The sequence below is a fragment of the Geothrix terrae genome, assembly GCF_022808775.1.
Taxonomy (GTDB): domain Bacteria; phylum Acidobacteriota; class Holophagae; order Holophagales; family Holophagaceae; genus Geothrix; species Geothrix terrae.
On record NZ_JAKZLA010000005.1, the window covers coordinates 223,946 to 272,966 of the forward strand.

42 protein-coding genes (1 of these 42 only partly in view) are annotated in these 49,021 nt (G+C 68.7%); 13 read left to right on the top strand and 29 right to left on the bottom strand.

Annotated elements, in window-relative coordinates; genetic code table 11:
* The 3 genes from miaB to MLE42_RS11475 form a co-directional block, all read right to left on the bottom strand.
* Positions 1–1,281, bottom strand: the 5' portion of a protein-coding gene (gene miaB / locus MLE42_RS11465) for a tRNA (N6-isopentenyl adenosine(37)-C2)-methylthiotransferase MiaB (protein WP_243288018.1). Its footprint begins 24 nt before the window's first position; 1,281 of the gene's 1,305 nt are visible here — the first part of the coding sequence; it begins with the start codon at positions 1,279–1,281; the stop codon falls past the left edge of the window.
* A gap of 201 nt (positions 1,282–1,482) precedes the next feature.
* On the bottom strand, positions 1,483–3,534 hold the full coding sequence (locus MLE42_RS11470; RefSeq protein ID WP_243288019.1) for a TonB-dependent receptor: 2,052 nt from the start codon (positions 3,532–3,534) through the stop codon (positions 1,483–1,485).
* Positions 3,534–4,160 (bottom strand): hypothetical protein, encoded by a 627-nt coding sequence (locus MLE42_RS11475; RefSeq protein WP_243288020.1) that lies wholly within the window; start codon positions 4,158–4,160, stop codon positions 3,534–3,536. Before MLE42_RS11475 ends, MLE42_RS11470 begins: the two co-directional genes overlap by 1 nt.
* Before the next feature lie 93 nt (positions 4,161–4,253).
* Here MLE42_RS11475 and MLE42_RS11480 point away from each other — a divergent pair, with 93 nt between their 5' ends.
* Complete coding sequence (locus MLE42_RS11480) at positions 4,254–5,117, top strand: cyclic di-GMP-binding domain-containing protein, MshE-related (RefSeq protein ID WP_243288021.1); 864 nt, start codon at positions 4,254–4,256, stop codon at positions 5,115–5,117.
* Between the two features lie 157 nt (positions 5,118–5,274).
* Here the strand turns inward: MLE42_RS11480 and lepA are convergent, their stop codons facing one another.
* The gene (gene lepA, locus MLE42_RS11485; RefSeq protein ID WP_243288022.1) at positions 5,275–7,092 is read right to left on the bottom strand and encodes a translation elongation factor 4; all 1,818 of its coding nucleotides are present in this window, start codon (positions 7,090–7,092) and stop codon (positions 5,275–5,277) included.
* Between the two features lie 136 nt (positions 7,093–7,228).
* Here lepA and MLE42_RS11490 point away from each other — a divergent pair, with 136 nt between their 5' ends.
* The 3 genes from MLE42_RS11490 to MLE42_RS11500 are packed head-to-tail and all read left to right on the top strand — an operon-like array spanning position 7,229 to position 10,982.
* Complete coding sequence (locus tag MLE42_RS11490) at positions 7,229–8,044, top strand: response regulator (protein ID WP_243288023.1); 816 nt, start codon at positions 7,229–7,231, stop codon at positions 8,042–8,044.
* The gene (locus tag MLE42_RS11495; protein ID WP_243288024.1) at positions 8,041–9,579 is read left to right on the top strand and encodes a metallopeptidase domain-containing protein; all 1,539 of its coding nucleotides are present in this window, start codon (positions 8,041–8,043) and stop codon (positions 9,577–9,579) included. Before MLE42_RS11490 ends, MLE42_RS11495 begins: the two co-directional genes overlap by 4 nt.
* Before the next feature lie 8 nt (positions 9,580–9,587).
* Positions 9,588–10,982, top strand: coding sequence for a M20/M25/M40 family metallo-hydrolase (locus MLE42_RS11500; RefSeq protein WP_243288025.1), 1,395 nt, complete (start codon positions 9,588–9,590; stop codon positions 10,980–10,982).
* A gap of 35 nt (positions 10,983–11,017) precedes the next feature.
* Here MLE42_RS11500 and MLE42_RS16190 read toward each other — a convergent pair whose 3' ends face one another.
* Both MLE42_RS16190 and MLE42_RS11520 read right to left on the bottom strand, forming a co-directional pair.
* A complete protein-coding gene (locus tag MLE42_RS16190; protein ID WP_275975875.1) occupies positions 11,018–11,797 on the bottom strand; it encodes an FKBP-type peptidyl-prolyl cis-trans isomerase in 780 nt (259 codons plus the stop codon).
* Positions 11,798–11,857: 60 nt separating this feature from the next.
* The gene (locus MLE42_RS11520; RefSeq protein ID WP_243288026.1) at positions 11,858–12,718 is read right to left on the bottom strand and encodes a tRNA1(Val) (adenine(37)-N6)-methyltransferase; all 861 of its coding nucleotides are present in this window, start codon (positions 12,716–12,718) and stop codon (positions 11,858–11,860) included.
* Positions 12,719–12,776: 58 nt separating this feature from the next.
* Here MLE42_RS11520 and MLE42_RS11525 point away from each other — a divergent pair, with 58 nt between their 5' ends.
* Together MLE42_RS11525 and MLE42_RS11530 are read left to right on the top strand one after the other, a co-directional pair.
* Positions 12,777–15,002: a RelA/SpoT family protein gene (locus tag MLE42_RS11525; protein ID WP_243288027.1), complete on the top strand. Its 2,226-nt coding sequence runs from the start codon at positions 12,777–12,779 to the stop codon at positions 15,000–15,002.
* Positions 14,999–15,640, top strand: coding sequence for an NUDIX domain-containing protein (locus MLE42_RS11530; protein WP_243288028.1), 642 nt, complete (start codon positions 14,999–15,001; stop codon positions 15,638–15,640). Before MLE42_RS11525 ends, MLE42_RS11530 begins: the two co-directional genes overlap by 4 nt.
* Positions 15,641–16,011: 371 nt before the next feature.
* Here the strand turns inward: MLE42_RS11530 and MLE42_RS11535 are convergent, their stop codons facing one another.
* From MLE42_RS11535 to MLE42_RS11545, 3 genes are all read right to left on the bottom strand, one after another.
* Positions 16,012–17,655 (bottom strand): M4 family metallopeptidase, encoded by a 1,644-nt coding sequence (locus MLE42_RS11535; RefSeq protein ID WP_243288029.1) that lies wholly within the window; start codon positions 17,653–17,655, stop codon positions 16,012–16,014.
* Positions 17,656–17,852: 197 nt separating this feature from the next.
* A complete protein-coding gene (locus MLE42_RS11540) occupies positions 17,853–18,092 on the bottom strand; it encodes a hypothetical protein (protein WP_243288030.1) in 240 nt (79 codons plus the stop codon).
* A 41-nt stretch (positions 18,093–18,133) separates the two neighbouring features.
* Positions 18,134–19,582, bottom strand: coding sequence for an aminotransferase-like domain-containing protein (locus tag MLE42_RS11545; RefSeq protein WP_243288031.1), 1,449 nt, complete (start codon positions 19,580–19,582; stop codon positions 18,134–18,136).
* Between the two features lie 159 nt (positions 19,583–19,741).
* On the opposite strand from MLE42_RS11545, the gene MLE42_RS11550 reads away from it, so the two are divergent.
* On the top strand, positions 19,742–20,929 hold the full coding sequence (locus MLE42_RS11550; protein ID WP_243288032.1) for a M20 metallopeptidase family protein: 1,188 nt from the start codon (positions 19,742–19,744) through the stop codon (positions 20,927–20,929).
* 70 nt (positions 20,930–20,999) lie between these two features.
* Here the strand turns inward: MLE42_RS11550 and MLE42_RS11555 are convergent, their stop codons facing one another.
* From MLE42_RS11555 to MLE42_RS11575, 5 genes are all read right to left on the bottom strand, one after another.
* Complete coding sequence (locus tag MLE42_RS11555) at positions 21,000–21,230, bottom strand: hypothetical protein (RefSeq protein WP_243288033.1); 231 nt, start codon at positions 21,228–21,230, stop codon at positions 21,000–21,002.
* Positions 21,231–21,506: 276 nt separating this feature from the next.
* Positions 21,507–24,827, bottom strand: coding sequence for an efflux RND transporter permease subunit (locus MLE42_RS11560; protein WP_243288034.1), 3,321 nt, complete (start codon positions 24,825–24,827; stop codon positions 21,507–21,509).
* Positions 24,828–24,837: 10 nt separating this feature from the next.
* Entirely contained in the window at positions 24,838–26,322 is a 1,485-nt protein-coding gene (locus MLE42_RS11565; RefSeq protein WP_243288035.1) for an efflux RND transporter periplasmic adaptor subunit, read from the bottom strand.
* An 11-nt stretch (positions 26,323–26,333) separates the two neighbouring features.
* Positions 26,334–27,734, bottom strand: coding sequence for a TolC family protein (locus tag MLE42_RS11570; RefSeq protein ID WP_275975876.1), 1,401 nt, complete (start codon positions 27,732–27,734; stop codon positions 26,334–26,336).
* Positions 27,735–27,803: 69 nt separating this feature from the next.
* The gene (locus tag MLE42_RS11575; RefSeq protein WP_243288036.1) at positions 27,804–28,199 is read right to left on the bottom strand and encodes a hypothetical protein; all 396 of its coding nucleotides are present in this window, start codon (positions 28,197–28,199) and stop codon (positions 27,804–27,806) included.
* Positions 28,200–28,337: 138 nt separating this feature from the next.
* Between MLE42_RS11575 and MLE42_RS11580 the strand changes: the two genes are divergently transcribed.
* The gene (locus MLE42_RS11580; RefSeq protein WP_243288037.1) at positions 28,338–29,402 is read left to right on the top strand and encodes an NAD(P)/FAD-dependent oxidoreductase; all 1,065 of its coding nucleotides are present in this window, start codon (positions 28,338–28,340) and stop codon (positions 29,400–29,402) included.
* A 12-nt stretch (positions 29,403–29,414) separates the two neighbouring features.
* On the opposite strand, the gene MLE42_RS11585 is transcribed toward MLE42_RS11580, so the two are convergent.
* The gene (locus MLE42_RS11585) at positions 29,415–29,792 is read right to left on the bottom strand and encodes a hotdog fold thioesterase (protein ID WP_275975893.1); all 378 of its coding nucleotides are present in this window, start codon (positions 29,790–29,792) and stop codon (positions 29,415–29,417) included.
* A gap of 139 nt (positions 29,793–29,931) precedes the next feature.
* Here MLE42_RS11585 and MLE42_RS11590 point away from each other — a divergent pair, with 139 nt between their 5' ends.
* From MLE42_RS11590 to MLE42_RS11610, 5 genes are all read left to right on the top strand, one after another.
* The gene (locus MLE42_RS11590) at positions 29,932–30,735 is read left to right on the top strand and encodes a nitrilase-related carbon-nitrogen hydrolase (protein WP_243288039.1); all 804 of its coding nucleotides are present in this window, start codon (positions 29,932–29,934) and stop codon (positions 30,733–30,735) included.
* Between the two features lie 75 nt (positions 30,736–30,810).
* Positions 30,811–31,980 carry an efflux RND transporter periplasmic adaptor subunit gene (locus tag MLE42_RS11595; RefSeq protein WP_243288040.1) on the top strand — a complete coding sequence of 390 codons (1,170 nt, stop codon included), beginning with the start codon at positions 30,811–30,813 and terminating at the stop codon, positions 31,978–31,980.
* On the top strand, positions 31,977–32,657 hold the full coding sequence (locus MLE42_RS11600; RefSeq protein ID WP_243288041.1) for an ABC transporter ATP-binding protein: 681 nt from the start codon (positions 31,977–31,979) through the stop codon (positions 32,655–32,657). Before MLE42_RS11595 ends, MLE42_RS11600 begins: the two co-directional genes overlap by 4 nt.
* The gene (locus MLE42_RS11605; RefSeq protein ID WP_243288042.1) at positions 32,658–33,857 is read left to right on the top strand and encodes an ABC transporter permease; all 1,200 of its coding nucleotides are present in this window, start codon (positions 32,658–32,660) and stop codon (positions 33,855–33,857) included.
* 2 nt (positions 33,858–33,859) lie between these two features.
* Positions 33,860–35,071: an ABC transporter permease gene (locus tag MLE42_RS11610; protein ID WP_243288043.1), complete on the top strand. Its 1,212-nt coding sequence runs from the start codon at positions 33,860–33,862 to the stop codon at positions 35,069–35,071.
* A 59-nt stretch (positions 35,072–35,130) separates the two neighbouring features.
* Here the strand turns inward: MLE42_RS11610 and MLE42_RS11615 are convergent, their stop codons facing one another.
* From MLE42_RS11615 to MLE42_RS11680, 14 genes are all read right to left on the bottom strand, one after another.
* Positions 35,131–35,481 (bottom strand): hypothetical protein, encoded by a 351-nt coding sequence (locus MLE42_RS11615; RefSeq protein WP_243288044.1) that lies wholly within the window; start codon positions 35,479–35,481, stop codon positions 35,131–35,133.
* 170 nt (positions 35,482–35,651) lie between these two features.
* The gene (locus MLE42_RS11620; protein ID WP_243288045.1) at positions 35,652–36,104 is read right to left on the bottom strand and encodes a hypothetical protein; all 453 of its coding nucleotides are present in this window, start codon (positions 36,102–36,104) and stop codon (positions 35,652–35,654) included.
* A 128-nt stretch (positions 36,105–36,232) separates the two neighbouring features.
* Positions 36,233–36,667 (bottom strand): hypothetical protein, encoded by a 435-nt coding sequence (locus tag MLE42_RS11625; RefSeq protein ID WP_243288046.1) that lies wholly within the window; start codon positions 36,665–36,667, stop codon positions 36,233–36,235.
* A 154-nt stretch (positions 36,668–36,821) separates the two neighbouring features.
* Positions 36,822–37,421, bottom strand: a complete 600-nt coding sequence (locus MLE42_RS11630; protein ID WP_243288047.1) for a P-loop nucleotide/nucleoside kinase family protein — start codon at positions 37,419–37,421, stop codon at positions 36,822–36,824.
* 8 nt (positions 37,422–37,429) lie between these two features.
* Entirely contained in the window at positions 37,430–37,852 is a 423-nt protein-coding gene (locus tag MLE42_RS11635; protein WP_243288048.1) for a DUF1801 domain-containing protein, read from the bottom strand.
* Positions 37,853–38,038: 186 nt separating this feature from the next.
* Complete coding sequence (locus tag MLE42_RS11640) at positions 38,039–38,449, bottom strand: nuclear transport factor 2 family protein (RefSeq protein ID WP_243288049.1); 411 nt, start codon at positions 38,447–38,449, stop codon at positions 38,039–38,041.
* A gap of 260 nt (positions 38,450–38,709) precedes the next feature.
* Positions 38,710–39,567 (bottom strand): class I SAM-dependent methyltransferase, encoded by an 858-nt coding sequence (locus tag MLE42_RS11645; protein WP_243288050.1) that lies wholly within the window; start codon positions 39,565–39,567, stop codon positions 38,710–38,712.
* Between the two features lie 364 nt (positions 39,568–39,931).
* Positions 39,932–40,369, bottom strand: coding sequence for a hypothetical protein (locus MLE42_RS11650; protein WP_243288051.1), 438 nt, complete (start codon positions 40,367–40,369; stop codon positions 39,932–39,934).
* Entirely contained in the window at positions 40,318–40,680 is a 363-nt protein-coding gene (locus MLE42_RS11655; protein ID WP_243288052.1) for a hypothetical protein, read from the bottom strand. The genes MLE42_RS11650 and MLE42_RS11655 overlap by 52 nt, the downstream gene beginning before the upstream one ends.
* Positions 40,681–40,940: 260 nt before the next feature.
* Positions 40,941–42,023 carry an aldo/keto reductase gene (locus MLE42_RS11660; protein ID WP_243288053.1) on the bottom strand — a complete coding sequence of 361 codons (1,083 nt, stop codon included), beginning with the start codon at positions 42,021–42,023 and terminating at the stop codon, positions 40,941–40,943.
* Between the two features lie 31 nt (positions 42,024–42,054).
* Complete coding sequence (locus MLE42_RS11665; RefSeq protein ID WP_243288054.1) at positions 42,055–42,471, bottom strand: nucleoside 2-deoxyribosyltransferase; 417 nt, start codon at positions 42,469–42,471, stop codon at positions 42,055–42,057.
* A 4-nt stretch (positions 42,472–42,475) separates the two neighbouring features.
* Positions 42,476–44,566, bottom strand: coding sequence for a S46 family peptidase (locus tag MLE42_RS11670; RefSeq protein ID WP_243288055.1), 2,091 nt, complete (start codon positions 44,564–44,566; stop codon positions 42,476–42,478).
* Between the two features lie 51 nt (positions 44,567–44,617).
* Positions 44,618–46,714, bottom strand: coding sequence for a S46 family peptidase (locus tag MLE42_RS11675; RefSeq protein ID WP_243288056.1), 2,097 nt, complete (start codon positions 46,712–46,714; stop codon positions 44,618–44,620).
* A 19-nt stretch (positions 46,715–46,733) separates the two neighbouring features.
* On the bottom strand, positions 46,734–48,821 hold the full coding sequence (locus MLE42_RS11680; protein WP_243288057.1) for a S46 family peptidase: 2,088 nt from the start codon (positions 48,819–48,821) through the stop codon (positions 46,734–46,736).
* Positions 48,822–49,021: the final 200 nt, after the last annotated feature.

Sequence of the window (49,021 nt, forward strand, 5' to 3'; positions counted from 1 at the left end):
GTGCGGGCTGGCCAAGGTGATCCTCGCCTGCACCAGCTCGCCGAAGGGCAGCTCCCGGCCGGGGCCGACGGCCAGGTGCACAGTCTTCCACTCGCCGCTGCGGGCCAGCCACCAGCCCTGCTCCGTGGGGCCGTGGGTCTCGACGCGAACAGGGATCTCACGGCCCACGAAGCGCTGGTTGCTGGCCCGGGTCAGCTCCGTCTGGCGCTTCTGGAGGCGGGCCAGGCGATCGGACTTCACGGCCATGGGCAGGTCGTCCTTGAGGCGCAGGGAGGGTGTGCCGGGGCGCGGCGAGTAGATGAAGCTGAAGGAGGCGTCGAAGGCCACCTGGTCCAGCACCCGCAGGGTGTCCTCGAAGTCCTCGTCCGTCTCGCCGGGGAAGCCCACGATGAAGTCCGTGCTGAGGGCGATGCGCCCGCGGGCCTCGCCCAGGTAGCCCAGGCGCTCCAGGTACTCGGCCACGGTGTATTCCCGCAGCATGCGGCGCAGCACGCGGTCGCTGCCGCTCTGCAGGGGAAGATGGAGGAAGGGCGCCACTTTGGGGTTGGCCGCCAGGACGTGGGCCAGTTCCTTCGTGAAGTTCATGGGATGGCTGGTGGTGAAGCGGATCCACTCCAGGCCCTCCACCTCGGAGACGCGCTCCAGCAGCTCAGCGAAGGTGCAGCCGCCGGCGTAGCTGTTCACGTTCTGGCCCAGCAGCTCCACCTCGCGGTAGCCGCGCTCGACCAGCCCCCGCACCTCGGCCACCACATCCGCGAAGGGGCGGTGGCGCTCGGCCCCGCGCGTGGTGGGCACGATGCAGTAGGTGCATGCGTGGTTGCAGCCCTCGGTGATGGTCACCAGCGCCTTGGCCGTGTCGCGGCGCCGGGCCACCGAGGGCGGGAACAGGTGGTTGTCCGGGTACTCGCCTGTGTCCATGACGCGGGCCTTGCCGGATCGGGCCTCGGCCACCAGGCGCGGCAGCTGCTTGAGGGCCATGGTGCCCAGCACGAAGTCGATGTGGGGGGCGCGCTTGAAGAGGGCGGCCTGCTCCTGCTGGGCCAGGCAGCCCGTGACGCCCACCAACAGCGGGCGCCGCTGCTTCTCCTCCCGCAACCGGCCCAGCTCCGAGTAGACCTTGTGGACGGCCTTCTCGCGGATGGAGCAGGTGTTCAGCAACACCAGCTCCGCGTCCTCCGCGGCGTCCACCGCCTCGAAGCCCTCCGCCGACAGCAGCCCCGACAGCTTCTCGCCGTCGTGGTCGTTCATCTGGCAGCCCCAGGTCTCGATGTGGAACTTCATGCAAGGCCTCGGTCCTGGGGCTGCTGGATGAAGGGGACTACCCCCCGATCGCACGGCGCCTCGCGCCGTGCTCCCGCTCCCCGGCTGCGCCGGCTCGTGGAGGGGGCCCCGTTCTGGCAGCCCCGGGTCTCGATGTGGAATTTCATCGGTACGCCCAAACCTTCGATTCTACTAGGAAGCCTGTCGGAACGCCTTCCTGCGTCAGAACCGGCATCGGGCGCTCAGGTCCACCCGGCGCCCGGGCAGGAGGTAGTACTGGCTGTCGCCCAGCTCGCTCTCGGCCACGGGCGGGCGCCGGTCCGTGAGGTTGCGGCCGTCCAGGCGGAGTTCCCAGGCCTTCGCGCGCCAGCCGAGGCTCGCCGCGAAGGTGGCGTAGCCGCCGTAGGGCGCGGTGTTGCGCTGGTTGAGGAAGACGCCGCCGGTGTAGGCCATCTCCACGGAGGCCGTGAAGCCGCGGGCCGGGGCGTAGGAGATGCCCAAGCCGCCGAGGTGGTAGGGGGACATCTCCAGGCGTTTCCCAGCCAGCTGCGTGAGGGTGCCGTCGCCGAAGTCCTTGGCGTAGTCCCGGAACCGGGCGTCGTGGTAGCTGTAGGCCAGGCGGGCCGCCAGGTCGCTGGTGAAGCGCCAGGAGGCCGACGCCTCCACGCCCTGGAAGCGCTCGGTCCCCGCATTGGCGAGCACCGGCGATGCCGTCCCGGTGGCCGGGTCGATGACGCTCTGGGACACCACCAGGTTCTCGAAGTCCATGAGGAAGCAGCTGACCTCCAGGGCCAGGCGGCGTCCCAGGAGGTCAGCCTTGGCGCCCAGGTCATAGCTGGTGGCGGTCTCGGGCTTGAGGATCTGCGCGGCGCTGTCCAGGCCGAAGTCGATGGCCGCGGGCTTGAAGGTGCTGCGAAGGCCTGCGAAGAGGTTCACGCGATCTTCGCCGGCCTGCCAGGCGGTCCAGGTGGCCCCCGCGCTGCCGCCCAGGCGGGTGGTGGTGCGGGCATCCACGCCGGTGTCGAGGGCTCCGCTGGCAAAGTCCAGCGTGGCGGCCCGACGGGTCTCCTCGGCCCGGGTGAGGCGCAGGCCCGCCTCGAGCGTCAGGCGCGGCGCGGCTTGCCACTGGGCGAAGGCGTAGAGGCCCGTGAAGTCCCGCCGGTCGTCGATGCGGATGTCCGCCTGGCTGGGCGTGGCGGAGGCGTCCGGGGCGCCGGAGCCGTCGAGGTTCACAGCGTAGTCGAAGTCCCCACCCCGACCCCGGCCCTGCCCATGCAGGTGATCCAGGCCCGCCACCACCTTGAGGCTGGTTCCAGCGGTCCACGTGAGGTGCGTATCCAGGTAGAGGTCCGTGAGGTCGATGCGCTCGCGGAAGCCATGCGCGTTGGGGGCGGTGGTGGTCACGTCCGTGAGGAAGCCTCGGAAGGCATCCTGGCGCGCCCGGGAGGCCGACCACGTGGTGGACCAGAGCACGGCGGCATCCAGGGCCCGATCGTAGCCCATGGTGAGGGTGACGCGCCGGTCGTTCAGGAAGGCCCCGCCGGGGTTGTGGTTGGCGTCCAGCGGCACTTGATCCGTCAACGCCCGGCCCACCCGGGGGAAGGGGCTCGCGGGCTGCTGGTCCACGGCCGCACCCTCCAGGTCGAACCGGACCACCCCATCCAGGGCCTGGACGCGGTTCCGCCACAGGAGGTGGTTGCGCTTGAAGCCGGTGCGCGGATCTTCGAAGCCCCGCGTGTCGTGGTCCACCGTGAGGGTGCTGTCCGTGGCAGACCCGACGGGCAGGTGCAGATTGACGGCGCCTCCGAAGGTCCCATGGGCTCCGGCGGACAGCCGGCCGGAACCCTTCGCATCCAGCGGCAGGCCACGGATGACATGGATGACGCCCACGAAGGAGGTGGCGCCGTACATCACCGGAGCGGCCCCCCGCTGGACTTCGATGCGCTCGACGCCCTCGAGGCTCAGGGTGGCGAGGGCCGGGTTGAAGGCGCCGCCCCAGGGCACGCCATCCACCACGAGCAGGAAGGCGTCGAACTCCTTCAGCCCCCAGAACTCCGGCACGCTCCCGGCCGGGCCGCCGTCGCCGCCGGGAGCGATGAACACCCCGGCCAGCAGCGCCAGAGCCTCGCGCAGATCCGTGGCGCCGCGATCGGCAAGCTCCCGGGCGGTGAGCACGGTGATGGAAGCCGGCACCTTGGCCGGATCCTCGGGAAAGCGCGTGGCGGTGACCTCCACCACGGCCGCGGGTGGAACGGGAGGGAGGGATTGCAACATCAGGATTCCTTGTGCTCGGGGGTCGAAGGATCGGCCTGTGGCATGCGGACCCGAAGGGATCCGTCCAAGGCTTCGACGGCCAGGTTCATGTGATCAGCCATGCCTCGCAGCCAGAGCCCGGCGAGGCTGCGAGGCGCCTCCGGGGGCCACTCAGCCTCCAGGGGCCGCGGGAGCGGGGAGTCCGTGACCCAGCGCAGGATCCAGGCCCCTGGAACGGCTTCCGCCTCCAGGCGCAAGGGGCCGGGCGCGGCCCAGGGGAGGATCTGCCGGGTGAACGCCACGACCCAGTCCTGCAGCAGGGGGGCCGGCCAGGATGCCTGCCCGGCGCCCGCATCCACGAGGTTCACGGGACACCGGAAAAGGGCGCCTGCGGCTTCGAGCCGCTTCCCCAACCCCGCCTCCCAATCCTTCCAGGGGATGGGCTCCGTATAGGGGAGCCGCCCCAGGGCCACGGCACGGGCCATGGAGATGAGAACCTTCCCATCCTCCAGAAGCGTCTCCAGCCGCGCGTGGTTCTGGGGATCGAAGGGGAGGGCCGGATCGCCCAGATCCGCCACACCCTGGAGGCCCGTCAGCAGATTGTTGAAATCATGCAGGGTCGCCCGCCAGAGTTCCTCAGGATCCATGCACCCTCCCGGCCACAAAAGCCTTGAATGACGTTACCTTGGGGACCACCCTCTGTGCATCACCGTGAAGACCGACGTCCCCAGGACTCCCTCATGCAGCAACCGATCAAGCGGCTTGGCGAACTGCTCGTGGAATCCGGGCTCATCACCCCGGCCCAGCTTCAGAGCGCCATCACCCACCAGAAGATCGCCCGGGGACGCCTGGGCAGCAACCTCGTGGCCCTCGGCTACATCAGCGAGGAGGTCCTCATGGACTTCCTCAGCCAGCAGGCCGGCGTGCCCCGGATGGACGTGCGGAATCTCGCGGTGCCGCCCGAGGTGCTGAAGCTGGTCCCCCACCGGCTGGCGGACCAGTTCACCGTGCTCCCCGTGGCCACCCGGGAGCCGAAATCGCTGGTGCTGGCCATGTCCGATCCGTCGGACCTGAATGCCATGGACAGCGCCCGGTTCGCGTCGGGGCTGCACATCCAGCCCGTGGTGGCTTCGCACAGCGCGCTGCGCAAGGCCATCGGTGAGCTCTACCGGAACCTCGAGACACCCTCTCCCGGGGCCCCCGTCACGGTGGAAGTGGGCGCCTCCCACGACGAGGACGAGGCGCTCCCGGTCACCTTCAGCCTCAGCCCGCTGCCCGTGCCCACACCCGGCCCCGTTGCGGAACAGGCCTTCCCGCGGGATCCCTTCTTCGACGCCACCGGCGCTCCGTCCTACGACACCACGGATCTCGATCCGTTCCGGTTCTTCGAGAAGGCGGACCCGCCTCCGGCTCCGCCCGACCTCATCCCCGGCCGCACCCTCCGCGAGTCGGTGCCCACCCTGGAATCCTACGAGACCCGCGCCATCCTCCTGGGCATGATCCGCCTCTTCCAGCGGCGCGGCATCCTTGGCGAGGACGAGCTCCAGCGCCTGCTCGCCAATCTCGTGGAATCCGGCGAGATCAAGAACACGAAGACGGACTGAGGTCAGCCCTCGACTTTCATGATCGCCAGGAAACCTCGCCTCGCCGGGTGCCGGCTCGAGGCAGGGCATTCAGCCCTACCTGCTCGCCACCCGGCTGAGGCTCGGCCTGCGGGATCTCCACGTTGCCAATGGCAGGCCATCGGGGCCGCCCAGGACGTCAGCCCTCGACTTTCAGGATCGCCAGGAAGGCCTCCTGCGGGATCTCCACATTGCCGATGGCCTTCATCCGCTTCTTGCCTTCCTTCTGCTTGTTGAGGAGCTTCTTCTTGCGGCTGATGTCGCCGCCGTAGCACTTGGCGAGCACGTCCTTGCGGCGGGCCTTCACGTTGGTGCGGGCGATGATCTTGCTGCCGATGGCGGCCTGCACGGCCACGTCGAAGAGCTGCTGGGGGATCACTTCCTTCATGCGCTGGCAGAGGGCGAGCCCCAGCGTCTGGCTCTTGCTGCGGTGGACGAGGATGGACAGCGCGTCCACCGCCTCGCCGTTCACCAGGATGTCCATCTTCACCAGATCGGATTCCGTGTAGTGCTTCATGTGGTAGTCGAAGCTGGCGTAGCCCTTGGAGATGGACTTCAGCTTGTCGTAGAAGTCCAGCACCACCTCGTTCAGGGGCAGCTCGTAGACGAGCATCACACGGTCCTGGCTCACGTATTCCAGCTTCTGCTGGATGCCGCGGCGCTCCTCGCAGAGCTTCAGCAGGCCGCCGACGAAATCCGTGCGCGTCAGGATGGTGGCCTCGATGATGGGCTCCTCGATCTTCGCGATCTTCTGCAGCGGCGGCAGCTTCGAGGGGTTGTCCACGGGGGTCTCGCTTCCGTCCGTCAGGTGCACGTGGTAGCGCACGCTGGGGGCGGTGGTGATGAGGTCCAGGTCGAATTCGCGCTCCAGGCGCTCCTGCACGATCTCCATGTGCAGCAGGCCCAGGAAGCCGCAGCGGAAGCCGAAGCCCAGGGCGGTGGAGGTCTCGGGCTCGTAGGTGAAGCTGCTGTCGTTGAGGCGCAGCTTGTCCATGGCGTTGCGGAGGTCCTCGAAGTCATCGCTGGACGTGGGGAAGATGCCCGCGAAGACCACGGGCTGGATCTCCTTGAAGCCCTTCAGCATCTCCTTGGCCGGCTTGGTGGTGTTGGTCACGGCGTGGGTGATGGTGTCGCCCACCTTCACGTCCACCAGCGACTTGATGCTGGCCACCAGGTAGCCCACCTCGCCCACGGACAGGGTCTCCTGCTTGTCCATCTTGGGATCGAAGATGCCGATCTCGTCCACCCGGTGCTCACTGCCCGTGGACATGAAGCGGATCTGGTCGCCCGCCTTCAGCGTGCCGTTCACCACGCGGATGAGGTTCACGATGCCGCGGTAGGCGTCGTAGTAGCAATCGAACACCAGGGCCTGCAGCGGCGCGTCCGGATCGCCCTGGGGCGCGGGAATGCACTTCACGATCTGCTCGAGCACCTGGTCGCAGTTCTCGCCGGTCTTGGCGCTGACGTTCACCGCGTGGGCCGTGTCCACCAGGCCGATGACCGTGTCGATCTGCTCCAGCACGCGCTCGGGGTCGGCGCTGGGCAGGTCGGTCTTGTTGAGCACGGGGAACACCTCCAGCCCGTTCTCCAGGGCCAGGTAGGTGTTGGCCAGCGTCTGGGCCTCCACGCCCTGGGTGGCGTCCACCACCAGGATGGCGCCCTCGCAGGCGGCCAGGCTGCGGCTCACCTCGTAGGTGAAGTCCACGTGGCCGGGCGTGTCGATGAGGTTCAGCGTGTACGTCTGGCCGTCGAGCGCCAGGTACTTCAGCGTCACCGCGTGGGCCTTGATGGTGATGCCCCGCTCCCGCTCCAGATCCATGTCGTCGAGGATCTGGGCCTGCATGTCGCGGTGCGCCACCGTCTTGGTGAGTTCAAGAAGACGGTCCGCCAGCGTCGACTTGCCGTGGTCGATGTGCGCGACAATGGAGAAATTGCGGATGAGACTGGGATGAGCCACTGAGGAACCTCGAACTGGTCATTGTACTGTTGGAAACCCTCACTGTCTGCGGGGTTTTACCTACTGGGGCCTCAAGCCGTGGTTGATCCGAGCCGATGGGACCTTTAACCTCAAGGCCGAGAGCCAAGGAGTCCGCTTGTCCCACTTCGCGTCTCCCATGACCATCCTGATGGTAGAGGACAATGCCCTGCAGCGGCGGCTGCTGGAGGCGCAGATCCAGCCGCTGGGGCACCACCTGATCGTGGCGGCGAACGGCGAAGAGGCCCTGGCGCGCCTCCGGTCGGACCGGCCCGAGCCCGACATGGTGATCATGGACGTGGTGATGCCGTCCATGGACGGCTTCAAGGCCTGCGAAGCCATCAAGTCCGACCCCGCCACGGCGGACATCCCCGTGCTGGTGCTGACGGCCCTGAGCCGGGACGCCAAGGACCGCAGCTATACCGCCGGGGCGGATGACTTCATCCGCAAGCCCGCCAGCAACCTGCTCCTCCAGATGCGCATCCAGACCCACCTCCGCGTCCGGGCCCTGTCGCTCCGCACAGGTCCGCTGCCCCCCGCCCGCCCCAAGGTGCTGGTGGCGTCGGCCAGTTCCATGGTGCTCACCCAGGTCCAGAACCACTTCGGCAAGGACCAGGCGATCTTCATCGAAGCCCAGGGCGAAACCCAGGCCCGGGCCCAGATCTTCGCCGAATCCCCCGATGTGCTGGTGCTCGACACGGATCTGGCCGATGGCAGCGCCCTGGACCTGGTGGCGACCCTGGGCCAGTCACAGGATCTGAAGGACCTGCCCATCCTCCTCCTGCACGATCCCGGCGAGCTCGAGGCCTGGTCCCGCCTCCGCGGGCCCGTGTGCGACGCGCTGGAGAAACCCCTGGCGGCCCCTGAAACCCGCCGCCGGGTGGCCCTGCTGGCCCGGCTGGCCCACCTCCAGAAACGCGTCGGTCAGGCATGAAGGCACGCCATGGCCGAACGAGGGGGGCCGCCTTCGGACTCCTGGTGGCCCTCGCCGCCTCCGCCTCCGCGGCCTCCGTGGAAGGCCGCGTCACGGATGGCCACCGGGGCCTGGCCGGCGTCCGCGTCTACCCGGACCGGCAGCCGAGAGTGTCCCCCGCGGGGGATCCCCCCCTGGCGCTGACGGACGCGGAGGGCCGCTTCCACCTGGACCTGGAACCCGAGGATGCGGTCCTGGCCGTGGAGAAGGACGGCTGGCGCCGCGACCTGGTGCCGGCCGCCGAGTGGCGCGGTGACATCGCCCTCAGCCCGGAGCCCAGATTCCGAAAGGAGGCCATCTTCATCGTCCGCCTCGACTTCACGGACGAAGCCTCCAAGCTGCCGGACGGCGCCCTGCGGGAGCTGATCTTCTCGCGCCGCCCCGGGGTGGCCAGCGCGGCCAACTACTTGTACGAGGTCAGCAAGGGGGCCGTGTCCCTCGTCGAGGGCCGCTTCCTCAAGCTGCGGAGCGCCGATTTCCCCGCCCCGAGGACCGATGACCGCAAGATGGCCATGGCCGGCTGGGTGCTGGAGCGCCTGCAGGGCGAGGATCTCGGCGACTGCGACCGCCTCGACAACCGCACCGGCGCGGTCCGCCCGGACGGCAAGCCCGACCACCTCTGGGTCATCACGCCCGGCAAGCCCCAGTCGCTGACCGCCGACGAGGCCGATCTCAAGGCCGTGAGCCTTCTCCTGCCCCTGCCCTGGGACAAGACCCGGCGCTGGCCCCTGATCTTCATGACCGAGGAAGTCCCGCTGGGGAACATCGTCCACGAGGCCTTCCACTCCATGGGCGAGCACCGCGTGGACGACCTCTACCTGGACTGCGGCGATCCCCTCACGGCCGGCATCTGGGATCTCATGGACGCGGGCCAGTATCGCGGCTGGGACCGCTCCCACCCCGAAGAGGGCCCCTGGGTGGAGGACACGGGCTACAGCCCCTCCCATCCCACCGCCTGGGTGCGTTCCGAACTCTGGTACCGCGGCTGGTTCCGCGGCCTGATCAACCGGCTCTCCGTGAAAGGTCCGTCCTGGGAGGGCTGGATCGCGCCGGTCTCCCGCGCCCCCGGCGCCGATCCCCAGTGGGTGACCTTGCCCGATCCCCGGAAGAAGGGCCGCTTCTTCAGCCTGGAAGTGCGCCGCCCCTGGGGCTTCGAGCGCGGCCGCGTAGGCGGGCGCTTCGGGCCGGGCCACGAAGGCCTGGTGGTGGCCACCATCGATCCCTCCCTGCTCAGCCCCGACGAACCACAGGGCCCCGTGCGCGTGGTGGACGCCCACCCCGGCAGCCCCGAGCCGCCCAAGCCCCGCTTCCCCTGCGGCCGCTGGGAGCTGGATGACGCGGCCTTCAACCTGGGCCCCGGCGAAACCCCCCGGGGCCGCAGCGGACCCCTGTCCTGGGAGGTTCTCGACACCGATGCCAGCGGCCGCATGCGAGTCCGGGTGAGCCTGGCCCGGCCCTTGGCAAAAAAATCCCGCGCCCGGGCGTCTGCCAAGTAAGATGAGGCATGAAATCAGCTCGCTGCCTCCTCTTCCTAGCCGCTGCCTGCCTGGGTGCCCAGACGTCGCCCCAGACGCTGCCCCAGGCACCCTCCCAGACCGCCCAGGCCACGGCCGAACGCCTCCGCGTCGAGGCCTTCCGGACCCACGGCGCCTACACGGACCTCGTCTGGCTCTGTGACCGCATCGGGAACCGGCTGAGCGGCTCGCCCCAGCTGGACCAGGCCATCGACTGGGCCCAGGGGCGGCTGAAGGCGGCGGGGTTCGTCAATGTCCATGCGGAAAAAGTCATGGTGCCCCACTGGGTGCGCGGAAGGGAATCCGCCGAGCTGCTGCTCCCCACCCCCCAGCGGGTGAACCTGCTGGGCCTCGGCGGCAGCGTGGGCACCCCCGAGGGCGGCCTCACGGCGGATGTCGTCGTGGTGGGCTCTTTCGATGAGCTCGACAAACTCGGCGAAGCCGTGAAGGGGAAGATCGTCCTCTACGACGTGCCCTTCCAAGGCTACGGCCGCACGGTGGCCTACCGCCACGACGGCGCCTCCCGGGCCGCCAAGTACGGCGCGGTGGCCGCCCTGGTGCGGTCTGTGGGCCCCGTGAGCCTGGACACCCCGCACACCGGCGTCATGGGCTACGATCCCGCCTACCCGAAGATCCCCACCGCCGCCGTCACCATCGAGGCATCCACCCAGATGCGGCGCATGCAGGACCGGGGCGAGCGCATCCGCCTGAAGCTCGAGATGGGCGCGAAGATGCTTCCCGACGCCCCCTCCGCCAACGTGGTGGCCGAGATCCGCGGCACCGAGAAGCCCGACGAGGTGGTCATCCTCAGCGGCCACCTGGACAGCTGGGATGTGGGCCAGGGCGCCCAGGACGACGGCGCGGGCACCGTCACCGCCATGGAGGCCGCGCGGCTCCTCCAGTCCCTGGGCCTGAAGCCCCGCCGCACCATCCGCGTGGTGCTCTGGACCAACGAGGAGAACGGCCTGCGCGGCGGCCTGGGCTACCGCGACGCCCACCGCGCGGAGCTGCGCAACATCGTGGCCGCCTTCGAGACCGACTCCGGCAGCGAGCGCATCAAGGGCTTCGGCCTGGATCTGCGCACGGCCTCGCCGGAGGCCAAGGCTGCCGCTTTGACCTCCCTGAAGAAGATCGGGAAGGACGCGCTCGAGAGCTTCGGCACCATCGACCTGCGGCTGGGCGGCTCCGGCGCGGACGTGGGCCCCATGGTGGCCGAAGGCGTCCCCGGCCTCGGCGTCGGCCACGCCGCCACCCACTACTTCGACATCCACCACACCCAGGCCGACACCGTGGACAAGGTCAACCCCGACGACTTGGCCTGGAACGCCGCCGCCCTCGCCAGCTTCGCCTACGCCCTGGCCCAGTCGGATGTGCGGTTCAACTAGGCCAGCCAACCCAGCGAGTCAGGGTCACCTGCCGATCACTGGCTGATCCGCACCAACTCCACATCGAAGACCAGCATGCCCGGCGGCATTCCCCGGGCACCCCGGTAGGCCAGCTTCTCGGGAATCCAGAATCGCCTACGCTCGCCTTCCACCATGAGCTGGAGTCCCTCGACCCAGCCCGGGATGGTGCCCTTCAGCTGCAACGGCACTGAGACACCTTTTGTCAGCGAGCTGTCGAACATCTTCCCGTCCGTGGTCCAACCCGTGTAGTGGACGGAGACCCAGCTGGCCGGAACGGGATGCGCCTTTCCCGTTCCGGGCCTGAGGACCTTGAAGGCCAGGCCGGAACGCAGCACCGTCGCGTCCGCTGGCGGGGCCGCCACCTCCGCCGGCGCCTGCGCGGGAGGTGGCATCGTATCCAGAAGTTCCAGGTCCATCACCACCGCCCCGGCCGGCCGGCCCTTGGCGCCCCCGAAGGCCTGGGCCTCCGGAAGCCACACCCGCCGCTGCTCGCCCACCGCCATGGCCAGCAGCATCTCCCGCATGCCCGGCATCAGCCGGTCCAGGCCCAGGTATGGCGCCTCATCCAGCGCCCGGGTGTTGGCGAAGACCGCTCCGTCCGCGCCCCACCCCGTGAAATGCACCCGAACGACTCCCCCGGGCGCGGGGCGGGCATCCCCCTTCCCGGCCTGGATCACCCGGTAGGTCACGCCGCTGGGGGTGCGAAGGGCATCCGCAGGAGGGACCACCAGATCCGGTGGCGCGGCTTGGAGGCAGAGCGCGGAGAGCAGGACAGGGATGGGGCGCAGGGTCATGGTGGCGTTCCAGGGGGATCAGGATGAGCCAGATCCAGGATAGATAAGGGGCGCGGCGCGTCACAGCCCCGGCGGGAACCCCACGGCCAGCCTCACGCCGGCGATGGCGGGGTCCACGCTGCCATCGGCGCGGCGGATGAGGATGGGGGGCTCGACCTCGGGGCACTGGGCGCGGGTTTCGAAATCCCCGGGGTAGTCCTGGCGGCGGCCGGCGGCGAAGACATCCAGGCCGTAGGGCTCACCCTCCTTGAAGACGATCTCTCGGCGATGGAGGCAGAGCAGGCCGGCCTCCCTCAGGGCCGCCAGGGCGCGGTCGCGCTGGTCGTTGGGGAAGACGCAGGCGAAGATCCCTCCCGGGGCCAGGATCCGGGCCGCGGCCTTGGCGTAGTCCGCGATGCTGCCTCGCACTTCCAGGCGGGCGGGCACGGACTGGGGATGGGTCGCGGGCAGGCGGTGGCCCTCGGGCCAGTAGGGCGGCGTGCCCGTCACCAGGTCGAAGGGGGCTTCGCCTTCGAACAGGGCGGGATCGCGGAGGTCGCCCATGTGCGGGATGATGCGGGCCTCCTGCCCGTTGTAGCGGATGCTCTTCCGGGCCAGGCGCAGGCTCGCCTCCTGGGCCTCGACCGTGTGCACCACGGCGCCGGGACAGCGCCAGGCGGCCATGAGGGCCACGCTGCCGATCCCCGAGCCCAGGTCCGCGATGCGGCCCGCCCGGGGGCACCAGGTGGTGCCGTACCAGGCGGTCACCAGGTCGTCCGTGCTGAAGCGGTTGCCCTTCTCCAGCTGGAAGATCCGCCAGCGCCCGCAGAGACCGTCCAGGGTCTCGCCAGGCTCCGCCTCCACCCCGCCCGGAGGCACAGGCCCGGGCCGGGTCCAGCCCTTGTAGGCGGAGGCATCGTCGGGGGCGGAGCGGCGCGGCATCCCACGAGTGTCCGATAAACCGCCTGGATTCAGAAGCGCCCCTGCGCGACACTCAACCATGGCCGTGCCTGGGAAAACCCTGGAGCCCGTCCTCCGCGAGGGGGAAGGCTCGGCCTGCGAAGGGGACAGTTGCCTCACCCTGGATGGGGCCTTCGACCGCGTGAAGGCGGCCTTCCTCCAGCACCATCCCAAGGGGGACGTGGCCCTGCTCCGCCGGGCCTTCACCGTGGGCCGGGACATGCACGCCACCCAGCTCCGGAAGAGCGGCGAGCCCTACTTCTTCCACCCCCTGGCCGTGGCCCAGAGCCTGGCGGACTGGCGGCTGGACGCTGTGAGCGTGGCCTGCGGCCTCCTGCATGACGTGGTGGAAGACACCCTCATGACCCTGCCCCAGGTGAAGGCGCAGTTCGGGGACGAGATCGGCGAGATCGTGGACGGTCTCACCAAGATGAGCAAGCTGGCCTTCACGGACAAGCACCTGCTCAACGCGGAGAATGTCCGCAAGCTGCTGGTGGCCATGGGCAAGGATGTGCGCGTGCTGCTGGTGAAGCTGGCAGACCGCCTGCACAACATGAAGACCCTGGGCGTCATGGAGGAGGAGAAGCGGCGCCGCATCTCCCGCGAGACCCTGGAGCTCTACGCGCCCCTGGCCAACCGCCTGGGCATGGGCGTGGTGCGCCTGGAGCTGGAGGACCTGGCCTTCCGCCAGCTGGAGCCCGAGCAGTACGAATACCTGAAGAACGCGGTGGAATCCAAGCGCGCCAAGCTGTCCGGCACCATCCAGGAGATCCACGGCTCGCTCCAGGCCATCCTCCGCCAGCAGGGCATCAACGCCCACGTCACCGGCCGGGTCAAGCACCTCTACGGCATCTGGAAGAAGATGGGCGCCCAGGCCAAGGGCTTCGAGGACATCCACGACTGGCTGGCCTACCGCATCATCTGCCCGGACCGCGCCAGCTGCTACACGGCCCTGGGCCTGGTGCACGGCCTCTACCGGCCCGTGCCCGGCAAGTTCAAGGACTACATCAGCCTGCCCAAGGAGAATGGCTACCAGAGCATCCACACCACGGTGCTGATGAGCTCCGGCGACATCTTCGAGGTGCAGATCCGCACGGAGGAGATGCACCTCCACGCCGAGGCCGGCATCGCCAGCCACTGGACCTACAAGGACGGCCGCATCGCCAACCGCCTGGAGATCAACCAGGTGGCCTTCCTCCGCCGCATGGTGGAGCTGCACCAGGACGCCCAGGACAGCCGGGACCTGGTGGCCAACCTGCGCGGCGAGCTGACCTTCAACCGCATCCAGGTCTTCACGCCCAAGGGCGACCTCCGCAGCCTGGTGGAGGGGAGCACGCCTGTGGACTTCGCCTACGCCATCCACACCCAGGTGGGCCACCGCTGCGTGGGCGCCAAGGTAAACGGGCGCATGGTGCCGCTGAAGCACACGCTCCAGAACGGCGACCGCGTGGAGATCCTCACCCGGCCCGACCACAAGCCCAGCCGCGATTGGCTGGGCTTCGTCAAGTCCGCCGGCGCCAAGAGCCGCATCCAGGCCTTCATCCGCGAGGAGGAGCGCGCCCACGCCGTCACCCTCGGCCGGGAACGGCTCGAGCGGGAGGCCCGCGTCCTGGGTGTGCGCCTGGACGATCCCGAGTCCCAGGCCAAGCTCGAGGCGCGGCTGGTGGAACTGAAGCTGGCGAACTGGGACGCGGCCCATGCCGCCCTGGGCTTCGGCCGCATCACGGTCCACAAGCTCCTCGAGCCCCTGATCCCCGAACCCGAGCGCGCCAAGCCCAAGGAGAACGTCTCCAACCTCATGGATTCGGTGGTGGTGGGCGACACCGCCGGCATCCTCTATGCCCTGGCCGCCTGCTGCAAGCCCATCTGGGGCGACGAAGTGGTGGGCTACATCACCCGCACCCGCGGCACCGCCATCCACCGGGCCGACTGCCCCCAGCTCACCAAAGGCACCATGCACCCCGAGCGCCGCGTCAACGTGGCCTGGGGCAAGCACGGGACGGAACTCTACGACACGGAGATCGCCCTCACCACCGAGGACCGTCCCGGCATGGTGGCCGCCATCTCCGAGGGCATCCAGCGCGTGGGCATCAACGTGCAGCGCTTCCACGGCTCGGCCACGGAGGAGGGCGCCGGCCTCTTCCACATCGCCCTGCGGGTGCGGGACCGGACCCACCTGGTGGAGCTCATGGCCGGCCTGCGCCGCATCCGCGGCGTCTACACCGTGGAGCGGGTGAAGGGATCCGTGTTCGGGAAGGTGAAATGAGCGCCTGGCGTCCCCCCGACGAAGCCCCACCGGTCCCCTGGGCCCGCATCGCCGAGAGCCTGCGGCGGCCCCAGCTCGGGCCCGATCCGCACAAAATCAGCGCCCGCATCCCCGAGGATCCGCGCCGGGCGGCGGTCGGGGTCATCCTCTGGGGGGATGTCGCGGGCGCGCGCAAGATCATCCTGGTCCAGCGGGGCTATGGCGCGCCGCATCACCCCGGCGAGATCGCCTTCCCGGGGGGCATGGTGGAACTGCGGGACCGGGACCTGCCCGCCACCGCCCGGCGGGAGGTGGCCGAGGAGATCGGCGTGTCCACGGGCCTCTGGGAACTGGGCTGCTTCCCCGACGGCGTGGCCAAGGCCCGGGTCCGGTTCACCCCGGTCTTCTTCCGCTGGGAGGAGCCGAAGCCCAGCTTCCGCCTGGACCACGAGCTCGAACAGGTCCTCCTGCTCCCCCTGGTGCCCCTCATGGAAGCGCCCTGGACCATCGAGCGCCTCGAACGGCACGGACTGGCGCTCGACGTGCCCAGGCTCGAGCTGCCCCAGGCACCGCTCTGGGGGGCGACCGCCTTCGTGCTGAAGGCCTGGCTGGATGTGCTGAAGGCCTGCGCCGACCCGGTGAAGCCGGCGCAGGCCTAAGAGTGCCTAACAAACCCCCCACGGGGCCGCGCGGGGGCCGCCGGGCGAGCGAGGCGAGGAACGCGAGGGAGGCTCCGGCTCCACAAGCCGCAGGCGAGTGGGAGGCACGCAAAGCGTGCCGTCAGGCGGAGGGCGTAGCGGCATCGCCCTCCACCTGACGGGCCCTGCCCCGCAGGGCCCTCCCACTCGCAAGCTCGCGGAGGTGGAGCCTCCCCGCCGGCCCTCGCCCGGAGGGAGAAAGCCAGGTGGGCGCCCCGCGGCGTCAGGGCCCTTGAACGATGTCCCGCATCGCCCCGCGGGCCCTTCCTTGCGGTGCATCCCACCTGGCTTTCTCGCGGCCTCGTCGGGGTTTTGTTAGGCACTCTAAGCGGCTACTTCACGTTCACGGCCAGCCAGGCGGTGTTCACGGTGGCGTACTCGGTGGAGGAGGCTCCATAGAGGTCCGCGGCCGCGCTCAGGGTCGCCACGCGCGCGCCGGCATAGTCCGTGCGCTTGGTCATGTAGACGGTGAGGGCCCGGTACCAGATGCGGCCGGCCTTGTCGTTGCCGAGGCCGGTGATCCCGGTGACGTCATTGGTCATGGGCGAGGCGATGTTGCCGGAGAGGTCATCCACCTGGCTGCCATGGGCCAGGAGGAAGAAGAAGTGGTTGGCCACGCCGGAGCTGTAGTGGACATCCAGCCGGCCGAGCGTCTTGCTGTAGAAGTCCGGGCTGCGGCCGTCGAGGCTGGGCTTGTACATCCAGCGCAGGGGCGTGCCGCCATGGCCCCAGCTGTTCTCGAACAGCTTGTAGTTGGCGGTGATGGGGCCGGGGCCCGCCGTGCTGGGGATGAAGCTGCCGGTGGCGTTGTTGAGGGTGTAGAACTCCACCAGGGTGCCGAAGATGTCCGAGTTGGCCTCGTTGAGGCCCCCGGACTCCTTCCGGTAGATGAGGTTGGCGGTGGCGGAACATACGCCGTGGCTCATCTCGTGGCCGGCCGTGTCCAGATCCGCCTCGCCCACGGAGCCGCCCACCTGGCCGTCCCCGTAGGTCATGCAGAAGCAGCTGTCGGACCAGAAGGCGTTGTCGTACTGGCTGCTGTAGTGCATGCGGCTGAAGGTGGCCCGGCCGGCATCGTCGATGCCGTCCCGGCTGAAGGCGTTCAGGTAGAAGTCCCAGGTGGCCTGCATGCCCCGGTGGCCGTCCACCCCCGCGGTCTGGGCGTTCGCGCTCATGCCCGCCGTGCCGTTGTACTGCAGCCCATCGCCCCAGGCGTTGTCGGCGTCGGTGAAGATCGAGCCCGTGCCGGAGGTGCCATTGAGCAGGTTGGTGGTCACGTTGTTGCCGAAGGTGCCGCCCGTGCCCCGGGTCATATCCCGCAGTTCGTAGCCGGTGGCGGTGCTGTTGGTGCTGAGGCTCACGGTCCCGTACCACTGGGACTGGCCGGTGCCGGTGGTCCCGGCGGTCCGGAGAGTGTCCCAGGATTCCAGGATCCGGCCCGTGTGGGCATCCACCAGGAAGTCGGTGTGCTTGGTCTCCTGGGCCCCGTTCTCGAGCTCCGTGTGGACGTGGTAGGCCAGGACGTACCGCGTGGCCCGGCCGGGACCGTCCGGCTCGAGGCCCGCCACGACCAGGGTGGCGGTCGGCTCGTAGGCGTAGGCGCCGCGGGGGGCCAGGGCCCTGTGGGCCGCCGCCAGGACCTCGGCCCGGCCCAGGGTGGGCTCCACGCTGAGAGCCAGGCCGCGCACCAGGTCGTCGGTCAACGCCCGCACCCGGCCGTTCCGGAAGTGGACGATGGCCTCGCCCTCGAACACGGGCACGCCCTTGTAGGTCTGGTCGAGCCGGACGTGGTCCTCGCCAAGGGCGTCGGAGACGAGGTTCCGGAAGGTGAAGCCGGCCTGCGGGCCCAGGCCCATCTGATGGGCCCGCGCCGTCAGGTGCCCCCGGGCCTCGCGGACCAGGGCATCGGTGCGGGCCTGGTCCGCGGGCGCGGCCAGCAGGCAGGCGGGGAGGAGGAAGGGGACCACGGAGCGCATGGGACCTCCAGGCGAAAGGAGGGTCGGGGTGTCCAACCGACCTGGGGCCACGATGCTACTCCCGGTGGTTAAGTTGTGTTAATTTTTCGACTATTTTTGTTTTGCTTGACCAATTATTACCGACACAGCACTTGTGCAGCCACGAAAAGGCCCGGGCGCGCACTTGCGCGTCCGGGCCCTCCGGGTCGAGATTGGGACTACTTCTTCTCGGCCTTCACCGAGCCGTCCTTGTCCAGGTACTTGTCGGGATCTTTCAGGAGGGCCTCGCCGCAGTACTTGCTGCACACGCGGTACTCGCGGCCCCGGACGGCGACGGCGGCGGACTTCGCATCCACCGTCATCTTGCAGACGGGATCCTTGGTGTTGACGGCGGGCTTGGCCTTCTGGGGCGCGGGGGCGGCCAGGACGGCGAGGGTGAGCAGGGCGGCATGGATCATGGAACCTCCAGTGGATCGGCCTTCAGTCTAATCCGCCCGGCTCATCCGCGCGCGGATGCCAGCTGTTCCCTGGCCAATCGACCCAGAGTCGAGAGCGCCCGCGTGAATGGACCTTCCAGCGAGTAGCAGGCGGAAAGGCGGAGGTAGCGGTCGTAGCGTCCGGACGGGGAAAAGAGGTTGCCGGGGGTCACGGTGATCATCTCAGCCAGGGCTTTCTGGAAAAGGCCCTGGGCTGAGCAGCCTTCCGGCAATTCGACCCAAAGGAGGTACCCGCCCGCGGGCGAGGTGGCCCGGGTGCCCGCGGGGAGGTGATCGGCGACCAGCCCGCGCAGCCGGTCCATCTGGATCGCATAGGCGCGGCGCAAATGCCGCAGGTGCGCTTCGTAACCGCCTGATTCCAGGAACACGCCAACGGCCTCGGCCAGGAGGGCCGGCTGCGCCACCGACGATGCGAACTTGATCTGGGCCAGCTCCCGGTGGAAGCGGCCTCCCTCCAGCCACCCCAGGCGGAATCCCGGCGCCAGCGTCTTGCTGAAGGAGGAGCAGACGATCACCCAGCCATCCGCATCGAAGGCCCTTACCGCGGGTTCCAGCGGGGCGCGGAACTGCAGCTCTGCGTAGATCGCATCCTCGATGAGCGGCACCTTGTGGAGGTTCACCAGCGCCGCGAGCCGTTTCTTCGCGGCCAGGGGCATGATGCTGCCCATGGGGTTGTGGATGTTCGGCATGGCTATGACAGCGGCGAGACGCTTCTCGCAGAGGAGCGCCTCAAGCGTGCCCAGGACGAGGCCGGTCTCGGGGTGGGTGGGGAGTTCCCGGGCCTTGAGTCCCAGTTCCGCAAGGAGCGGGAGAAGGCTGAAGTAGGTGGGCGACTCGATGCCGACGGTGTCGCCCGGCCGGGTGACCCCGCGGAGGGCGATCTGGAGGGCCTCCAGGCAGCCGTTGGTGAGCACGACACGATCCGGGTCCAGCTTCATCCCGAGGGTTTGCGCGTGCCGCGCGATCTGATCCCGCACGAGCGGAGGCCCCGGCGGCAGCGAATAGGTGGTGATCAGCTCGGGACGCTGCTGGAGGAGCCTGCTGGTGATCCTCCCGAGCTTCTCGCCGGGGTACCAGGGACCCAGCCGGGGGCACGCCAAGGAAAGATCCACAGTGCCGGGAAGGGCCTGGGCCGTGATGACGGCGGTGATCTGATCCAAGACGGCCAGTTCGGTTTCCCGGGCACGTCCCGCCTGCCGCAGCGGCCTCCCTTCCGTGATGGGGAGTTGTGCCTTCACGAAGTACCCGGAGTGGGGCTTGGCCTCGACCAGTCCCCGGGTTTCCAGGAGGCGGTAGGCCGCGAGCACGGTGTTCATGCTGAGCCGGCGCATGGTCGCGGTCTCCCGGATGGACGGCAGGCGGGCGCCGGGTGCGAGCCGCCCCTCCTCCATGGCAGACCGCAATTCCGACGCCAGGGCGAGATAGAGGGGATCGCCGGTGTGAAGCGCCATGGAAAGCCTTCCTGTTCATCCGCCAAAGCTGCGCTGGGAGGAAGCCGCATGGAGGCCGGCCCAGACCTTGGAAAGTGTACCCAACATATTTTCAATGTTGTGTATCTGTATCCACCCCTTCTCGCTCCGTTAGGATCGCCTCGCATCCATGGAGGAGAGATGCCCTTGAACCCGTCGGACTTTACGATCACCTCGATCAAAGATGACTTGGTCGGCACCCGCAAGGCTCTGCACCGGATTCCGGAAGTCGGGTTCCAGGAAACCAAGACGGCCTCGTACGTGGCCGACTACCTGGAAAACCTGGGCCTGGACGTCACCAGGGGCGTCGCGGGAACGGGCGTCGTCGCCCTGCTTCGAGGAGAGCAGGCAGGACCGACCCTCGCCCTGCGTGCCTGCCTGGATGCCCTGGCCATGACGGAGTGCTCGGGTGTGGATTACGCATCCGAGCATCCGGGCGTGTTCCACGGCTGCGGCCACGACGGCAACATGACCTTCGTGCTGGGGGCGGCCACCGTGCTGTCCAAGCACAGGGACCGGCTGCATGGAAACGTGAAATTCATCTTTCAGCCCTCGGAGGAGGAAACCGGCGGGGCGGCTGCCATCATCCGGGCCGGGGGCCTGAAGAATCCCGACGTGGACGCGATCATACACCTGCACAACTGGCATGACCTCGAGGAGGGAGTCATCGCCATCAAGGCGGGCCCCGTGCTCGCCTCCAGCGACACCTTCCGCGTCGAAATCATCGGAAGCCCCGGGCACGGCGCCTGGCCGCACCTGGCGGTGGATCCCGTGGTGATCGCCGCGGAGGTGATCACCGGACTCCAGAAGATCCTGAGCCGCGAGATCGACCCCTTGAAGCCGGCCCTGCTGACCATCGGCCGGATCCACGGTGGCACGGCCGTGAACATCATTCCGAAGTCCGTCGTCATCGAAGGGCTGGTGAGGGCCTACCACCCCGACGTGCGGGACCACCTCCAGGCCCGCATCGAGGAAGTCGTGCAGGGGATCACCCGCGCGGCCCGGGCGACCCATCAGATCACCTACCACCGGATCATGCCTCCCGTGAACAACGATGAAACCCTCGCGGCCTGGGCAGCCCAGGTCCTGGGCAGACTGGCCGAGCCGCCGATCACGCTCACCGATGCCACGCCGGGTGGAATGGGGGCGGAGGATTTCTCCCTGTACCAGCAGGACATTCCCGGGCTCTTCCTCTTCATCGGCAAGGACCAGCCTGGGCACGATGTCGTCCCGATCCATGCGCCCAACTACGTCTTCAACGACGAGACCCTCGTGGTGGGGGTGAATGCCCTCTGCGCCCTGGCGCTGGATTTCTGCCAGAAACCATGAATCCGTCCATCCGTCCCGATCAGGGCGGGCGCCCCCGCGGCGGCCTGTCGCGGGGGCGCCGGGTCCGCGCCTAGGGCTTCTTCGCATTCTTCGGGGTGCCGTCCTTCTCGAGGTACTTGTCGGGATCCTTGAGCAGCTGGGCGTCGCAGCCGCCGCAGCAGAGGCGGTATTCCTGGCCGCGAACAGCCACGGTCTTGGATTTCTCGGTCACCTTGCCGCCGAGGACGGGGCACTTGGTGTTGGTGGCGGGCTTGGCGTGCGGCGCGGCCGCGACGGCCAGGGTGAGCAGGAGGTTGAGCATGGGAAGGTCCTTGTTCGGATGATGGCCCATTCAGGACCGGCGGAACCTGGGCCGTTCGCGGGGCCGCCGGGGAGGGAGATGGAGGAAAGGAAGGCGGAGCCTCCCCAAGGCCGGCGCCGGCGGCGCCCTGAACCCTCCAGAACGGGGCGGCGCCGGTGCCGGTGGCGTCCCGCGGGACGCCATCCCCTCCGGCCCGGAGCCGGCGCCAGGAGCTCGGCGCCGGATTCTCTGGCAGGAAGGAGAGTCGGGGTTGGATAAGGGACCTGCTTCATGGGCTCAGGCCAGTTGCGGCGCGGGCGCGGGCGTGACGGGCCCTTCCACCACCTCCCTGCGCTTCCAGAGGTAGTAGATGGCCGGATAGACCAGCAGCTCCAGCAGGAAGCTGGTGGCCAGTCCGCCCACCATGGGCGCGGCGATGCGCTTCATGACGTCGGCGCCGGTGCCCGTGCTCCACATGATGGGCAGCAAGCCCATGAACGCCGCGAAGACCGTCATGGCCTTGGGCCGCACGCGCTTCACGGCCCCGTGGATGATGGCCTCCACCAGGTCGCCGGTGGTGTTCAGGCGGCCCTCCCGTTTCGCCTCGTCGTGGCTGAGGTCCAGGAAGAGCAGCATGAACACGCCGGTTTCCGCATCGAGTCCCATGAGGGCGATGAGGCCCACCCACACGGCGATGCTCATGTTGTAGCCCAGGGCCCACAGCAGCCAGAAGGCGCCGATGGCGCTGAAGGGCACGGCCAGCATCACCACCGAGGCCTTGAAGGCGCTCTTGGTGTTGGCGTAGAGCAGGCCGAAGATCAGCACCAGCGTGATGGGCAGGATGACCTTCAGCCGCTCCTTCACGCGGATCATGTTCTCGTACTGCCCCGACCAGGTGAGGCTGTAGCCCGGCGGGAGCTTGAGGTCCTTCTCCACGGCGGCCTTGGCGTGGTGGACGTAGGTGCCCACGTCGAACTTCGACGTGTCGAAGTCCACCAGCACGTAGCCGTTCATCTGGCCGTTCTCGTCGCGGATCATGGCGGGGCCGTTGGCCCAGGTGAGGTCCGCGATTTCCTCCATGGGGATCATGGCGCCGCTGGGCGTGGGGATGAGCACCCGCTTCAGGGCGTCGGGGCTCTCGCGGAAGTCGCGCGCGTAGCGGACGTTCACGGGGTAGCGGGCCCGGCCGTCGAAGACCGTGCTCTGGTTGTCGCCGCCGATGGCGGTCATCACCAGCATGTTGGCCTGCTCGACGCTGAGCCCGTAGCGGGCGAGCTGCTCGCGCTTGAGCACGAAGTCCAGGAAGTAGCCCTGGGCCGTGCGCTCCGCGAAGGCGCTGCGAGTGCCCGGCACGCCGGCGAGGATGCGCTCGGCGTCCACGGCCACCTTCTCGATGGTCGCCAGGTCCGCGCCGTTGATCTTGAGGCCCACGGGCGTGCGGATGCCCGTGGAGAGCATGTCCTGGCGGGCCTTGATGGGCATGGTCCAGGCGTTGGGGATGGCCGGGAGCCGCACCACGCGGTCCAGGTCCGCCACGATCTCCTCCTCGGTGATGCGGTCCCGCCAGATGGGACGCAGGGCGGCCTTGAGGAAGTCGGGCGCCCAGGCGCTGAACCAGCGGGGCTTGGCGCGCCACTGCTCTTCGGGCTTGAGGACGATCACCGTCTCCATCATGGAGAAGGGCGCCGGATCCGTGGCCGTATCGGCGCGGCCGGCCTTGCCGAAGACGCGCTCCACCTCGGGCACGGTGCGGATGAGGCGGTCCTGCACCTGGAGGATGCGCTGGGCCTCGGTCTGGCTGAGGCCCGGCAGGGTCGAGGGCATGTAGAGGATCGTGCCCTCGTTGAGGGGAGGCATGAACTCGCTGCCCAGGCTCATGAAAGCGGGAATGGTGGCCGCCACCATCAGGACGGCCACGGCGATGGTGGCCTTGGCGTGCTTCACCACGAAGCGGCAGGGCCCTTCGTAGATCCGGTGGAGGAAGACGCTGATAGGGTGCTTCTCCTCGGCGTAGTACTTGCCCACGGCGAGCTGGGTGAAGGTCCAGGCCAGCCACTTCGGCTTGAACATGAAGGGCTCCACCCGCGCGAAGAGCATGCGCATGGCGGGGTCCAGCGTGAGCGCCAGGATGGCGGCGATGGCCATGGCCAGGTTCTTGGAGTAGGCCAGGGGCTTGAAGAGGCGGCCCTCCTGGTCCAGCAGGGTGAAGATGGGCATGAAGCTCACCGCCACCACCAGCAGGGAGAAGAAGACGGAGGGGCCCACCTCCATCAGGGCCTCCAACCGCACGTGGTGGAAGCTGCCGGGTTTTCCGGCCTCGATCCACTTCTCGATCTTCTTGTAGGCATTCTCCACCTCCACGATGGCGCCGTCCACCAGCACGCCGATGGAGATGGCGATGCCGGCCAGGCTCATGAGGTTGGCGTTCTGCCCGATGCCGTACATCGGGATGAAGGCCAGCGCCACGCTCACGGGGATGGTGATGATGGGCACGATGGCCGAGGGCACGTGCCACAGGAAGATGAGGATGATGATGGAGACGACGATCATCTCCTCGATGAGCTTGTGCTTCACAGTCTTGATGGCGTTGTGGATCAGCTCAGAGCGGTCGTAGACCGTGATCACGTCCACGCCTTCGGGCAGGCCCTGCTTCAGCTCGACGATCCGGGCCTTCACGCGCTCGATGACGTTGAGGGCGTTCTCGCCCTGGCGCATGACCACGATGCCGCCCACCACGTCGCCCTGGCCGTCCAGGTCCGCGAGGCCCCGACGCATCTCGGGCCCCAGGGTCACGGTGGCCACGTCGCCCAGGCGCACGGGGGTGCCGTTCTCGGCCTTGAGCACCGCCGACTCCAGGTCCTTCGTGGCCTTCACGTAGCCCCGGCCCCGGACCATGTACTCGCGGCCGCTGTATTCGACGAGGCGCCCGCCCACTTCCGCGTTGGCCCCCTTCACCGCCCCGATGACGGACTCGATGGGGATGCGGTAGGCCGCCAGCTTGTTGGGATCGACCTGCACCTGAAACTGCCGGGCCTGGCCGCCCACGGTGGCCACCTCGGCCACGCCGGGCGTGCTCTGGAGGCCGTAGCGGAGGAACCAGTCCTGGAGGGAGCGCAGCTCGTCCGAGCTGTGCTTCCCGCTGCGGTCCACCAGGGCGTACTGGTAGACCCAGCCCACGGAGGTGGCGTCGGGGCCGAGGGAGGTCTGCACCCCCGGCGGCAGGTTGGCGGTGATCTTGGAGAGGTACTCCATCACCCGGCTGCGGGCCCAGTAGATGTCCGTGCCGTCCTCGAAGATCACGTAGACATAGGAGAACCCGAAGTCCGAGAGGCCTCGCACGGCCTTCACCTTCGGGGCCCCCAGCAGGCTGGTGACGATGGGGTAGGTGACCTGGTCCTCGACGATGTCGGGGCTCCGGTCCCACTTGCTGTAGACGATGACCTGGGTGTCGCTGAGGTCCGGCAGCGCGTCCAGGGGGATGTTCCGCATGGTCCAGAAGGACATGGCCAGCAGCACCGCCGAGGCGGCGATGACCAGCCAGCGGTTCTCCGCCGAGAAGCGGATGATCCGCTGGAGGAAGGTCGGGTGTTCGGGATCGTAGGCCGTGGTTCCGCTCATCTCGGCCCCCTCAGTGCTGGTGGCCGGACGGGGCCGGCTGGGAGGCGCCCGCGGGGGCCCCGGGTTGGGCGTTCTTCTGGCTCATGTGGGCCAGGGCGGCCTTGAGGCGGGATTCGGAATCCACCAGGAAGTTGGCGCGGACGACGACCTCGTCCCCGGCCGCCAGGCCGGAGCGGATCTCCACCTGCTCCCCCACCGTGGCGCCGGTGGTGACTTCGCGGGGCTCGAACTTGCCGTCCCCCAGCGACACGAACGCCACCTTAGTGGTGCCCGCGTCCAGCACCGCATCCAGGGGGATGAGCAGGCCCTTGCGGCCCGGGCCGTGGATCACCACGTCGCCGAACATCTCCGGCTTGAGGAGGCCGCCGGGGTTGGGGAACTCCAGGCGGGCCCGGGCGGTGCGGGTCTTGGGATCCATGACGGGATCCACGAAGGCGATGCGCCCCTTGAGGGTCTTGCCCGGGGCGGCCTGGACGGTGAGCTCGGCGGGAAGGCCCACCTTCACGCGGCCCAGCTCGGCCTCGTAGACGTCCACCTGCACCCAGACGCGGCTCAGGTCCGTGATCTCGAAGGGGATGTCCGCCGGCGTGAGCCGCGCGCCCTCCACCACGTTCTTCGCGGTCACGATGCCGGAGATGGGGCTGCGCAGCGTCAGGGCCCGCTGGACTTCGCCCGTCTTCTCCAGGCGGTCGATGGCCTCGGCGGGCACGTCCCAGAGCAGGAGGCGCCGCCTGGCGGACTCCAGCAGGTCGCCGCCACTGGCCTGCAGCGAACCACCGGACAGGGCCTTCTGGGTCTTCAGGGCCAGCAGGTACTCCCGCTGGGCGCTGACGAACTCGGGGGCATAGAGGCTGAACAGGGGCTGGCCCTTGGCCACGGGCTTGCCGACGAAGTCCACGAAGAGCCTCTCCACGAAGCCCTCCACCTTCACGTTCACCTTGCGGACGCGGGTCTCGTCGATAACCACGCGGCCCAGGGCCCGCAGCTCGCCGCTGACGGTCCCCTCCACCACCTTCTCGGTGCGGAGGCCGATGAGCTGCTGGCGCTCGTGGTCGATCTTCACCGTGGCGTGGGACTCGATCCCCGCGCCTTCGCCCTTCAGATCGCCTTCGTAGACGGGGACATAGTCCATCCCCATCTCGTCTTTCGTGGGCACCGGGGAGGTCTGGCTCGGATTCATGGGCGAGCGGTAGTAGACGATCTTGCCCCTGTCCTTGGGGGCCTCGCCTTCCATGGGCACCAGGTCCATGCCGCAAATGGGGCAGTTGCCCGCGTGGTCCTGGATGATCTGGGGGTGCATGGGGCACTGGTACATCTGCTTCTTGGGCGCCGTCGCGCTGGCGGCCTCGTGCTCGTGGTCGTGCTTCGGGGTGGGCCGCAGCATCAACGTGCCGCCGATGCCGGCGACGAGGCCCAGGGCCACCAGGCCGAGGGTGCGGAGACGCGGGGCGCGGGCCGGCGCCGGGGAATCGAAATCAGGTCGTTCGGTGGTCATGGGGGGATCTCCTACATCTTCGACATGGCGGGGCCGCTGTCCTGGGCCTGGCCCGGGGCTTTGGCGGAGGCTTTCGAGGCAGTGGGCGCGGCGGCTCCGGCGGACAGGCTGGCCGAGGCCAACGCGCCGCCAGTGATGGACGGCGTGGCGCCGAGGGCCGCTTCGCCCAGGGCGATGTGCTGGGCCTGGAGCTGGGCCAGGGTCTGCAGGTAGGCGCCCTGATCGCCCACCCAGCCGTTGAGGGCTTCGAGGGCTCCGAGGAAGGGCGCGCGGCCGGCCTCGTACTGGGCGAGGGCCGCCTTGAAGGTGGCCTCGCTCTGCACCAGGAGGCCCTCGCGGTAAAGGTCTCGGGTGCGGCGCAGGGTCTCGATCTGGATGGCCCGTTCTTCGGTCCGCTGGCGCAGGAGGGTGCGCACGGATTCCACCTCGGCGCCCTGGCCGAGGCGGTGGTGCTCATGTTCCGCCACGGCCCGCTGCTGCTTGTGGCGGCCGTAGATGGGGAGGGAGATGCTCACGCCCACCTGCCACATGGGGTCCAGGCTGCCCCGGGGCATGATGCCCGCGGTGACGGCGAAATCCGGGCGGCGATCCAGCTTGGCCAGCTCCAGCAGCTTCTCGGTCTGCCGGACGCTGGCCCGGGCGCCCGCCAGCTCGGGGCTGCGGGCCTCGACCTGCTCCGGCGTGAGGGGGGCGGGCTCCGGCAGGTCCGCCAGCGCCGCCGTGGTGGGGATGGGATCCGCGGGGTCGTGCTGGCGCAGACGGTTCAGGCCGGCGAGGGTGGCGCGCTCCTCCGCCTCCAGAGCCCACGTCGCCTGCTTGAGGCGCGTGAGTTCGAGCTGGGCGCGCAGCAGGTCGCCCTGGCTGCCCTGCCCCACCTCGTAGCGGGTGAGGGCCAAGCGCTCGGCCTGCTCCAGGAAGACGGACTGCTGGACCAGCAGCTCCTTCTGGCCGCGCACCAGCAGCAGGGCCGCGTAGCCGCGCCGCACATCGGCCTCCAGGCTCATCTGCACGCGGCTGCGGGTGGCCTCCGACACGCCGACGCCGGCGGCGGCGACCTCCTTCCGCAAACCGCGCTTGCCCGGCCAGGGGAAGGGCTGGGTGAAGGCCACGCTGTAGAAGCTGGTCTCCATCTTCCCGATCTGGAGGCCGTTGAAGCCGTCGTTCTGGAGGCCCAGGGACAGGGTGGGATCCGGCAGCACGCCCGCCTGGGGGATGCGCTCCTGGTCCATGCGCACGGTGGCCTCGGCCCTCTGGACGTCTGGATGCTTCCCGAAGGCCTCGGCCAGGAGGCCCGCCAGGACCGGGTCGGCTTCCGCGGTCGGCGTGGAGGTGGATGGATGGTGGATGGGAACCTGGGCCAGGGCCGGCGCGGCGAGCACCAGGGCCGGGGCCAGGCGCAGCAGTGTGCGCATGGGGATCTCCGGAAACGGGAAAGAGGAACGGCCTGCCCACGGGCAGGCAGAGCTTCACTCAATCCCGGATCAGATCCGGAACGTGTTCAACCGCGCCAGGTGCCGCCCCAGGTCCGGGTCGCGGCCGCCGTCGGCAGAGACGGAACGAACGATGGTGCCGGCTTCAGAGGCCGCCCGGGCCCAGCCGGCCGGCTCGGGCCGGGGCTCGGTCCGGCGGGCGCCCTGCTCGGCCCGGCGGGCCGCCGGGGCGACGACCACCTGGCGCTCGGCGCAGGCGCCGCGCTGAGGTGTGCGGTTTCCCTCGGGCTTTGGGCAGGGGCAGGAGTCGTCCATGCCGCCGGGCATCATTCCGCAGCAGCACTCATGGGGCTGGGCCGCCGTCCGGTCGCCCGCCAGCACCCAGTCTCCGCCCACGCCGCCCAGGAGCAGCGCGACGGCCAGGATGGCGCGCAGGATCGTCCGCACGGAGAAACCTCCGGATGGATCCCATCATAGGCCCTCCACCCGTGTGGCAACATGAAAAGGTTGACGCTGGTCACAGCGGCGGGGCTCCGCCGGATCGCCAAACCGAGATCCGGCGCGCATCGGCGCTACGATGGACGAATGGGCACGATTGAAACCGCGGACGTGGCGATCATCGGCGGCGGCATCGCCGGCCTGAGCCTGGCCTTCCACCTGGCCCGGGCCGGCCAGCGGGGCATCGTCCTCCTGGATCGGGAGGACCAGCCCGGAACCTACGCCAGCGGCCACAACGCCGCCGTGGCCCGGTCCCTGACGGGCCGCGACGAGCACACGGCCCTCACCGTGGAAGGACGCCGGCGCCTGGCGGAGGCGGGCCTGATGACCGTCGGCGGCGGACTCCTGGTGAGCGTGACGCGCGGCCCCCTGGATGCCTTCGAGGCCGAGGCCGCCCGTCATGGCGTGGAGGTCCACCGCGGCCCGGGCATCCCCCTGCCCGGCCTCCGGGCCGCCGAGCACCTGGCCATCCCCGGCGACGGGGTCATCGACGCCGCGGGCCTGCTGCAGACCTGCGCCGAGGGCGCCCGGGCCGGCGGCGTGGACCTGCGCTTCAGCTGCGCGGTGGCCGGCATCCGGAGCACGGAGGACGGCTTCGACCTGGACACGGACCGCGGGCCGCTTCACGCGAAGACGCTGGCCATCGCCGCCGGCGCCTGGGCCGGTGAGCTGGGCCGCCAGGCGGGCTCACAGATCGCCTTCACACCCCTGCGCCGCTCCCTGGTGTGGAGCGGTGCCGCCCATCCCCAGCGGGAACCCTGGGCCTGGTGGGTGGACCGCCCCTTCTACCTGCGGCCCGAGAGCGGCGGCGTCCTCATGTGCCCCTGCGAAGAGGTGGCCGTGCCCCTGCCGCCGCGCGGACGCCAGCCGGACACGGACCCAGCCGTGCTGGAGGATCTCTACGCCAGCCTGCGCGAGCTGGCGCCGGACCTGGCGGATCGGCCCGTCACCCGCTACTGGACGGGCCTGCGCACCTTCGCGCCGGACCGGCGCTTCGTCATCGGCTGGGATCCCTGGAATCCGAGCCTGTTCTGGTCCGCCGGCCTCGGCGGCCACGGCATGACCAGCGGCCTCGCCGTGGGCGCCCTGGCGGCCCAGCGGTTCATGGACCGCAGCGGGGGCGGCCCCCTGGATCCGGCCCGCTTCCGCTGATCGCCACCTGGCTCAGCGGGGCGGGAGCACCGCGATGGTGAGCCGCGAGATGCAGGTGGGCCGGCCCGCCTCGTCAGCCAGCTCGATCTGCCACACCTGAGTCGAGCGGCCGAGGTGCAGCGGCCGGCCGGTCCCGATGACCCACCCGGAGGTCAGGCTGCGGAGATGGTTGGCGTTGATCTCCAGGCCCACCACCTGGTGGCCGGGCGGCACGGCGAAGGCCGCGCCGCAAGAGCCGATGGTCTCGGCGAGAACCACGGAGACGCCCCCGTGCAGCAGGCCCATGGGCTGACGGGTGGTGGCATTCACCGGCACCCGGGCGCGGATGAAGTCATCCCCGACTTCCAGGAACTCGATGCCGAGGTGCGACACCGCCGTGTCCGCGCACATGGCCGTCAGCCGTTCGACCGAGGGAGGGGTTTTCCAGACCTGTTCCACGCGCCCATCCATCCGGGAGCCCGATCGGCTCCGGTTCCAGCGTATCGCCCCCGGGCGCGGAGCGGCGCCGGCGATCGGGTAGGATCAGGCCATGCGCCCCGCCTCCCTCCGCGTCGCCCTCGTCCAGCAGGACACGGTCTGGCAGGACCCGGCCGCGAACCTGGCCCGGGCCCGGGGCTTCGTGGAGCAGGCGGCCCGTGCGGGCGCGCGGGTGGCGGTGTTCCCGGAGCTGTTCACCCTGGGCTTCACCATGGCGCCGGAGCCCTTCGCCGAGGCCCTTCCCGGGCCCACCACCGAGGCCGTGGCGGCGCTGTCGCGCGAATTCGGCCTCTACCTGGTGGGTTCCGCAGTGGAGGCCCACACGCCCCACCCCCGCAACGCGGCCTTCGCCACCGCGCCGGACGGGTCCCTCGTCGCGGCCTACCGCAAGATCCACCCCTTCTCCTACGGTGAGGAACACGAGCACTACAGCGGCGGCGAGGACTGCCCCCGGTTCGAGGTGGATGGCATCCCCTGCGGCCTGCAGATCTGCTACGACCTGCGCTTCCCCGAACCCTTCCGCGCCCTGGCCGCCAAGGGCGCCGAAGTGGTCTTCATCCCCGCCAATTGGCCCGTGCGCCGCATCGCCGCCTGGTCCACGCTGCTCGCCGCCCGCGCCATCGAGAACCAGATGGCCATCTGCGGCGCCAACCGCGTGGGCCGCGACGGAGCCGGCCTCGACTACCCCGGCGCCTCGGCGCTCCACGACGCCTTCGGCGAGGTCATCGCCAAGGGCGACGCCGCCGAAGGACTGGTGGTAGGCGACCTCGACCTTTCGGCGCTGCGGGCCTGGCGCGCGCGGTTCCCCGCGCTCAAGGACCGCCGGCCGGAGGTCTACCGGCGCCTGGAGGCGTGAACCCGGGGTCCACCGCCCTCGAGGGCCTTTGATCGCCCCTACCTGGGCCGCGCGCGGAACCTAGAATGGGTGCGTATGCGAAAGGTGCCGCGCTGGGCCGCCGTCCTCCTCGCGATCGGGGCCGGGGCGGTCCTTCTCGTGGCGTGGCTCCTCCGGAAGCCGAGCCTGGAGGTGAAGGTCGCCCGCGCCGAGGCGGGGCCGGTGGAGGAGATCGTCGCCAACACCCGGGCCGGCACCGTGAAGGCCCACCGCCGGGCCAAGCTCTCGCCGCAGATCCCTGGCGTGGTGACCGCCCTGCCCCACCGCAAGGGCAGCCGGGTGGCCGCCGGGGAGCTGCTCCTCCAGATCGAGGACTCGGTGCAGCGGGCCGCGCTGAACCTGGCGGAGGACCAGGTGCGCACCGCGGAGGCGCGCACGCGGGAAGCCTGCCTCGCCGCGGACCTGGCGGAGAAGGAGCTGGCCCGGGGCCTGGCCCTGAGCCGGGACGGTGTCCTCAGTCCCCAGGCCCTGGACGCCCTCCAGAGCGCCCGCGACCGCGCCATCGCCACCTGCCAGGCCCTGCGCGCCGCCCTGGAGGAGGCCCGCAGCCAGGTGCGGCTCGCCCGGGCCCAGCTCGCCCTCACCCAGCTGCGCGCGCCCTTCGCGGGCATCGTGGCGGAGTGCTCCGGCGAGGTGGGCGAGTGGATCACGCCCTCGCCCACGGGCATCCCCATCCCGGCGGTGCTGGACCTCTTCGACCCAGCCACGCTCTACGTCAGCGCACCCATCGACGAGGTGGACTCCCAGCGGGTGAAGGCCGGGATGCCGGTGCGGATCGCCGTGGACTCCCACCCCGGCCAGAAGCTGGCGGGCCGCCTCGACCGCGTGGCCCCGTACGTCCTGGATGTCCAGGAGCAGAACCGCACGGTGGAGGTCGAGGTGTCGCCCCTGGATCCCTGGTCCGCCCAGGGCTTCCTGCCCGGCACCTCCAGCGATGTGGAGGTGATCGTGGCCCGCCGGGATGGCGTGCTCCGCATCCCCACCGCGGCCATCGCCGAAGGCGGGAAGGTGCTGGTGCTCGAGGGCGGTCGCCTGGCGGAGCGCACGGTGAAGACCGGCCTGCGCAACTGGCAGTTCACGGAGGTCCTCTCGGGCCTCGCGGCGGGGGATCAAGTGGTCACGGTGCGGGATTCCACCGCCATCCGCGCCGGAGCCCGTGCCCATGCCCAGGCCCAGGATCAGGATCAGCGCCGGGAGGGGCCATGATCGAGCTGCAGGGCGTGTGGCGCACCTACCCGGTGGGGGAGGGCGTGGTCCATGCCCTGCGGGACGTCAGCCTCACCATCGCCCCCGGCGAGCACGTGGCGCTCATCGGCCCGTCGGGATCCGGCAAGTCCACGCTGCTGCACATCCTGGGCTGCCTGGACCGCCCCAGCCAGGGCCGCTACTGTTTCGAGGGCCGGGACGTGGTGGCGCTGCCGGAAGCCGAGCGATCGCTGCTGCGCCGGACGCGGATCGGCTTCGTCTTCCAGTTCTTCCACCTTCTGCCCCGGCTCACCGCCCAGGGGAACGTGGAGCTGCCCATGCTGTTCGGCGGCGTCCCCCGCGAGGAGCGGAAGGCGCGGGCGGCCCAGGCCCTCGCCTCCGTGGGCCTCCTCCCGCGGGCCGGGCACCGGCCGGACCAGCTCTCGGGCGGGGAGCGCCAGCGGGTCGCCATCGCCCGGGCCGTGGTCATGAACCCCGCCGTGGTGCTGGCCGACGAGCCCACGGGCAACCTGGACCGCGCCTCGGCCCAGGACGTGATGGGTGTGCTGGAGGCCATGAACCGGCAGGGGCTCACCCTGGTGGTGGTGACCCACGACCCCCTGCTCGCCGCCCGGGCGAAGCGGGTGGTGCACCTGGCGGACGGGGTGCTGGCGGACGCGCCCGCCGGGGAGGCCTAGATGGCCTTCCTCGACCTGCTCGGCTTCGCCGTGGGCGCCCTCCGGGGCCACCGGCTGCGCACCGCGCTCTCGGTGGCGGGCGTGGCCATCGGGATCACGGCGGTCCTCGCGCTCACGGCCCTGGGGGAAGGCGCCCGGCGCTACATCGTGGACGAGTTCGCCACCCTCGGGTCCAACCTGGTCATCATCCTGCCGGGCAAGGTGGAGACCACCGGGGGCGTGCCCTTCGGCGGCGTCACCCACGACCTCACCCTGGAGGATCACGCCGCCCTCGCCCGGCTGGGCCGCCTGCGCTGCGCCGCGCCCATCGCCGTGGCCACCGAGACGCTGCGCTTCCGCGACCTGGGCCGCTCGGCCCCCATCCTAGGCACCACCGCCGACTACCAGGAGATCCGCCGCCTCCGCCTGGCCGCCGGCTCCTTCCTGCCCTCCGGCGATCCCGAGCGCTCGGGGACGGAGATCGTCCTCGGCACGAAGGTGGCCCAGGAGCTGTTCCGCGGGGAGAACCCCCTGGGCCAGGTGGTCCGCGTGGGCCCGGACCGCTTCCGCGTGGTGGGCGTCCTCGCGCCCCGCGGCCTGTCCATGCTCGGCTTCGACCTGGACGAGGCGGCCTTCATTCCGGTGCGCACCGCCATGCGGCTGTTCAACCGCACCAGCCTCTTCCGCATCGTGGCCGAGGTGCGGATCTTCGCCGAGATGGACCAGGCCAAGGCCGAGGTCCTCACCCTGCTGAAGAACCGCCACCGGGCCGAGGACGTGACCGTCTACACCCAGGACGCCATGCTCGCCTCCTTCTCCGCCATCCTCCGGGTCCTCACCCTCTCGCTGGCGGGCATCGCCTCGGTCTCCCTGGTGGTGGCGGGCGTGGGGATCATGAATGTCATGCTCGTATCCGTCACCGAGCGGCGCGCGGAGATCGGCCTGCTCAAGGCCCTGGGCGCCCCGGCCCCGCGCATCCTCCTGGCCTTCCTGGCCGAGGCGGTGATCCTGGCGGCCCTGGGTGGCGCGGCGGGGCTGGCGGCGGGCGGCGCCGGCGTGGGCCTCCTGGCGCTCGCCTACCCGGACTTCCCCGTGGCCATCCCCCTCTGGGCCGTGGGCGCGGCCGTGACCCTCTCCTTCCTGGTGGGCGTGGGCTTCGGCGTGTGGCCGGCCCGGCGGGCCACGCAGCTCGACCCCATCGCGGCCCTGGCGCGGAGGTGAGGATGCTCCTGCTGCCCTCCGCCGAGCTCCTCCGCTTCGCCCTCGGGGCCGTGGCCGGCCACCGGCTGCGCTCCGCCCTCTCGGTGCTGGGCGTGGGCATCGGCGTGGCCGCGGTGGTGCTGCTCACTTCGCTGGGGGAGGGCACGCGGCAGTACATCGTGTCCCAGTTCAGCCAGTTCGGCACCAACCTGCTGGCCATCAATCCCGGCAAGGTGAAGACCATGGGCCTGCCCGGCGTGTTCGGCGGCACCACGCACCTGCTCACGCCGGAGGATGCGGAGGCCCTCCGCCGCCTGCCGGGCGTGGAGGCAGTGATCCCAGTCGCCATGGGCCAGGGGCGGGTGGAGTTCGGCGGGCGGGGCCGCAGCGTCTACATCTACGGCGTCAACCACGAGCTGCCCCGCGCCTGGGGCGTGGGCACGGCCCAGGGCAGCTTCCTCCCGCCCCTGGACCCCGGCCGCCGGGCCTCGCTGGCGGTGCTGGGGCCCAAGCTGGCCCGGGAGATCTTCGGGACCGCCTCGCCCCTGGGCCAGCGGATCCGCATCGGCTCCGAGAGCCTCGTCGTCATCGGCGTCATGGAGCCCAAGGGCCAGCTGCTGGGCTTCGACCTGGACGACACCGCCTACATCCCCGTGGGCACGGCCATGGGCCTGTTCAACCTGGCGGAGCTGCAGGAGATCGACCTGCTGGCCTCCACCAGCGAGGGCATCCCCGCCCTGACGGGCCAGATCAAGGCCACCCTCATGGCCCGGCACCGCGGCGAGGAGGACTTCACCCTCACCACGCAGACCGAGATGCTGGATGTCTTCGGGCGCGTGATCGGCATCGTGACCCTGGCCGTCACCGCCATCGCCGCCATCTCCCTCGTGGTGGGCGCCATGGGGATCCTGACGGTGATGTGGATCTCCGTGCACGAGCGCACCGCCGAGATCGGCCTCCTCCGGGCCCTGGGCGTGGACGGCGCCACGGTGCAGGCCCTCTTCTTCCTCGAGGCGGTGCTGCTGGCGGTGGGCGGAGGCGTGGGCGGACTGGCCTTCGGCGTGCTGGTGCAGGCGGTCCTCCGGACGATCGTGCCCGGCCTGCCCCTGGCGACGCCGCCGGAAGCCGTGGCCGCGGCCCTCCTCATGACCCTCGCCGTGGGCGCCGCCGCGGGCGTGCTGCCCGCGAGGAAGGCCGCCGGGCTGGATCCCATCGAGGCCCTGCGGGCGGAGTAGGTTCGGGGTCGACGCGGTCTCAGCGCTGAAGGGCCCGGATGACCCTTGAGGACAGGTGATCAGGGTTGAGCGGGGGTCTTGGCCTTGCGCTTGAGCTGATGGGCGAATCCGAACCACTTTCCCGCTTTTCGCAGCCGTGTCACGTAGATCGCGACAACCCCGACACCAACGAGGAGAAAGAGGTAGTTCCTGGCTCCGGAGGGATCCCCTCCAAGCCAGGAACGAACCGCCAGCGTCACAAGGAACAACGCAGGCGTGACCTTGCCGGTGTAGTAGATCCACCGCCCCGACGGAGAACCGAGCACGCGTTCGGCCTCCTCCTGGCGGACCAGCCAGAGGGTGGACAGCACCTTGGCTAGCGCCAATAGTCCTGCGATGAAAAGCAGGATGTTGCTTGCGTTCAGAGGCATGCGCTTCCCCCGGGTGAGTGAAGAAAATCCATGTCGAAGGCTTCATGAGAGCGGCTGACCGGCCCTGAACGCACCGAGGCGACGAGCGGATCTGAGGAAGCGGGAAGATGGGAGCGCGCGGAAGGCCGTACAGGCGGGGTCTGGATGGAGCGTAAGGTCAGGCCCGAAAATCACTCATTCGGGTGCGCAAGCGAGTTCGAGAGCATGTCAAGAAAGCCCTTGTACCAGCCGTCATCGGCCTCTTTTTGAACCCCCGTGCGGTAGGTTCCTTGAGTCACATAACTTTCCTGCCAGGCAAGGGTCAGCTTGACTTGGAGGACCGTGGAGTGCGGGGTTTGCGCTTTGACCAGAATGGTTCCTTCGAGAACGTTCACATGTTTCCGTGCGTTGTTTGGAGCATCTTCAGATTGATTCCGGAAGCTGATGACACCGACCTGCTGGTTCGCGGTGAGGATGATGGAGTCGTTGTTGACAAGGGCCACCAGCAGCTTTGAGAAGGTGGTGTCGTACGCCCCCTGGAGGGTCAAGGTATGCGGCTGGGGACTCTTTTGAGCCCATGTGCCTGGGCCCTGGAAAAAGAGAAGGCCGAACATGACATACGTGAGGATGTTGAGTGCCCTCATGGAGCCCCCTTTCGGGATCGGGTAAAGGTTCTGGCACGAGGAAGGTTGGACTTGGGAAAGCCTGACGAGGGTGGCTGGCCGGCCACGGCTGCATCGGGAAGAGGAGCGGAACTGCGGAAGCGGAAGAGCTACTTCAACGCGGCCTGGAGCTCGTCAAGAAAGCGGCGGTACTCTTCTGGGGCGAGCTGCGAGTCCCGGGCCGTCGTGGGGTGCCCCCTGAGAAACAGGTGAACCTGGACCGAGGTCCCCTGCTTCGTGATGTGCAGCGTGCCTTCTTTGGTCGAGATCCAGGGATTGCCCTGGAACCGGTAGGTTGTTTTCTGCTCGAAGGACAACAATCCATTGGCCGAATCAGAGGCCGTGATCCGGCATTTCATGTTGAGAAGCGCCTCAGTCAGGCTGCCAAATGCCACATCCGGTGATAAGGGGAGGGTTCTGATCTCCTCGCGGGCCATGCTCTGAACGGCGATTGGATCTGATGGATTGTAAGGAATTAGGTAAGGCGGGGTACAGCCGACAGACACCAGGATCAGAAGCATCGAAGGAAGTGACAGGGCTCGCATGGGTCCTCCTGGGTGATGGCCGTTAGCCCGATTCATGCCAAGAATGAGGCGACCGCTGGACGCCCCTGCACCGAGGCGACAAGCAGAGCCGAGGAAGCGGGAGGATGAGAGAGAACGAGAGGCCGTGCAGGCGGAGTCCGGGTCAAGCGAGCGGTCAGTGGGCGTCGCTGGAGGGAGGGTCCCCGGCTGAAGCGAAGGCCGCCTTCACCTGGCTGGCCAGCGAGGCGATGTCCACCGGCATCGAGGTGTCGACGCGGATCACCACGCCCGCTCCGACCGGGCCGTCGTATTCCTTGAGCAGGTCCGGCGACAGCTCGCGGAGCGGATGCGCCGCGTGCGCACCGGCGGCCGCGCGAAGGGCGAATCGGCGCGCCGACTCCGCGGCTCCGCAGTCGCAGAACACCTCGACGACCTCTGCCGTGAGGGCACAGAGCCGCTCCCTCTCATGGGAGCTGTGGGGCCGGAAGTTGGCCTCGAGCACCGCGGCTGGCGCGAACTCGGCGAGCTTCCAGAGCAGCTCCATCGCCGCCCCACCCAGCTGGCGGGAATAGGCAAGCTCCTGGCTCGGGCCCTCCAGCGCCTCCACCAGCGTCTCCTTGAGGAAGTCCTTCGAGAAGAGCGGCCAGCCCAGGGCTGCCGCGAGCGGCACGGCGAGGGTCGTCTTGCCGGCACCCGGCGCGCCGGAGACGAGCACGAGCCGTCGACGCGGGGGTGGGACGGTGTCCTTGAGCGGCATCGGGTGGAGGTGATCCATGACAGCGCCTATTCGGCACACAACCGTTGATTTGCCAACACGGCGGCCTGGAGCAGGGCCTTGAAGGCCCTGGCATCAAGGGTCTCCCCCTCCCGAAGGTCGATGGCCCTGCGGGTGCCTCCCCCCAGGCTGGCGTTGAAAAGGCCATCGGGGTCATTCAGGGATGCACCTCGCGCAAAGGTCAGTTTCACGACCTGCTTGTAGGCCTCACCCGTGCAGATGATCCCGCCGCAGGACCAGGTGGGCACGCCCAGGGGATTGGTGGGCTTGACCCACTTGCAATCCTCTTCGATGGCGGGGACGGCCTCATGGATGAGGCGGCGGACCTCGGCCAGCGTGTCGGCGCGCCAGCCTCCGATGGACCGGATGGCCTCACCGACCCGGGAAGACGGGCCCGACGGAGCCTTGGACTTGCCACCCTTGGTCACCATGGATCACCCCTCAAGTTGTCGTGCTGCCAAGCGAATGAAGCCAACCGGCCCCGCCTGCGCCGGGATGGCGAGCGGAGCCAAGGAAGCGGGAAGGCAAGAGAGAACGGAAGGCCATGCCGGTGGGGTGCGGGCTGGGCGTGAGGTTGGGCCGAGTGGGAATGAAGGCGGGAGTGGTCGTCGATCACGTCAGGCCAGGCGCTCCGGAATCGGCTTGAGCTTGTAGATCTCATGGAAAAAGAGATCCGCTTTGTGCTGATCTTCGCAAAAGTTGGTGACCTCTTTGATCTTCCCGTCTTCAAACCGGAAGACGAGGCACCACATCAGGTCAAGGCCCGACCCGGCCGTGCTCCATCCGCGGTGGTGATCCACGACGAAATCGCCCTGTTCCACCACGACGATGGGCTGGGCTTGGAAGGCGGCTTTGCCAAGCTGGTCGAAGAACGCAAGCACTTCAGGAATTCCGCGCTTGTCGCCTGCGAGGGGGTGGTGGCCGGGAATGCGCCAGATGATGTCTTCGGACATGGCGTCCTTCACGGCCGGGACATTCCTGCTTGCGTAGGCGGTGAAGAAATCCTGGATCTTGGAAAGATTCGACACGTGGACTCCGTGGGGGAACTAGGACAAGGCCGGACTTTGGATCAGGCGCCCCGCTGGGATGCAGGCTCACACCCGGTTCGCCAGGGGTGATGGGAAAGTATCTTCGAACGGAATCAATGGGGTGTCCACCCTTCATCCGGCCGTCGGATCATTCGTACGGGCCGGCATCCGGTGACCGGCCGGCCTCGATCCGGAAGGATCGCGAAGGACGCAGATGGGCGCGAAGCGCGGCGGTGATGGGTCGCCTGGGCCTTCGATCCTCAGGTGGTGGCCACCAGCAGCTCTTCGGCGGGGTTGGGGGGGCGGAGGCCGTCGGTGCGGTTTGCGAAGTAGCGCTGGGCCAGGGTGCCGGAGGAGACGTGCCGCGCCTCGTGGAAGCCGGCCTCGCGGGCGAGGGCCACCAGCTCCGGCGGGTCGAAGAAGCTGAGGAAGGGCGTGCCGCTGGCCCGCGCGCCCTCCATGGCCCGCGCCATGCCCGGGCGCACCCCGGGATCGGCCAGCTCGAGGGGCACCAGGAAGGACATCACCAGCGTGGAGCCCGGCGCCAGGGCCGCGACCCAGCCCAGCGTGGCCGCCACCGCCTCCCGGGTGAGGTACATGCTCACGCCCGTGGAGGCCACCACCGCCGGCCGCGCCGGGTCGAAGCCCGCCGCCGCCAGCCGCTCCCACTCGCCGTCACCGGCCTCGAAGTCCACGGGCACAAGCCGCAGCCAGGCCGGGAGGCCGTAGCCCAGGTCCAGCAGCCGCTGGCGCTTCCAGGCCTGGGGTCCGGGCTGGTCCACCTCGAAGACGGTCATGCGGGCGGCGAGATCGGCCCGGCGCTGGGCGAAGGTGTCCAGCCCCGCGCCCAGGAGCACGTACTGCGCCACGCCCCGGCCCGCCTGCTCCTCCACCCAGTCCTCGATGAACCGCGCCCGCGCCAGGATGGAGGCCCGGAAGGGCCGCGTGAACGGCCCCATGTCCGGCCGCTCCCGCCACCCCGCCTCCGGCGCCGCCAGCCGCAGCCCCACCTCGTCCCGGAACACCGGCGGCGGCGCATCCACCTCCAGATGCAGCGCCCGCCACAACGCCACCCGAATCGCCGTACTGTCCGGTGAAGCCACCGATTCCTCACGCATCAGACCCTCGAAAGAACAGCCACCGAGGGAAGTCTAGCCGGGGGGCCGAAGCAGTCTTTAGTCAGTACAGAGACCAAGAGCGTGCCAATTTACTTGTCAGTTCGCGCAATTGAATCCAGATTGACTAAAAAGTACTGAAAAATCAAAACAGTCGAATAATTAAGCAAAACCTCTATTATTAATCAATCTTGGCCATACATAAGGATCGCGATAGAATTAGCCAAATATCAACTAAAACAATAAGCGAATCATAAAATATACGGGCCGATGGCGCACCAGATAGATAGTATGACAAATGCATAAGTCGAACAATATTAATAAATCATAATCATAATTTTAAACATAAAACATCCTCTAAAATAATTTAATGAATTGCTCGATATATATATGCATCTTCAACTAATTGACCATTTATAACATTACGACTGAACCGAATACCTGAAATACCAGGTCCGGTAGAAATAACCGTTCGAATCATCAGAAAAATTGGATTTTTATCCTCTACTACCGAAACGTCCTTCATTCCAACTGGCGTTATATTTCGAGGAATTTTCTTAATAGCCATTGTTATTTTTCGATACACAGCCTTGGGACCATGAAGGCGAACTTCAGGAGAGGCAATAACGAGGCGCCAATTTTTCTGATCCGGAAGCAGGAGCCAAAAGGCACCTTTAACCATTAGATTTAGTCTATCGAGCGCCGTGATAAGCGCAGCACCAGAATTGATCATGTCGGAAGTAAGGTACTCGCCTACCAATAATTCTTGAGCCATTTGAGCAACCCGTGGGTTCGTGATGTACATGCCGAATAAAGGTCTCGAGCCTGACCTTCGGAAATAGAGAGAATATATCTTGAACTTTCATTCCAGTCTTTTGCAACAGCCCAGTTTAATTGGAGCATTTCATTTGCTCTCATTGCGGCCTCGAAAGCGGTCCAAATTCCAGCTGTTTGAAGTAAAGACTTGAGATCATGGGAGAAGCTTTCATTAGCCAAACGCTTATTAGGAAAGTCGTAACGGCGAGTTTGTTTGGCTATCGCTGCCTTTACGGCACATTCGACGGCATATCCCATGAGGTAGTAGCTTCCAGCATAGCTGCCTCGCTCGAGCAACATTTTCGCCTCGCGCGATCGAAGGCGAGATAGACGTTGTAAGTCCTGCCGATTCATGATTTGAAGTCACCCCAAAACAGTCAGCAAGGTCAAGCTTAGAGCCAACTGAATCGTTACGTTGAGAGATTCCCACCGGTTCGTCAGAGGTTCTTGGCAAGCATCTTCGAGCAAAACCAATGGGGTGTCCACCACTCATCATGCCCCAATCCCACCCACTTTTATCGGTGTTCATCTGTGTTCATCGGTGGTTACTTTCTTCTTTTTCATTTCCCAGGATTCGCCGGCGCATCCCGCTTGTACCACTGCGCCTGCCCATAGACGGGCTTCACCTTCTGCTCCAGCGCTTCAAGCTGGCCGGCATTCAGTGGCAGGAACTCCCCCGCGATGCGGACGTTCTCTTCGAGCTGGGCCACGTTGTCCACGCCGATGATGACGGTGCTCACGGGGTGGCTCAGGGTGTAGCGCATGGCCTCTTTGATGGTGAGGGTGCCGGGGCGGTCGTATTTCGCGGGGCCGCGCTGCTTCTCGGGCGGGGGCGGCTGGACGCCGGCCAGGAGGCGGCCGCGGGCGGGGATCTTCATGCCGATGATGCCCATCTCCTTCTCCACGGCCAGGGGCAGCAGAGTCTTCTTGAAGGGCAGGTGCCAGGTGTCGGCGGCGTTGAAGGCCATGAGCACCGTGTCGAAGGGGAAGCGGCGGATGGCCTCGGCCAGCACGTCCGGGTCCGTGTGGCCGCTGAGGCCCAGGAAGCGCACCAGCTTCTGGTCGCGGGCCTTCTGGAAGGCCTCCAGGGCGCCGCCCTTGGCGCAGACGCGCTCGACGTCGTCCATGGTGCTCATGGCGTGGAGCTGCCAGAGGTCCACGTGATCGGTCTGGAGCAGCTTCAGCGAGGTCTCCAGCAGCCGCAGCGAGCCGTCCGCCGTGCGGTCGTGGGTCTTGGTGGCGAGGAAGGCCTCAGCCCGCCGCCGCTTCATCACCTGCCCGAAGTACTGCTCGCTCCAGCGGGCCTCGCCGCCATAGCGGGCGGAGGTGTCGCAGTAGTTCACGCCCAGGTCCAGGGCCCGCTCGATGAGGGGGATGGCCACCTTCTCGTTGTGGGGCTTCTCGATGGACGCCTGGCCGCCGAGGCTGAAGATCCCCACCTTGTGCCCCGTGCGCCCCAGGTTGCGGGTGGGCATGGCCTCGGCGGTGGCGGGGTTGAAGGGCGCGTGGGGCGTGGGATGGTGGATCACGGGCTCCGCGCCCGCGACGGCCTCTACTGCCGCGAGGCGGGTGGCGACAAGGCCCGCCGCGGCGGCGGCCCCCAGCTTGAACAGATCGCGTCGGGTGGTGCCGGCCTCGGACATGGCGTCCTCCGTGGGATTCAGGATCTCGCCATCATGATCGCACCAGGAAGGCCTCCAGGTGCGCCAGGGCCTCATCAACGGCCCCGTAGGTCCGGAAGGCCACGCCGTCCTGCCGGATGCCCGTGAGCATCTTGCTGACGCGCACACCTTCGCGGGCTAGGCAGAGCACGGGCTTGCCGCGCTCCAGGGCGTAGGCGATCTCGAAGCCCACGCCGTGGGAGGGCGTGCTCACCTCGGCCACGACGGCTTCGCTGGCGCGGAGCCAGGCCGTGTCCCTCGCGAACACCGCCTCGGGGGCCAAGCCGCCGTCCGAAGCCATGGCCGATTCGGCGGCCAGGTGCGCCGTCAGCACGCGGTGGCCCAGGGCCTCCATGCGGTCCACCAGGGCCGCCACCACGGGCTGGTCCCCGCGACCGCCGGTGAGGGAACACGAAAGGTACAGATCCACGGTCCTACCTCCCCAGCAGCTCATCCGCGAGGTACCCGCCGCCCATCACTTTCCGCAGGGCCTCGAGGATGGCGCGGGCATCGGTGGCCACGGCGCGCTTGGTGTCGGGGTCGTAGACGTAGTAGCCGCCCTGCCCTTCGAACACGCTGTCGAAGTTGATGCCCACGAACTCGCCCTTCGCGTTCACCACAGGGCTGCCGCTGTTGCCGCCCACGGTGTCGCAGGCGTAGATGAAGTTGAAGGGGGTGGCCAGGTCCAGCTTCGCCTGCCGCTTGAGCCAGCGCTCCGGCAGGGTCCAGGCCCCGTGCTCCGCCGCCGCGGCGTTGCCGCCCCAGCCCAGGTGCCGGTCGTACATCCCCATGAACGTCGTGAAGGGCTGGGCCAGGGTGCCCGTGCCGTTGGCGTAGGTGGCGACGGGGCCGTAGCCCAGCCGCAGGGTGAAGGTGGCATCCGGATAGACGGCCCGGCCGAAGGCCTTGAAGCGGGCCTCGGCGATGCGTCCACCGTGCTCGTTGAAGACACCGGTGACCTCGGCCTCCATCCGCGTGTGGATGGCGCGGCCGAAGGGATCGACCTTCCGCGCCAGGAGGATCATGGAATCCGTGCTGGCGTCGATCGCGGTCTTGCCGCCTTCGGCCAGCGCCTTCCGCACGGCGGGATCGTCCAGCTTCGTGCCCGCCACCGCGGCCTGGGCCACGGCCTCGGGGGTCTGACCGCCCAGCAGGGCCTTCACGAAGGGATGCTCCGCGCCCAGCTCGTCCTGGGCCTCCCGCAGCCCCGCCGCCAGCAGGGTGGCGTCGATGGGCTTCTGCACGGGCCGGGGCGAGAGGAGCTGCGCCCGGGTGGCCTTGAGGTTGCCCTCGCTGAACTCGCTGAGCCGCTCGGCCGACGGCTTGGCCAGCTCGTCCGCGAGCCGCACCAGCGTGAGGGCGTGGCGCAGGGTCGCCACCCGGCCCACCAGGGTGCCGCGGCCGGCATCGAGGTAGGTGGCCTCCTTCAGCAGCGCCTTCTGCCGTTCCACGGCCTGGGCCACCCGGTCCCAGCTTCCGCCCACGCGGGCCTGCAGGGCGGGATCCTTGGCCACGGCGGCCTTCAGGGCGGCCTCGGCATCGGCCACCTTCTTCAGGTTCTCCGGCTTGGCGAGGCCCAGGAGCTGGCCGCTGAGCCGCTTGTGGCCGTTCTCGATGCCGTAGATGGCCTCGGCGGCGAGGCGGTGCGCCTCGGGCGAGGTGGCCGAATACGCCTGGAGGGCCTGCTTCTGGCGCTCCAGGGTGCGGAGCTGGAAGGGGATGCCGGTGTCGCGGGCGTAGGCCATCTGGGCGTGGGTCTGCTGGCGGTAGGTGATGCCCGGATGCCCCGAGATGAAGGTCAGCTCGCCCATGGCCACGCCCTTCGCGCTGAAGGGGAGGAGGGCCTCGGGCCGGTAGGGCTTCCCGTCCTCGTAGACGCGGAACAGGGAGAAATCCAGGTTGTGGCGGGGGTAGGTGTAGTTGTCGGGGTCGCCGCCAAAGGCCGCCACCTGGAGCTCCGGCGCCGCGACCAGCCGCACGTCGCTGAACTTCTTGTAGCGGTAGAGCCAGTACTCGCCGCCCTGGTAGAGGGTGACGGGCTCGCAGGTGAGGCCGGTCTTTGCCTCCTCGGTCCGGCGGAGATCCGCCAGGGCGTTGAGCCTGGCCATGAGCGCCTCCTGGTCCGACATGCCGGGCTTCACGGCGCCGTTCACCCGCGCCGTCACGTCCTTCATGGAGACGAGCATCATCAGCTCCAGGCCCGGCACCTTGATCTCCTGGCTCCGCCGGGCCGCGGTGAAGCCGTTCTTCACCAGGTCCGCCTGGGCCGTGGACACCTGGGCGATGGCGCCCCGGCCCACGTGGTGGTTGGTCACCACCAGGCCGTCGCGGCTCACGAAGGCCCCCGTGCCGCCGGGGAAGCGCACCGTGGCGAGCTGCAGGTTCTTCAGCCAGGCCGCGTCCAGATCCACGCCGTACTTGGCCTTGATCTGCTTCACGGGAATGTTGTCGAAGGTCCACATGCCTTCGTCCGCGCGCAGCGCGGGCAGGGCGGCAAGCAGGAGGGCGAGGGCGGTGAGGCGCATGGGGGCTCCGAAAAGGGGCCCCGAAGGGCCCCTGGCATCAGTCGTTCGGGCTTACTTGCCGGTCAGCTCGGCGGCGAGGTGGGGCGCGTCGTAGATCTTCACGAGGGCCTCCAGGATGGCCCGGGCGTCCACGGAGACGCTGCGGTTCACCTTCTCGTCGTAGAAGTAGCGGCCGGCGTTGCCTTCGATGTTGCCGTCGAAGAGCAGGCCCACCAGCTCGCCCTTGCGGTTCACCACGGGGCTGCCGGAGTTGCCGCCGGTGGTGTCCACGGCGTGGGAGAAGTTGAGGGGCGTCTTCAGGTCCAGCTTGCCCATGCGGTCCAGCCAGCGCTGGGGCAGGTGCCAGTCGGTGTAGTCCTTCGCGTCGTTGCCCCCCCAGCCGAAGTGGCGGTCATAGAGGCCGGCCCAGGTGGTGAAGGGCTGCTGGAGGGTGCCGTTGGCGGGATAGGTGGCCACGGCGCCGTAGGTGATGCGCAGCGTGCCCGTGGCGTCCGGCGGCAGGGTCTTGCCGTAGACCGCGAAGCGGGCCTTGGCGATGCGGGCGCCGTGCTCTTCCAGGATGGCCTTCACGTCGTCCTGCTTCTTGCGGAGGCCCAGCAGGATGGGCTCCAGCTTGCGGGCCAGCACGATCATGGGATCGGTGCTCTCGGCCACGGCCTTCTGGCCGCCGTCAACCAGAGCCTTGCGCACGGCGGGATCGTTCAGCTTCGTGCCCCCCACGGCGGCCTTGGCGACGTCCTCGGGCTTCTTGCCACCGAGGATCGCGGCCACGAAGGGGTGCTGCGGGCCCAGCTCCCGTGCCGCATCCTCGAGGCTCCGGGTGAAGAGGAGGGTCTCCAGCTCGGGGCTGGGGGACTGGCCCATCATGCCCATGGCGGGGCCGGAGAGGCGGGTCTTCAGGGCCTTGAGGCCGCCCTCGGAGCGGTACTCCGTCAGGCGCTTCTCCACGGGCAGCTCCTGCTGGGCGGCCAGGCGCACCAGGGCCTGGGCCTGGCCCAGGGTCGCGGAGCGGGCCGCACCGACGACCTGGGCCTCCTTCATGTAGCCCTTCTGGAGCTGGATCGCCTGCTCGACGCGCGCCCAGCTCTGGCCGGTGGTGGCCGCCAGCTTGGGATCCTTCGCCACGGCGGCCTTCAGGGCCTTCTCGGCGGCCTCGAGGCGCTTCATGGCCTCCGCATCCTTCAGGCCGGCCAGGGAGCCCTCATTGGCCTTGGCGCCGTTGTTCACGCCCAGGATCAGGGTCTGGACCTGGCGGGCGTGCTCGGCGTCCTGCTTGCCGTACTCCTCGAGGATGGCGCGGGTGCGGTCCGCGTTCTTCAGGTAGGTGGGGATGCCGAAGTCGCGGTCGTACTTCATCTGGGCGAAGGTCTGCAGGCGGCTGGTGCGGCCGGGGTGGCCCACCACGAAGGTGAGGTCGCCGGCCTTCAGGCCCTCGGTGCTCCAGGTGAGGTGGTGGGCCGGATGGTAGGGCTGGTCGTTCTCGTAGACGCGGACCATGGAGAAGTCCAGGTCGTGGCGGGGGTAGGTGAAGTTGTCGTAGTCGCCGCCGAAGGCCGCCACGGCGATCTCGGGCGCGGCCACCAGGCGGATGTCCTTGAACACCTTGAAGCCGTACATCCAGGTCTCGCCGCCCTGGTAGAGGTTCACCACGTCATAGGTGAGGCCAGTCTTCTTCTCCAGCTCGGCCTTGATGGCGTCCAGCTCCCTGGCGCGGACTTCGGCGGCCTGCTTCTCGGTGAGGCCGGGCTTCACGGCCTTGGCGACACGCTCGGTCACGTTCTCCATGGCCATGAGGGTGCGGTAGGTGAGGCCGGGGATCTTGATCTCCTGGTCGCGGCTCATGGCCACGAAGCCGTTCTTCACCAGATCGCGGTCCTTGGTGGACAGGCGGGCCAGGGAGCCCCGGGTGCAGTGGTGGTTCGTGACCACCAGGCCGTCGGCGCTCACGAAGGAGCCCGTGCAGCCGCCCAGGGTGAGGGTGGAGAGGCGCACATGGTCGATCCAGGCCTGGCCGGGCTCGAAGGCGTACTTCTCCTTGAGCTGCTTCAGGGGCAGGTTGTCGAAGGTCCACATGCCCTCTTCGGCCCGGAGGACCGGCAGGGCGAGCGTCGAGACGAGGGCGAGGGCGAGAATCGGAAGGCGTCGCATGATGGCTCCAGGGTGGGGGCTACTTGCCGGTCAGCTCGGCCACGAGGCCGGAAGCGCCATAGACCTTGTCGAGGGCGTGCAGGAGGCCCCGGGCATCCACGGAGACGCCCCGGTTGGCCTTGTCGTCGTAGAAGTAGTTGCCGGGCAGCATGTCGATGTCGCCGTCGAAGATGAGGCCCACCAGCTCGCCCTTGCGGTCCACCACGGGCGAGCCGGAGTTGCCGCCGATGATGTCCACCTTGTGGACGAAGTTGAAGGGCATGGCGGGATCGAGGGCGCCGCGCTTGTCGATCCAGCGCTGGGGGAGCGTCCAGGCCCCGTCATGCGCCGCGGCGGCGTTGCCGCCCCATCCGTCGTAGCGGTCGAAGAGGCCGCCGAAGGTGGTGAAGGGCTGGATGAGCGTGCCGTTGGCCGGGTACTCCGCGACGGGCCCGTAGGTCAGGCGGAGGGTGAAGGTGGCGTCCGGGTAGGTGCCCTTGCCGTAGGCCGCGAAACGGGCCTTGGCGATGCGCATGCCGCACTCGGTGAGCACGCTCTGCACCTGATCCACCTGCTTCCGGCGCACCTCGCGGGACAGGGGATCCAGCTTCCGGGCCAGGAGGATCATGGGGTCCTGGCACTCGGCCACGGCCTTCTTGCCGCCGGCCAGGAGCACCTTGCGGAATTCGGGATCCGCGAGCTTGGAACCGGACACGGCCGCCCGGGCGACCTCCGCCGCCGGCTTGCCGCCCAGCATGGCCTGGACGTAGGGATGGGCGCCGCCGAGCTCTTTCGCGGCGTGCTCCAGCCCCTGAGTGAACAGGAAGATCTCCTGCTCGGCGTAGAAGGGTGCGCGGACGCAGAGGCGGGCCTTGGCGGCCTTCAGGTTCGCGTCGCTGTATTCGGGCAGGCGCTTGTCGCTGGGGAGGTGCTCCTCATCGGTGATGCGCACCAGGGCGAGGGCGTAGCCCAGGAGGCTGGAATCCGCGGTGCCGACGATCTGGTTCTCCCGGGCCAGCCCCTCGGAGGCCTTGAGCGCCGCCTCGATGCGTCCCCAGGCGTCCCCGACCTCCGCGGCGAGCCGGGGATCCGCGGCCACCTTGGCGCGAAGGTCCTTCTCGGCCGCGGCGATCCGGGCCATGGCCTCGGGGTTCTTGAGGCCGGACCAGTAGCCGTTGACGGCCTTCAGGCCGTTCTCGACGCCGAAGATCTGGGTGTTGACCTGGCGGGCGGCCTCCGGCGAGGACTTCCCGTACTCGACCAGGGCCTCCTTCCGCCGCTCCATGGCCTTGAGGCGCATGGGAATGGCCACGTCCCGGGAGTAGATCATCTGGGCCAGGGTGTCCTGGCGGCTGGTGCGGCCGGGATGGCCGGTCACGAAGGTCAGGTCGCCCGCCTTCAGGCCCGTCCGCGTCCAGTGCAGGAACTCCTTCGGGTGGTAGGGCTTCCCGTTCTCGTAGACCCGGAAGATGGAGAAGTCGAGGTTGTGCCGGGGGTAGGTGAAGTTGTCGTGGTCCCCGCCGAAGAAGGCGATCTGCATCTCGGGCGCGAAGACCAGCCGGACGTCGGTGTGCTTCTTGTAGCTGTAGATCCAATGCTCGCCGCCCTGGTAGAGGGTCACGTGCTCGCAGGTGAGGCCGCTCTTCTCCTGCATCTCCTTCTTGATCCGCTCGATCTCCGCCCCGCGGAGCTTGTGGGCCTCCGACTCGGGCGTGCCGGGCTTCACGGCCTTGGCCAGCCGGTCGGTGATGTTGTCCATGGCCATGAGCGTCAGCAGCTCGAGCCCCGGGACCTTGATCTCATGGTCGCGGTCCTGGGCGGCGAAACCGTTCTTCACGTAGTCGTGGTCCTTGTCGCTGACCCGCTGGATCCAGCCCCGGCCCACGTGGTGGTTGGTGAGCACCAGGCCATCCGCGCTCACGAAGGAGCCGGAGCCGCCCGGGAAGCGCAGGGCCGACAGGCGCACATGGTCCAGCCAGGCCTGGTCCGGAGCCCAGCCGTAGGCCGCCTGGATCTTCTTCGTCGGCAGGTTGTCGAAGGTCCACATGCCCTCCTCGGCCTTCGCCGACCCGGAGGCCAGGGTGAGGACGAGCAGGGGGAGGGTCAGGCGTCGGGCACGGAACGACATGGATGCTCCACAGGGGGGATGACCATCGTATCACTACGTATCCCTGGATCCGCCTGGCATCCTGGCTCGGGGCCGGGATCTGACCGGCCTTGGCTAGACTGGGACCCGCAGCCTATCTTCAGCCTGGTGACAGGCATCACTTCTCAACCACGAGGTCTTGAATCTCGTTTTCTTGAGACTCAGTATCACCTTTATGACGA

What these genes read in the sequence shown, in the direction of transcription:
- MLE42_RS11470 (WP_243288019.1), bottom strand. Translation starts at nt 3,534, where the DNA reads ATGTTGCAATCCCTCCCTCCCGTTCCACCCGCGGCCGTGGTGGAGGTC.
- MLE42_RS11475 (WP_243288020.1), bottom strand. Translation starts at nt 4,160, where the DNA reads ATGGATCCTGAGGAACTCTGGCGGGCGACCCTGCATGATTTCAACAAT.
- MLE42_RS11480 (WP_243288021.1), top strand. Translation starts at nt 4,254, where the DNA reads ATGCAGCAACCGATCAAGCGGCTTGGCGAACTGCTCGTGGAATCCGGG.
- MLE42_RS11495 (WP_243288024.1), top strand. Translation starts at nt 8,041, where the DNA reads ATGAAGGCACGCCATGGCCGAACGAGGGGGGCCGCCTTCGGACTCCTG.
- MLE42_RS11500 (WP_243288025.1), top strand. Translation starts at nt 9,588, where the DNA reads ATGAAATCAGCTCGCTGCCTCCTCTTCCTAGCCGCTGCCTGCCTGGGT.
- MLE42_RS16190 (WP_275975875.1), bottom strand. Translation starts at nt 11,797, where the DNA reads ATGACCCTGCGCCCCATCCCTGTCCTGCTCTCCGCGCTCTGCCTCCAA.
- MLE42_RS11520 (WP_243288026.1), bottom strand. Translation starts at nt 12,718, where the DNA reads ATGCCGCGCCGCTCCGCCCCCGACGATGCCTCCGCCTACAAGGGCTGG.
- MLE42_RS11525 (WP_243288027.1), top strand. Translation starts at nt 12,777, where the DNA reads ATGGCCGTGCCTGGGAAAACCCTGGAGCCCGTCCTCCGCGAGGGGGAA.
- MLE42_RS11530 (WP_243288028.1), top strand. Translation starts at nt 14,999, where the DNA reads ATGAGCGCCTGGCGTCCCCCCGACGAAGCCCCACCGGTCCCCTGGGCC.
- MLE42_RS11535 (WP_243288029.1), bottom strand. Translation starts at nt 17,655, where the DNA reads ATGCGCTCCGTGGTCCCCTTCCTCCTCCCCGCCTGCCTGCTGGCCGCG.
- MLE42_RS11540 (WP_243288030.1), bottom strand. Translation starts at nt 18,092, where the DNA reads ATGATCCATGCCGCCCTGCTCACCCTCGCCGTCCTGGCCGCCCCCGCG.
- MLE42_RS11545 (WP_243288031.1), bottom strand. Translation starts at nt 19,582, where the DNA reads ATGGCGCTTCACACCGGCGATCCCCTCTATCTCGCCCTGGCGTCGGAA.
- MLE42_RS11550 (WP_243288032.1), top strand. Translation starts at nt 19,742, where the DNA reads ATGCCCTTGAACCCGTCGGACTTTACGATCACCTCGATCAAAGATGAC.
- MLE42_RS11555 (WP_243288033.1), bottom strand. Translation starts at nt 21,230, where the DNA reads ATGCTCAACCTCCTGCTCACCCTGGCCGTCGCGGCCGCGCCGCACGCC.
- MLE42_RS11560 (WP_243288034.1), bottom strand. Translation starts at nt 24,827, where the DNA reads ATGAGCGGAACCACGGCCTACGATCCCGAACACCCGACCTTCCTCCAG.
- MLE42_RS11565 (WP_243288035.1), bottom strand. Translation starts at nt 26,322, where the DNA reads ATGACCACCGAACGACCTGATTTCGATTCCCCGGCGCCGGCCCGCGCC.
- MLE42_RS11570 (WP_275975876.1), bottom strand. Translation starts at nt 27,734, where the DNA reads ATGCGCACACTGCTGCGCCTGGCCCCGGCCCTGGTGCTCGCCGCGCCG.
- MLE42_RS11580 (WP_243288037.1), top strand. Translation starts at nt 28,338, where the DNA reads ATGGGCACGATTGAAACCGCGGACGTGGCGATCATCGGCGGCGGCATC.
- MLE42_RS11585 (WP_275975893.1), bottom strand. Translation starts at nt 29,792, where the DNA reads ATGTGCGCGGACACGGCGGTGTCGCACCTCGGCATCGAGTTCCTGGAA.
- MLE42_RS11590 (WP_243288039.1), top strand. Translation starts at nt 29,932, where the DNA reads ATGCGCCCCGCCTCCCTCCGCGTCGCCCTCGTCCAGCAGGACACGGTC.
- MLE42_RS11595 (WP_243288040.1), top strand. Translation starts at nt 30,811, where the DNA reads ATGCGAAAGGTGCCGCGCTGGGCCGCCGTCCTCCTCGCGATCGGGGCC.
- MLE42_RS11600 (WP_243288041.1), top strand. Translation starts at nt 31,977, where the DNA reads ATGATCGAGCTGCAGGGCGTGTGGCGCACCTACCCGGTGGGGGAGGGC.
- MLE42_RS11605 (WP_243288042.1), top strand. Translation starts at nt 32,658, where the DNA reads ATGGCCTTCCTCGACCTGCTCGGCTTCGCCGTGGGCGCCCTCCGGGGC.
- MLE42_RS11610 (WP_243288043.1), top strand. Translation starts at nt 33,860, where the DNA reads ATGCTCCTGCTGCCCTCCGCCGAGCTCCTCCGCTTCGCCCTCGGGGCC.
- MLE42_RS11615 (WP_243288044.1), bottom strand. Translation starts at nt 35,481, where the DNA reads ATGCCTCTGAACGCAAGCAACATCCTGCTTTTCATCGCAGGACTATTG.
- MLE42_RS11620 (WP_243288045.1), bottom strand. Translation starts at nt 36,104, where the DNA reads ATGAGGGCACTCAACATCCTCACGTATGTCATGTTCGGCCTTCTCTTT.
- MLE42_RS11625 (WP_243288046.1), bottom strand. Translation starts at nt 36,667, where the DNA reads ATGCGAGCCCTGTCACTTCCTTCGATGCTTCTGATCCTGGTGTCTGTC.
- MLE42_RS11630 (WP_243288047.1), bottom strand. Translation starts at nt 37,421, where the DNA reads ATGGATCACCTCCACCCGATGCCGCTCAAGGACACCGTCCCACCCCCG.
- MLE42_RS11635 (WP_243288048.1), bottom strand. Translation starts at nt 37,852, where the DNA reads ATGGTGACCAAGGGTGGCAAGTCCAAGGCTCCGTCGGGCCCGTCTTCC.
- MLE42_RS11645 (WP_243288050.1), bottom strand. Translation starts at nt 39,567, where the DNA reads ATGCGTGAGGAATCGGTGGCTTCACCGGACAGTACGGCGATTCGGGTG.
- MLE42_RS11650 (WP_243288051.1), bottom strand. Translation starts at nt 40,369, where the DNA reads ATGTACATCACGAACCCACGGGTTGCTCAAATGGCTCAAGAATTATTG.
- MLE42_RS11655 (WP_243288052.1), bottom strand. Translation starts at nt 40,680, where the DNA reads ATGTTGCTCGAGCGAGGCAGCTATGCTGGAAGCTACTACCTCATGGGA.
- MLE42_RS11660 (WP_243288053.1), bottom strand. Translation starts at nt 42,023, where the DNA reads ATGTCCGAGGCCGGCACCACCCGACGCGATCTGTTCAAGCTGGGGGCC.
- MLE42_RS11670 (WP_243288055.1), bottom strand. Translation starts at nt 44,566, where the DNA reads ATGCGCCTCACCGCCCTCGCCCTCCTGCTTGCCGCCCTGCCCGCGCTG.
- MLE42_RS11675 (WP_243288056.1), bottom strand. Translation starts at nt 46,714, where the DNA reads ATGCGACGCCTTCCGATTCTCGCCCTCGCCCTCGTCTCGACGCTCGCC.
- MLE42_RS11680 (WP_243288057.1), bottom strand. Translation starts at nt 48,821, where the DNA reads ATGTCGTTCCGTGCCCGACGCCTGACCCTCCCCCTGCTCGTCCTCACC.